The organism is Marinobacter salexigens, from assembly GCF_018860765.1.
In the GTDB taxonomy this organism is placed as follows: domain Bacteria; phylum Pseudomonadota; class Gammaproteobacteria; order Pseudomonadales; family Oleiphilaceae; genus Marinobacter; species Marinobacter salexigens_A.
The window spans coordinates 132,740-189,994 of the sequence record NZ_JAHKPV010000006.1 but is presented as its reverse complement, the minus strand read 5'-3'; the positions used below and the strand labels follow the sequence as shown (position 1 = coordinate 189,994).

The window sequence follows — 57,255 nt, the reverse complement described above, 5'->3', positions numbered from 1 at the left end:
CTTGGGAGCAACTAACAGGTGATGGCTCAATTCGCCGCATGCTGCTAACCAAAGGTCAGGTAGATGACTCCTTCACAGGCACCGATGCAGAGGGTGTCGAAACGGCCGCACCGGATGAACGTGACGAACCTCTGATAGACCTGTACGCAGCCTATTTGGATACACCGACCATTGGCCGGAATCTGCTCGGCGAGAGCCAGTACGACTGGCTGATGTCCGAATTGAAAGAGGGGGAGCAGGCCATTGCCGTTATGGCTAACGGTGAATACTCCTTCAAAGGTTCCGGCTATGTGCGCGGTGGTATTTTTGACCGGGTTCAGATTCGTCAGTACGGCGATACCTTCAACTTCCGTGATCTGGACTTTTATCGCCTCAACGATGTGTATGCCGAAGGGATGCCGGATTTTAAGGAAATGGCGATTTTTATTGTTCGGCAACAGCACAATTTTGACCCCGGCACACTCTGGACTCTGGAACTGACCGTAAAGCGCCAGACCGGTCCTCTGGACAGCGAGTTTCAGGTGTTTCCGCTGGAGTACCAGTTGCCGGATCAGTATTACACTCGAGCAGAGCCAATTCTCACGGAGGAAGAGTGGCTTGAAGAGCAGCCTTTGTGGGTGCAGGTGTGGTATCAACGTCAGTTCCAGGTGATCGTGCTGGGAATCGGTATTGGTGTGCTGCTACTGATTCTGTTCTTCCAGGATTGGCTGGTGAAAAAGCCCAAGATTACGCGCTGGATTCGCCACGCATTCCTCACCTATACGCTATTTTTCATTGGTTGGTATGCCTTGGGCCAGTTGTCGATCGTTAACGTTTTGGCGTTCGTGCACAGTTTGGTCACTGGCTTTACTTGGGAAACCTTCCTTATTGACCCGATTATCTTTGTGCTATGGGCCGCTGTGGCGGGTATTGTGCTGCTGTGGGGACGCGCGGTTTATTGCGGTTGGCTGTGCCCGTTTGGTGCCCTGCAGGAGCTGATCAACGAAATTGCCCGCTTCTTCAAAGTGCGCCAGTACGACGTGCCCTGGGCGATTCACGAACGATTGTGGGCCGTTAAGTACATTGTGTTGCTTGTATTATTCGGGGTGTCTTTGGACTCCCTAGCAACTGCTGAAAAAATGGCGGAAATCGAGCCCTTCAAAACCGCGATTACCTTGCACTTCGACCGCAGTTGGCCGTTTGTCACCTACGCCGTTCTGTTGCTTGTAGTGAATATTTTTACTCGCAAAGTGTTCTGTCGCTACATGTGCCCACTGGGCGCCGCCTTGGCGCTTCCTACCAAACTGCGTGTGTTCGACTGGCTCAAACGCCGTAAAGAGTGCGGCAATCCTTGCCAGTTATGTGCCAAGGAATGTGAGGTTCAGGCGATTCATCCCGACGGCACCATCAATTATCAGGAATGTCATTACTGCCTGGATTGCCAGATGACCTATTTCGATGACCACAAATGCCCACCGCTGATCGTCAAGCGTCGGGGTAAACGTCGTGGTCACAATGCGCCGGGCCACCCGGAAGAGATTCCAGTGGTTCAGGTGACTTAGCAAGGCAAAAAACCAAAAACGAAAAAAACCAAAAAATAGAAATAGAACCGCCATTACTAATAACGGAGTTGGATGTTATGAAAAAGACAGATGAGTTCGAAAAGGACATGCCGGAAAGTGGTGAAAGCGGCCTGAGCCGCCGCCGTTTCCTGGGTGCTACTGCGCTGGCCGGTGCGGTTGGTGCTGCGGGCCTAGGTGGTGCTGTAATGACCCGCGAGTCCTTTGCCGCTGCGGCGAAGGAAGCACAAAACAAGATTCACGTAGGGCCGGGCGAACTTGACGAGTACTACGGTTTCTGGAGTGGTGGTCATCAGGGCGAAGTGCGAGTTCTTGGCGTGCCGTCCATGCGCGAATTGATGCGTATCCCTGTCTTTAATGTGGATTCTGCGACGGGCTGGGGTATTACTAACGAAAGTAAGGATGTTCTTGGTCACGACAACAAGTTCTTGAACGGCGACTGCCACCACCCCCACGTTTCCATGACCGATGGGCGTTACGATGGGAAATACCTGTTCATCAACGATAAAGCCAACACTCGCGTAGCTCGTATCCGTCTGGATATCATGAAGTGCGACAAAATCACTCACATTCCGAACGTGCAGGCGATTCACGGCTTGCGTTTGCAGAAGGTGCCGCACACCAAGTACGTGTTCTGTAATGCCGAGTATGTGATTCCCCATCCGAACGATGGTAGCGATTTTTCCATGGAGAACAGCTACACCATGTTCAATGCACTGGATGCGGAAACCATGGAAGTGGCCTGGCAGGTTATTGTCGATGGCAATCTGGATAACACCGATGCCGACTACACCGGTAAGTATGCAGCCTCTACCTGTTACAACTCGGAGAAGGCCAAGGATCTTGCGGGCACCATGCGCAACGATCGGGACTGGGTTGTGGTATTCAACGTTGAGCGTATCGAGGAAGCTGTAAAAAATGGCGACTTCAAGACGCTAGGTGATTCGAAAGTTCCGGTTGTCGATGGCCGTGGCAAATCTAAACTTACCCGTTACATTCCTGTGCCCAAAAACCCGCATGGTGTGAATACTTCTCCGGACGGTAAGTATTTCATCGCAGCCGGTAAGCTGTCGCCTACTTGTACGGTGATTGCGATCGATAAATTGGACGATGTGTTTGATGACAAAATCGAACTTCGCGATGTTGTTGTTGCCGAACCAGAGTTGGGTCTTGGGCCTCTGCACACCACCTACGATGGCCGCGGCAACGCATACACTACGCTGTTTATCGACAGTCAGGTAGCCAAGTGGAACATCGCTGATGCCATCAAGCACTATAACGGTGAAGACGTTAATTACCTGCGCCAGAAGCTGGATGTGCATTACCAGCCGGGCCATAACCATGCCTCACTGACAGAATCACGTGATGCGGATGGCAAGTGGCTGGTTGTTTTGTCAAAGTTCTCCAAAGACCGCTTCCTGCCGGTAGGTCCGTTGCATGCGGAGAACGATCAGTTGATCGATATTTCCGGTGAAGAGATGAAGCTGGTTCACGACGGCCCCGCCTTCGCCGAGCCACACGACTGCATTATGGTTCGCCGTGATCAGATCAAGACCAAGAAGGTTTATACCCGTGACGACCCTTACTTTGCTAGCGCCCGCGCTCAGGCCGAGAAGGATGGCATTACTCTGGAATCCGATAACAAGGTGATTCGCGATGGTAATAAGGTTCGCGTTTACATGACGTCGGTTGCGCCTATGTTCGGCTTGACTGAGTTCAAGGTGAAGCAGGGCGATGAGGTGACGGTGTATGTTACCAATCAGGATACCATTGAGGATGTGACTCATGGTTTCTCTATGGTTAACCATGGTGTGAGCATGGAGATCAGCCCGCAGCAGACGTCTTCGGTTACGTTCATTGCGGATAAGCCGGGGGTTAACTGGTATTACTGCAACTGGTTCTGTCACGCTTTGCACATGGAGATGACGGGTCGGATGTTGGTAGAGAAAGCCTGATTTAGGTGTTTTGACCGGAGCCCTTCTTTGGGCTCCGTGTTTTCTGACTTTTGAGAAGCAATACATTGGAAGAGCGACTTCCAAAACACGCTGTGAATACTTCCATGTACGCTTGGCTTCGCCATCCATGGCTTCGCACAGTTTTGGAAGTCGCTCTTCCAATGTATTGCCCGAATTTGGCAGTAGCTTTCAGCTAGAGAACTTATTTGATGTACCACATTTTGCGCGTAGTTGCGGCCCTGACAGTCGCTTCGCTATCGCTGACCGCTCAGGCCGATATTCAGCAGCAGCTGGATGATCTGGAGCCGGGCGCTTCTTTTGAGCTTCCACCTGAAAACCTTCCGTCTTTGGCCATTCGGGTGCCAGGGGTGGCTGTGGCTTGCAGTCCGAGAACACTGATTGATGGTGGCGGTACGGGGAATGCGGTGGAGATTCTGGCTGAGGGCGTAACGCTCACAGGGTGTCGTATCCGGAACTGGGGTACGGATCTGAATGAGCTTGATGCCGGGGTTTTTATTAACCGTGAGGCCAGTGACACGACGATTGAGAGTAACGACCTGCAAGGCACGGCGTTTGGTGTCTGGTTGGATGCGGCGCCGGATGTGACGGTTAGGAACAATATCATTCGTGGTGATGCGACTGTTCGTCCGAATGACCGCGGGAATGGTATTCATTTGTTCAATACCACCGGGGCTTTGATTGAAGGGAATGATATTCGCCAAACCCGAGATGCGATTTATATTGAGACGGCTAACGGGAATAAGATTCGCAATAACACCATGGCGGATCTGCGCTATGGGATTCACTATATGTATTCCATGGATAATCTGTTGGAAGGTAATGTGACCCGAGGGACCCGTACTGGCTACGCGCTGATGCAAAGCAAGCGGCTTACTGTGCTCAATAACCGTTCCGAGAATGATGAGAATTACGGCATTCTGATGAACTTCATTACCCAGTCGGTACTACGGGGGAATGTGGTTTCCGGCGTGTCGCAGGGTCAGACGGCTGGTGTTTCTGTATCTGGCGCTGAAGGGAAGGCCGTTTTTATCTATAACTCTTTGTACAACACGTTTGAAAACAACGTGTTTCGGGACAGCGGAGTGGGTATCCATTTAACCGCAGGCTCGGAGGATAACGAGGTTTTCCGTAATGCGTTTATCAACAATCAGCGTCAGGTCAAGTATGTCGCCCAGCGCACGCAGGAGTGGTCGAAGGGCGACGAGGGTAATTTCTGGAGTGACTATCTGGGTTGGGATCGCAATCAGGATGGTATCGGCGATGTGCCTTACGAGCCTAACGATAATGTTGATCGCCTGCTATGGACCTACCCCGAGGCCAAAATCCTGATGTTCAGCCCGGCGGTGGATACGCTGCGCTGGGTTCAGGAAGCGTTTCCAGTGGTTAAGGCCGCGGGAGTGACTGATTCATACCCGTTGATGAGTCCGCCCAACATGTTGCAACCGGAGTCCTGATGAGCTGTTTTTGTCTAGAGAATGTGAGCTACAAGTACGATAAGGCGCTGGTGTTGAATGGCGTTGATTTGCGGCTTGAGCCCGGGGAGATTCTTGGGTTGTTTGGTCACAACGGCGCAGGCAAAACGACCAGCATCAAGCTGATTCTGGGGTTGATGACCCCATCCCAAGGTAAAGTGTCGGTTTTGGATGGCGAAGCTGGCGATCCCAAAATCAGCCAGCATATCGGTTATCTGCCAGAGAACGTGATGTTTTATCCACAGCTCACCGGCCGCGAGATTCTTGCGCATTTTGCTCGGTTAAAAGGCGCGAACCTACGCCAAGTGCCTGAACTGCTGGGGCAGGTGGGGTTGGATGATGCGATGGATACTCGGGTTAAAACCTACTCCAAAGGCATGCGTCAGCGCCTTGGGCTCGCACAAGCATTGCTCGGTAAACCTCGGTTGTTGATGTTGGATGAGCCCACAGTGGGGCTGGATCCCGTGGCCACGGCTGATCTGTACCGCCTCTTGCGCAAGTTGCGGGATGAAGGCACGGGGATTGTTTTGTGCTCCCATGTGCTTCCCGGTGTGGAGCCCTATATTGATCGGGCGGCGATTCTTACCGAAGGCAGTTTGAAAGCAGTGGGGGATCTGGCCTCGTTGCGTAGGCAAGCTAACATGCCCACCACGCTTTCTATTGAACCGGAAAGCACCGTGGCGGCACTGGAGTCTGTTGTCAATAATGCCAAGGCTTCGGCAGGGCTAATGATGCGCCACGATAATGGACGGCTGCATGTGGATGTTCGCCCAGCGGAAAAAATGGCGTTGGTGAAGGCTCTGATGGCCTCCGGCGAGGTGCGCGACTTAGGCATTTACCAGCCAACACTGGAGGACGTGTATGTGCACTTTATAGGGTCTGGTGGTCTTGCCCACCGCGGAGGTGCGCAATGAACAGTATCTGGACTATTGCACGTAAGGAGTTGAGCGACAGCTTGCGCAACCGTTGGCTGATAGCGATCGCCATAGTGTTCGCAACTCTCGCAGTCGGCATCGCCTGGTTCGGTGCCGCAGCATCTGGGCAGGTGGGTTACGCCTCTACCCCGGCAACGATTGCCAGTCTTGCCAGTTTGGGTATTTTCCTCATTCCGCTTATTGCCCTGCTCTTGGCTTATGACGCCATTGTGGGGGAGGAAGAGGGCGGCACCTTGTTGCTGTTAATGACCTACCCCCTAAGCCGTGGGCAATTGTTGTTCGGCAAGTTTCTCGGCCACGGGCTTACGTTGGCGCTGGCTACCTTGATTGGCTTTGGCGTGGCAGGTGTTGCCATTGCATTGCTGGTAGAAGATGTCGCCGTCGGAGCTCTGGCTATCGCCATGTTCCGTTTTATCGTTTCGACCACATTGCTGGGCTGGAGTTTTATTGCACTGGCGTATGTCGTTAGCGTGCGTGTAAGCGAGAAACCGGTTGCTGCAGGATTAGCTTTAGCTATCTGGTTTTTCTTTGTGCTGATATTCGACTTGATGCTGCTTGGAACACTGGTTGCAAGCCAAGGCGAGTTCAACCCAGAACTGCTGCCCTGGCTGCTGCTACTCAACCCCACAGATATCTACCGTTTGCTAAACATAGTGACGTTTAGTGATAGCGCGCAGCTCAGTGGCGTTCTAAGCCTTGGTGCAGACCTGCCCATTGGCCCGAGCGGGCTGTGGCTGGCATTGGTTCTTTGGTTTGTTATTCCCTTAACTGGCGCATGGGCGTTGTTCCGTAGCCGCCGCATTTAATTTTGGCCAACCTAGCTTTAGCCACTTAACTCTGGAGAACTCCATGAAACCTGTACGTTTAAAACTATTATCTGCATTGCTGATGTTCTCGGTATTTCTGGTCGGCTGCTCCGGAGAAACTGAAGAAGTCGTCGAAAAACCCGCTGCGGTGCACATAGAAGACGGCGACGAGTGCCACGTATGCGGCATGGCCATAACCCGCTTCCCCGGCCCGAAGGGCGAAGTGATTACCGAAAAAGAACAAACCGTTCACAAATTCTGCTCCACCCGAGACATGTTCGCCTGGTCACTGCAGCCAGAGAACACAATGCGCAAGCACACGCTTTATGTTCACGACATGAGCCAAACCGAATGGGAAAGCCCCGATGACACCGCCCTGATAGACGCCCGCGAAGCTGTCTACGTGGTTGGCTCGAAACGCAAAGGCGCCATGGGTCAGACATTGGCGAGCTTCTCCACCGAATCGGCGGCTCATGACTTTATGATGGAACACGGGGGTGAGATATTGGCTTTTGATGCAATCACCTTAGAGCACCTCAACACAGAGATGCCCGCCGGTGAAATGCATGGTGATATGAGGCATTAAGGTCGGACTCTTCTCCATAGGGCCCGCCCCACAATCTTCAACTTGTCCCGGGTCGCCATCCGAGACAAGTTGGTCTTCACCACCCCTGCTGTAAACCGTGTCGACTTGGAATAGTCGATGCGCACATCCACTAAAACCGGCTTCCCAGCCGCCGACTTCTGAAGCGCAATCTCTAGGCTGTCAGAAATATCCTGATTCCCCGCCATAGAAACAAACTCAACACCCACAGCCTTGGCAAAGGCCTCATAGTCCATGGTGCCAAGCACCGTACAGGTCTTCTGGTTGTATGGAATTTGCTGTGCCTGAGCAATCTGCGATAGCTCACCATCATTAAACACGAAAATCATCACACCGGCCTGTAAACGTGCCGCGGTGACCAGCTCCATGCCCGTCATCAGCAATGCGCCATCGCCAACAATGCCGACAACTTGACGCTCAGGATTGGCAAGCTTTGCGCCGATAGCTCCGGGCACACAATAGCCCATGGCGTTGAAATCGCTCGGAGACATGTAATTCCGGGCGCCCAAAATAGGCATCAGCTCGGCCACCAAAAACGTATGATTGCCATCGTCCGCGACGACAATCGCATCGTTATTAAGGCGCTCACGCAGGTGGCTGAAAAACAGTTCCGGGTTTACCCGGTCGCCACTATCGTGATCACGCCACTCTTTTTTATAAGCCGCTTTGTCATGGGCAATTTGCGCGCGGATGCCAGTATCAGAGGCCGAGGCTTTTAGAGTTTTTACAGCTTTCAGAAGCGCAGGCAGGGTCACTCGTGCGTCTCCTTCAATGGCATGAGTGGCCGGATAGTTGGTGCTAAATACTTCAGGATTAATATCTAGATGAATCAAGGTGTTGGGCGGATTAATGCCGTAGCTTCCGGTTGGGATTTCCGAGAATCGTGTGCCGATCGCTAACAGGCAATCTATTTTTGCGAAGGCATTGGCTGCGGCTGGCACGGCATAGTGGCCCATACCCATTCCGGTGTGCAGCGGGTGGTCGCCCGGGAAGGCACTAAGGCCCTGAAGCGTTGTTGAAACAGGCGCATCCAGCAGTTCGGCCAGTTCGATCAAGTCTGCCTGAGCATCAACTGAGCCCCAGCCTGCAAAAATCCCTGGCTGCGTTGCCTGCACCAGAGCCTGAGCTGCCGCATCAATCAAAGTCTGGTCCGGTTGCTTGGGGGCAGGCGGGGCTTGGTAAAGTGGCATGTCGTCCACTTCGCCCAAAAAGTTGCTAATGTTTACCGGGATTTCGACAAAGACCGGCCCGGGCTCGCCACCCATTGCAGTGTCGTAGGCTTCGTAAAGCGTTGGAATGATTTCTCTGTGGTTGGCAATGCGCCACGTTTTCTTGGTGATTGGCTTGAGCAGGGCATGCTGGTCCATTTCGTGAAGCTGGTAACGGTGCCCCGACTCTGAATGAATCCCGCCGGAAATGATCAGCATGGGGATGCCATCAATGCCCGCCTCGCCGATACCGCTAGCGGCGTGGGTAACGCCCGCTGCTGGCACAATCAGCATGGTGCCCAGCTCTGCACCGGTGCGGCTGACCGCATCTGCCATAAACGCACCGCCGCACTCATGGGTTACAAGTGCAGGCTCAATGCTGTCAGAACGGTTAAGCTCGTCATAGATTTCAGTGGTGTGTACACCCGGAATGCCAAATGTGCGGCGTATGCCGAGTTGCTCCAGTGCATGGCGAACGAGAGTGGCGCCGGTTTTTTTCATGAGTCTGCCCTGAAAATTATTTTTGTGAGTTCAAGAGCTTAAAGCTTAACGACTCAGTAGGCCAGTGCAGTGAAGGGGGTAAAGAGTGGAAGAGTAGTGTAGGGGTTGATTGGTCAGCCGTATGGCTAAGACGAGGGGAATCACCCCCCCGTCATATTCATGAAGCGCAGGATTTGCACATCGCCATTGCTTGAGAAGTGGTGGCGCTCTGGCTTTAGATCCATTGAGTCGATGATGGTTTGCCGGAGTTTGTCATTGGTTACCGGATGGCCACGAAGTACCCGGCGAAGATCAACAGAGTGCTCGTTGCCCAAACAAAGCAGTAATCTGCCCTCAACGGTTACACGTACCCGGTTGCAGGTGGAGCAAAAATTGTGGGAGTGAGGCGAGATAAAGCCAACTTTAATAGGGCTGTCAGACATTCGGTAATAGCGGGCAGGGCCGCCGGAGTCTTCCGGCGTAGGCCTCAGGTCGTGGTGCTGGCGGACTATGTCGCGCACCTCGTCACTGGTACATAAAGCCTGACCACGATCGTGTTCGGAAATCTCACCCAGTGGCATTTCTTCAATAAACGTAATGTCCACGTTTTTCTTACGCGCAAACTCGATTAAATCCGGTACCTCGTGATCATTCCCACCTTTCATCACAACGGTATTGAGTTTAATGCCTTTAAACCCGGCAGCTCTGGCTGCGTCTATACCTTCCAGAACCTGCGACAGTTTACCCGTGCGGGTAATGCTGGCGAACTTTTCCGGATCCAAAGAGTCTAGGCTAATATTCAGCCGCTTCAGGCCAGCTTGCTGCAGTGGTTCTGCCATGGTTGGCAACTGGCTGCCGTTAGTGGTCATGGCGAAGTCACGCAGGCCGTAGGTACCTATTTCCCGAACCAGCTCAAGAATGTCTTTGCGAACCAGAGGTTCGCCACCGGTGAGGCGGATTTTTTCTGTGCCCAAAGACGCGAATGTTTTCGCTACTCGGGCAATTTCCTCAAGCGTTAAAACCTGTTGCCGTGGCAGAAACGTCATCTCCTCTGCCATGCAATAAACGCAGCGGAAATCGCAGCGGTCGGTAACGGACAGGCGCACGTAATTGACGGTTCTGCCAAAACGGTCTGTCAGTTTGCTTTTGGACATCGATATCTTTCCTGTAACTGCTGAATGCGCGTTTAAGGATTACTGATAGGTTGAGTATCGCAGAATCTAACAGGGAAGCCGATACCCCTCGTTAGGTAAGCCAGCCTAACGCCGTTCGTGGTGGATTCTTTGTTGAGAGCGCCTGATTGATTTGCGGAAGGTGGTTGATTTTCGATCAAAAGATGGTTATAAAATACTTGTTATTAGTTGAGCGCAAAACCCTGATGCGCGATGAAGGTCTCTCTGGAGGATAGGATGGAAAAACTACTGTTTCGTGCCAATAGCGCTATGGTTTGGTCTTTGTTCGGCCTCATTGCCACTATTTTGATGGCTTACCCCTTTGCCGGGCGATTTCCTATGATGATTCAAGTGCTTGCCCATGTGGGCACTTTGCTGTTTGCCGTTGGTATCAAAATTTCTTATGTTGCCCGGCTGGTATTTTTAAGCCGTCTCGGGAGACCTGTTCACTGATTATCGGTAGAATGGGCGAAAGATTGAACAGGGGTGAGGTTCTCGCTATGGCCGCGCGATCTGGCAAAACCGGTTTCAGGGTTCTTGCGTACTTATCAATAGGTTTGGCTGCCATCGGCGTTGTGTTGCCTTTGCTACCTACCACTCCCTTTGTCTTGCTGGCAGCTTTCTTTGCCAGCAAAGGTTCTCCGGCGTTTGCCAGTTGGCTTGAGGAACACCCGACGTTTGGACCAGCCATAATAGATTGGCGCCGAAACCGGGTTATACCCAAAAAGGCCAAAGTGCTGGCTTGCAGCATGATGTTGCTGAGCTGGAGCTTGTTGTTTTTTATGGGGGTAGCAGGAATAGTATTGGCTATATCAGGCACTTTTATGGCGTGCGTGGCGATGTACTTGTTAACTCGGCCTTCGTATTAACTTAACGGCTTTTACTGAATATCTGGAGTGTTGAATGCATATTACCCGATACACCGACTACTCACTTAGAGTGCTAATTTATTTGGCGGTGCAGGGTGATCGCCTGGCAACGATTCAGGAAATTGCCGACAGCTACGACATCTCCAAAAACCACTTGATGAAGGTAGTGCACCAGCTCAATAAAAAGGGCTATATAGAAACGGTCCGAGGCAAAAAAGGTGGCATGAGGCTGCACATGGCGCCAGAAGATATCAACGTGGGCGTGCTGGTACGTGAAACCGAGCATGATCTGAGCATTGTTGAATGTTACTCCTCTAAAAACGCCTGCAAAATCGCCCCGGCTTGTGGGCTCAAACCCATGTTCGGAGAAGCTCTGCAGGCATTCCTTTCAGTGCTCGATAAATACACTCTGCAAGACATTATGAAAGATCAGTACAAGCCGCAGCTACTAAGGCTACTCCAGATAGCCTGACGGCCTGCTTAGGTTGGCTGGCCTACCAGCTTAGTGCGCAGTGGGTCAGGCAGAGAGTAGGTCAGTATTCTTTTTACTACGGTGCTGTACTGGTGCCCAAAACTACCTGTGTTGTAGCCTATGCCGTGTTTGCGACATACCGCCTGAACTTTGCCGGAAATCTCCGGGTAACGGTGTGCCGGCAGATCCGGGAAAACATGGTGTTCGATCTGATAGCTCAAGTGCCCGCTAAGCAGATGTACCCATTTGTTGCCGGTAAAGTTTGACGAGCCGGTAAGCTGGCGCAAGTACCAGTGTCCCTTGCTTTCATTCTCACAGTCTTTTTCATTGAAGGTTTCAGCATCTTGAGTGAAGTGCCCGCAGAAGATCACGGTGGACGACCATAAGTTGCGCATCAGATTGGCCCCCAGGTTGCCCGCCAACACGATAGGCGCTACGGGCAGTGTAATAAGCGGGAAGAATACATAGTCTTTGAAGGCCTGCCTGCTGCCTTTGTGCAGGAGATCCCTTAGAAACGGAAGTTTGTCTCGCAGGCGGACCTCGCCGCGCCTTATGCGCTCGAACTCCAGCTCGTGCAAGCTAACACCCCATTGGAAAAACACGCTCAACAAAATGTAGTTTAGAAACTGCAGACTATGGGCTGGGTGCCATTTTTTATCATCACTCAGGCGCAGCAGGGCGTAGCCGTAGTCGCGGTCTTTGCCGATGATATTGGTGTAGGTGTGGTGCTCGAAATTGTGGGTTCGTCGCCAGGAGTCGGATGAGCACGCGGTGTCCCACTCGTAGGTTTGCGAGTGTAGGGAAGGGTCGTTCATCCAGTCATATTGGCCATGCATTACATTGTGGCCAATTTCCATGTTCTCTATGATTTTAGAAAGACCGAGAGAAATCGTTGCCGCCACAAAAATGGGTGGTATGAAGCCGAACGGCATCATTACCCTACCTCCCACTTCAAGGGCACGGTGCAAGCGGATGACTCGGCGTATGTAGCGCGCATCCCGCTCCCCCAAGTCTGCGAGAACCTCATCACGAATGGTGTCCAAATCTTGCTCCAGTTCTTGGAGCTGTACCTCAGTCATCTGTTTCATAGTGTTGCTCCTTAAACATCGATAGTTACAGGGCCATGGGGAATGGATATGCAAAGCTGAACGCTTTCCTCCCCAGGGCCGGAGGCTTTTCCGGTGAGTCGATTGATTACTGTACCGTTGGTTTTGCGGCAGCTGCATTGGTGGCAAATACCCATGCGACAGCCGTGGCGTGGTTTAAGGCCTGACGCCTCGGCGATTTCGAGCAAGCTGGCATCGCCCTCAGAGCTGGCTTCCAGATTGCTCTTGCAGAACTCTACTTTGCCGCCAAGAACCTGATCCGCCAGATCAGAGCTCAAAGTTGGAGCTGCCGAAGAAAAGAAAGTGTTGTGAATGTCCTTTTTGAGCACACCCTGCTGGTGCAATAGCTCGTTGGCGAGATCCATTAGACCTTTGGGGCCGCACAGGAATACGTGCCTTGCTTTGAGGCCTGGTACAGCTTTTAGGTCTTGGCTTTTCAAATAGCGGGGCTTGTCGTTTTCATTGGTAGCGATAATGTTCAAGGTTAGAGCACTGTAGCGGCTGGCAAGAGCCTTCAAGCGCTCTTCCGCAATAACATCCTGCTGGGTGCGCACGAAATAAAGCAGGGTGACCGGTGCCCGGAAGTCTCGCGCGGCCATGGTTTCCAGTTGGCTAAGAATCGGTGTAATACCGCTGCCACCAGCGATAAAGAGCACCGGCTTAGGTGTGTCTGGTAACAGGAAGTCTCCAAAGGCCTCACCAAAACCCAACACCTGCCCCTGACCGAGATGGTCATGCAACCAGTTGGTAACCAGACCGCCGGGCAGTCGTTTGATGGTTAGGGTAACCAGCCCCTGTTCAGACCATAGCTCGGGGGAGCTTGATAGGCTGAACGTGCGCGTGCGTTTAACGCCGTTAATCTCAACGCAAATGCTGACGTGTTGGCCTGCGTGAAAGCCAGCCCAGCGTGTCGCCGGTTTCAGTACAAATGTGCGCGTGTCAGCGGTTTCTTCAATAACCTGCTCGACCCTTGCAGGTGTTTGACTCTGTACCAACATGGGGTCAAGCGTCTCCAGCAGTGGGTCGAAGAAGGCAGCCGGATCATCCCGATTAAAAAGCTGCTTTCCAAGCCAGTGCAGTGCGTTTGTTTGAGTGTTTCTTGCCAGCATCATGCTTTCTCCTTATGCGGCCCAACCAAATGTGTACACTTGTACACACATTGTGTACGACTGTACACATGAGTGTTTAAGCAAACAACGGGGAGCCTTCTGTTGGCATTAAATGACAAACATTCGATACTTTATTTTTTGTGTATGTGTACACTTGTTACCCTAACCCAAAGATAAGTGCGGTATGGGCAAGTCATGTCGGAAAGAAAAAAACGCAAACCCGGGGAGACCCGTGAAAAGCTGATGAGTGCCGTGCTATCGCTAGTGAGCAAGGGGCGGCATTTCGCCAGCCTTGGTATTCGTGAGGTAACGCGTCAGGCGGGTGTGGTACCTACTTCTTTTTACCGGCACTTCCGCAACATGGATGATTTGGGGTTGCAACTAGTCGATGAGCTTGGGCTAGTGCTGCGACGAATGATGCGGGAGGCGCGTGAAAACGTCTTTCAGGCGGATAAGCTTATTGAGGAGTCGGTGGGGATTTTTGTCAGCCATGCTCAGGCTAATCGCAGTTTCTTTTTGTTTATGGCTCAAGGGTTGGCGGGGGAAAGCCGGGCTATTCAAGACGGCATTCGCAGTGAAATGCGATATTTTGCCACTGAGTTGGCGAACGACTTGCGGCGATTGAAACTGGCAGACCACCTTTCTGACGGAGATCTTGAAATGACCTGCGATCTGGTGGTTCGCAGTGTCGCCTTCAGCCTTACCGACCTAATGGGCATTTCGGCGGAAGATGAGTATCAGGTAGAACAAATAAGGAAGCGGACGTGCCGCTTCCTTCAGCTCATCTTCGTTGGTGCTGCACACTGGGATAACAAAGGGCCCTAAGCTCAGGCCTTGCCGTTTTTGCTTGCCAGCGCTTTTTTAGGCTTACGCTTGGGCGGTAGAATTAGCGCTTCTAGTTCATCAAACGCTTCTCCGGTATACACCGCCAGTTTTTGCATGCTGGGCAGGGTGTCCCGGCAGCCGGTAAACCCGAAATTCAGTGCTCCCGCATAGCTCAGGCAGGTAATATTCAGAGCACCGCCGTGCGCTATCAATGAAACCGGGTACATGGCCTCCAGCTTGGCGCCCTCGTAATACAAGGTTTCTTGCGGGCCGGGTACGTTGGATATGGTCACATTGAACACGGGGCGCATGCGCCCGCCAAGGCCAGACAAAAGCTGTAGAATATAGGGCGACATCAGCAGCATGGTGTACTGGGTGAGGGCGCTCTTGGGCAGCTTTTGCAGGTGCTCTTTTGCCCGGGTTGTGGAGGCAATGATGCTCTGTAAGCGGGTAAGTGGGTCGGCTTCGTTTGTTGCAAGAGAGGCAATCATGAAGCTGATCGCCGTGCCTGTGCCCTGATCATCTGCCGGCCGGATATTGACCGGAATACCTGCTGTAAGTGGGGTCTCCGGTAAGTCATTCTGTTCTAGCAAAAAGCGCCGAAGTGCTGTGCCACACAGGTACAGTACTATGTCGTTCAGAGACGATTTGGATACGTGAGCCAATTCTTTTAGGCGATCAAGCTTGTAGTGCTGAGTGGCAAACCGGCGCTGGCCGGTCACCCGGTGGTTAATTTTCGAGACTGGCCCGACAAAGGGTGCGGTAGGGCCCCCCTCCGGATGGCGAGCAGATTGCACGAGACGGTTCCCCGCGCGCCATAGAGTGGGCGCCATATCTGCTTGCAGCTTGACGGCATCCAGCGCCTGAGAAAATACAGAAGGAACGCTCTGCCTTGATTCGCCTTTGCGTGGTTTGAGTCTTTCCGGACGCATGGCCCAGGGTGGCAACATGCCCTTTTCATTTGGATCTGTACTCAAAACTCGCTGCAGCAAACGCACGCCACTGATGCCATCAATCATCGAGTGATGCATTTTCGTGTAGAGGGCAAACCGGTTATTTTCTAACCCCTCAATCACGTGGCACTCCCAGAGTGGGCGCGCGAAATCCAAAGGGTTGGAGTGTAAGCGCGACACTAGAACACCAAGCTCCCGTTCACCGCCGGGCTTGGGAAGAGCTGAGTGGCGCACGTGGTAGTCAAGATCGAGATTCTTGTCGACCTTCCAGGCGGGAGCTATTAGCCGGCCCAGTGTGCCGGACCATGCAAGCTTGGAGCACCACGGGTGTGCAATCTCGCCGGTCTCCTTCATGCTGGTAACCATATCGCGAAGGAAGGTGTCGGGCGCGTCTTTCGGCAATGAAAAAATCAACATGTTGCCAACATGCATTGGCGTGTCTTCTGACTCTACGGCTAACCATGAGGCATCAAGTGTTCCCAGACGTTTCATTCCTTAAGCACCTCTGCCCGGTTTGGGGCGTCAAAGTGTGTCTTTTATTTGTTGTCTGCAAGTATACGGGTTACTGCTTACTCAGACGATCATTGATGTGAAAAAAGTATCTTCAAACCATTTCAGAGGTTTTATACAAGGTTGCGCCTATCAGGCTCCCGAAAGTGTAGCGCTTATGTTAGTTTCACAACGTTAAACGAATAACAAATAACAACATCCGGAGGCATTGTGGAATCCAGCCCACTAATCTCAGCAGGACTGCCGATTGCATTGTTCATCATCATGATTGGTATAGGCATGACCCTGACCACTCGCGATTTTCGCCAAGTGGCGGTCTATCCCAAAGGCCTTATTGTAGGAACCTTAACGCAAATTTTGTTGATGCCTTTAGTAGCATTTGCATTGGCGTCTTTATTAGCAGTGCCACCCGCCATTGCGGTGGGCTTGGTGATTATTGCCGCGTGCCCTGGAGGCACTACCTCCAACCTTTTTGTGTTGCTTGCCAGAGGCAACATTGCACTGTCGATTGTGCTGACCGTTAGTGCGAGTTTGATCACCATTCTCACACTCCCACTGTTTGCCAATGTGGCGCTGCAGTTCTACATGGGCACGGAGGAAAATATTGTTCTGCCGGTATGGAAAACCATCGGTATGCTGATTGGAATCGTGCTTTTCCCGGTGGCAATCGGTATGCAGGTGCGCTCACGTAAACCAGAGGTTGCACGCAAGGCTGAAAGTATTGTGAGCGTGTTCGGCGGCGTTGTACTTGCCTTGTTGATCGTTGCGCTTATGTATGGCGCGCGGGATCAGATCTGGGAATTGCTCAAGCAGGCAGGTCCAGCAACCATTCTGCTGAATGCAGCGGGTATTTTTATCGGCTTGCTTGCGGGCCGTATGACGGGGCTAACCCAACGAGAATCTCTGGCCGTTGCGGTAGAGTTGGGCGTGAAGAATGGCACGATTGCTTTGATGGTGACCCTCACGTTACTGGAGTCTAGCGCCATGTCGATACCGGCAGCGGTCTATGGTGTGCTCATGTTTCCCATCGGCTTTTTGCTTGCTATGTACGGTCGGCGCCTCATTCCCAAAGCCAGCTCCGAGCTTGTGAAATAAGAGCCAATAGCTTCTGCCGGCGCTTGTGCGCCGGCAAGGGTTTCGCGCTTACACCCAACCGTCTTTATCCACCCGTGTGGGTTCCATACTGCCCGTGTGGAAGTCGATTTCCAGTTCCTGCCCCTCGGCGTTATCTCCCTCCACTTCAATCTCGCCCTTGGCGTTGATTTTGATTTCTTCCATGCGGTTAATGCCTTGTTTTGCACTGGCATCAATGTACTTTTCAACATCCGCGGCAGTCAGGCCCCAAGGTCCGTCATTTCGCTTGCGGCGCTCTTCCTTTTGAATAGTGCCATCACTATCGATGTCTAGCTCTACATACCATTGCCCATCTACCCAGCCTTCAATCTCCATGCTGCCAACGTCGTCGCGATCGTCTTCCAGCTCTATACTGTGGAAGTGTGAAATGCCGTAGTCGGATCCGATCTGGATCGCCCGCTTGGCGTCGTCAACCGTGCCGGATGCGAAAGCCAGTGGCGCGGTAACAAGGCTTGCGGTAAGAGCGGTTGCTATGAGTGTTTTCATGGTGTTGCTCCTGATTCATTGATTGTGGAGTGTCGTTCAATCGTCTTTTTCAAAGCGTTCTTGGACCTGCTCCTATGAGAGGACCTCCTGAACGTTGAGAGCATCATAGGTAAAGGCTGCTTGCAGGAGAGTGAGTGTTTCGTTCATGGTTCATTCATGTTGGCTCTGACAAAATGGCCCTATGAAAAATCTGCCCTGTTATCTTCTGAAACTGATCGTCCCCACCGCCGCATTTATTGCCGCAGCCTTAGTCGTTGCCTTTTGCCTAACAGCCGCTGCGCCAGCCTCTGCAGATGAAGACTGGCGCAAGCTCCATGAAGAGGTGCAAGCGGGCCGAATAAAGCCGCTAGGCGAGATTTTGGACAGTCTGCTTCGGGACTGGGAGGGTCAGGTCATTGATGTGGAATTTGAGGAAGACGATGGCATACGGCTTTATGAAATTGAATTGTTGGGCCCTGAGGGTCAGGTCGTCGAGTTTGAAGTGAATGCGGAAACGGGTGAACTTATCGGTATTGAAGGTAACAACATCAACGGAATGAAACGGCAATGAAAGTTCTGCTGGTAGAAGACGATGAATCTCTGGCCCTTGGGCTTGCATCTTCGTTACAGGATGCTGGCTTGCTAGTGGAAATTGCAGGCGAGGGTCGCACTGCTGATTTTATGATCAGTACCGAGCGTTATGATGCGGTTATTCTCGATTTGGGCCTGCCTGACGGCAGCGGAGCGCAATGGTTGTCGGGGTGGCGCGAGCAGGGTATTGAGCTACCGGTGTTGATTTTGACGGCCAGAGAACGCTGGTCTGATAAAGCCGCTGGCTTTTCTGCCGGCGCTGACGATTACGTCACCAAACCGTTCGAAACGGCAGAAATCTTGTTCCGTTTGAGAGCTTTGGTTCGCCGCGCCCATGGACATGCCCACCCGGTTATTCGGGTAGGGGATATTTGCCTTGATACCCACAGCGCCCAAGTAACCCGAGCTGGCATGCCGGTATCCCTCACCGCTCAGGAGTTGAGGTTGCTTTCCCACCTTGTACACGCTGCGCCTCGTGTCGTCAGCCGAGCGGAATTAACCGAGCACGTGTATGACGGTGATACAGAGCCGGATTCCAATGTGATTGATGTGCAGGTCAGCCGCCTTCGGCGAAAACTGGGTAGCCAGAGCATTGAAACCCTGCGTGGCCAAGGCTATCGAATGGTTGCGGATACCAGCGAGGCGTCATGATGTTGGCAGACCGATTGCGCCGCCTTCCTATTGCTACACGGATGCTGGTATCCGCGCTGGTTTTGGTTGTGCTGGTTCTGCCTGCTGCCGGTGCTTTGCTGTCGTGGAACTTTCGTGAGGCGGTGAGCACTGCCTTCAATGAACGGTTGGAGTCGCTGCTTAATGTCGTGATCGCCGGAGTTAACTACGATATCCGTCAGGATGCTCTGGTAACCAACAGGCAGTTGGGCGATTCCCGTTTTGATCGCGTATTCTCCGGCTGGTATTGGCAGGTTCGTGACGATGGCGATCGGATACTTACTTCCCGTTCGTTGTGGGATCAAAGGCTGGCGGTGTCCCAAGAGCCCGGGATGGCGTTTCGAACCCTTGCTGGCCCCCGGGGGAAACAACTTCGCTTGCTGGAACGGGACATTCGTTTGCCCAACCTCAACGAGGTTCTGCACGTTCAGGTGGCTGCGAGTCTGGATGAGGTAGAAGCTCAGGTTGCGCGATTCCAGACTTTATTATGGCTCTCTCTGGCAACACTGGGTGGCCTTCTGATTGTGTTAATCGGCTTGCAGATCCGCTGGGGATTAGCGCCCCTGCGCCGAATTGAGCAGAGCTTGAAGGCGGTAGAACAGGGTCGGCAACCGTCAGTTGAGACCGATCTGCCACGAGAACTGGCGCGTCTGGCAGATGCCATCAATACAGTATTGGAAAGAGACCAACACCTGATGGAACGGGGCAGAACCGCTGCGGGCAATCTGGCCCATGCCTTGAAAACCCCGGTTTCCGTGTTGGGCACTCTGGCAGAACGCTTGCCGAGTGAACAGAGCGCAGCCATGCAAGCAGAGCTCAAGCGTTTGGATGAAGCCATACGGCATCATCTCGCCCGCGCATCGGCAGCGGGGCCGGTGACTCTGGGCGCGGAACAGGAGGTTGCCACCGTACTTGCGCCGGTTATTGAAGGCGTTCAGCGTTTGGCTGGAAGGCGCGGATTGGTGTTTCAGAGTGATTTACAGGAAGGGCTTCAGGTACGGATTGACGCACAGGACTTGCAGGAAATTGTCGGAAATCTGCTGGAAAATGCCATCAACTGGGCCAAGGGTTCTATTAGCTTGACGGGCACTGTAGAGGGAGGCTGGCTGGTGCTCAGTGTATTCGATGACGGCCCCGGTATGTCACCAGATACACGTGATCAAGCCCTGAGCCGGGGCGGCAGGCTGGATGAAGCAAGGTCCGGCTCCGGGCTGGGGCTGTCGATTGTTACTGAGCTGGCGGTGTTACACGGTGGTGAACTCAGGCTGGGCGAAAGCACTTTGGGCGGTTTGCACGCGGAAGTGGTATTGCCACTGACGCACTTACGCTCAGGACTTTAACGGCGGCGGGCAGTGGTGTTCATCAACTACCGTGCCCTCATCCACGCTTTCCAGGTGCACATCGAATCCCCAAAGCCTGTGCGCATGCCGTAGCACTTCTTCGGTATCCTTTCCCAAAGGCACTCTGTTTACAGGTACGTGCCTGAGCGTCAATGAACGATCACCACGAACGTCCACGTTCCAGACCTGAATATTGGGCTCCCGGTAGCTGAGATTGTATTGGCGGGCCAGCTTCTCCCGCAGTTCCCGGTAGCCAGGCTCATCGTGAATGGCGGTTACCTTGTAGTTGTCTTCCTGATCGTCATCTTCAACGGCAAAAAGCTTTAAATCCCGCATGACTTTGGGCGACAGGAACTGTTGAATAAAGCTCTCGTCTTTGAAGTTGGCCATGGCAAAGTGCAGGGTTTTTACCCAGTCAGTACCAGCGATATCGGGAAACCATTCGCGATCTTCATCCGTAGGCGTTTCGCAGATTCGCCGCAAGTCTGTAAAGATAGAAAACCCGAGGGTGTAGGGATTGATGCCGGAATACCAGGGGCTATTGAACGGTGGCTGATACACCACGGCGGTATGGCTTTGAAGGAACTCCAACATGAAACCGTCGGTCACCAGACCTTTCTCGTACATTCGGTTCAGCAGGGTGTAATGCCAGAAGGTGGCCCAGCCTTCGTTCATCACCTGAGTTTGACGCTGCGGATAAAAATATTGCGCCAGTTTGCGCACAATCCGGATGATTTCCCTCTGCCAGGTTTCCAGTAGCGGCGCGTTTTTCTCGATGAAGTACAATAGGTTTTCCTGAGGCTCCTCTGGGTAGCGTTTTTTGCGCTTTATCGGGTCTTCATCCTCATCCATTTTCGGAATGGTGCGCCACAGATCGTTCACGCGGCGTTGCAGGTACTCCTCTCGTTCTGCTTGGCGCAGGACTTCCTTAGCCGCCGAGATCGGGGCGGGCCGCTTATAGCGGTCAACGCCATGGTTCATCAATGCGTGGCAGGAATCCAGTATTTGCTCCACCGCATCCACGCCGTGGCGCTCTTCGCATCCAGAAACATAATTTCGGGCAAACACCAGATAATCAATAATGGCGCTGGCGTCTGTCCATGTGCGGAACAGGTAGTTGCCTTTAAAAAACGAGTTGTGGCCATAACAGGCGTGGGCAATCACCAGTGCCTGCATGGGCAGGGTGTTCTCTTCCATCAGGTAGGCAATGCAGGGGTTAGAGTTAATCACAATCTCATAGGCTAGGCCCATTTGGCCCCGTTGATAGCCTTTGGAGGTACTAAGAAACTGCTTGCCGAAAGACCAGTGATTGTAGCCAACCGGCATACCAACGGAGCTGTAGGCGTCCATCATCTGTTCGGCGCTGATCACCTCAACTTGATTGGGGTAGGTGTCTAGGCCGAACTCGGCGGCGCACTTGGCAATTTCCTCATCGTATTGCCGGATTAGCTCGAAGGTCCATTCCGATCCGGTGGAAACCGGTTTGCGAGTTGCCGGGCTGTCATTGGCCGGAGCATTGGGACGATCAATGGCGTCACTCATGCAGCTTTCCTCTCAAAAAGCCTGCGAAAGACCGGATAGATTTCGCTGGGTTCCGCAATCTGCTGCTGCGCAAAACTTCCGGGGAATTGCTCCTGCACCCGCTCATATTCGTACCAGAGCATCTGGTGATCTTGGGGCGTAATCTCTACATAGGCGTAATACTGCACCAATGGAAGAATGCTGTCGGTCAGAAGCTTGCCACACACCGGCGAGTCGTCGTTCCAATTGTCGCCATCGGATGCCTGAGCTGCGTAGATGTTCCACTCGGCCGGGGAGTAGCGGGATTCGATGATCTTGTGCATCAGCTTCAGCGCGCTGGAAACTATGGTGCCGCCGGTTTCACGAGAATAGAAAAACTCTTCTTCGTCCACTTCCTTGGCGCTGGTGTGGTGGCGAATGAACACCACGTCGATCTTTTTATGGTTCTTCTTCAAGAATAGGTACAGCAGGATGAAAAACCGCTTGGCGGTGTCTTTATGCATCTGCGTCATAGAGCCGGAAACGTCCATTAGGCAGAACATCACAGCGCTGGTTGCTGGCTTGGGTTGCTTTAAATGCTGACGGTAACGCAGGTCGATGTCGTCAATAAATGGAATCCGCTTCACATTGGCTTTCAGCCGCGCGATTTCATCTTCGAGTGCTTGAACCTGATCTTTATGGCTGAATGCTGCGTCCAGATCAGCGGTCGCACTTTTGAGCTCTGCTAGCTGGGCCTCAAGCTCGCGAATCTTTTTCTTGCGAGCACCGCCAAGGCCGAGACGACGCGCGTGGGCGCCGCGTAGTGATCGCACAACGTCGAGCTTGGCGGGCACGCCCTGAGTGCTGAAACCGGAACGCACGTAATTGAACGCTTCGGTGTCTTTAAGCTTTTTGCGAACAAGGTTGGGAAGCTCCAAATCGTCAAACAGGAAGTTCAAGAACTCTTCCTGCGTTATCTGGAAAGCAAATTCATCCATGCCCTCGCCATCGGGGCTGGCTTGGCCTTGCCCTTGACCTTGGCCCTCACCACCTTCTGGTTTGGGTAGTCGGTCTCCGGTTACAAACTCCTGATTTCCCGGGTGCACCATTTCCCGGTGACCACCTTGGCCGTGGTGAAACACAGGCTCATCAATATCCCGTGAGGGAATGCTAATGCTTTCGCCCCGTTCTATGTCAGTGATAGAGCGCCGGTGAACCGCATCCGAAACCGCCTTTTTTATGTGATGCCGGTAGCGGCGCAAAAACCGCTCCCGGTTCACCGCGCTTTTGTTTTTGCCGTTCAGTCGTCGGTCGACTATGTGGGTCATACCCATAATTCATGCTCCACTTACAGGTTCCGGCCTAGGAGTGCAGGCCCGTTTCTAGAGCCAGCCATCCTGCTAGTGGGACTTGCGAACTCGCAGGTACCACTCTGCCAGCAGGCGCACCTGCTTCTCCGTATAGCCACGATCGACCATGCGTTCGACGAACTGTTTGTGCTTGCTCTGATCCTCCTGACTGGCTTTGGGGTTGAAGGAAATAACCGGCAGTAAGTCTTCGGTGTTGGAGAACATTTTCTTCTCTATCACGCTGCGCAGTTTTTCGTAACTGAGCCAGGACGGGTTCTCGCCCTGATTGTTGGCTCGGGCCCGCAGTACAAAGTTGACCACCTCGTTGCGGAAATCCTTTGGGTTGCTGATGCCCGCCGGTTTTTCGATTTTCTCCAGTTCTTCGTTGATGGAAGAGCGGTCGAGAATTTCGCCAGTTTCCGGGTCCCGAAATTCCTGATCCTGAATCCACAGGTCGGCATAGGTTACGTAGCGGTCGAACAGGTTTTGCCCGTACTCGCTGTAGCTTTCCAGATAGGCTGTCTGGATTTCCTTACCGATAAACTGAACGTAGTGAGGTGCGAGGAACTCCTTGATGAAGCGCAGATAGCGCTCTTGAACTTCTGGCGCGAACTGCTCTTGTTCAATCTGCTTTTCAATCACATACAGCAGGTGCACCGGGTTGGCAGCCACTTCAGTGGTGTCGAAGTTGAACACCTTGGAGAGAATCTTGAACGCGAACCGGGTCGAGAGGCCGTCCATGCCTTCGTTAACACCTGCTGCATCCCGATATTCCTGAATGGATTTGGCTTTGGGATCTGTATCCTTGATGTTCTGGCCGTCATAGACCCTCATTTTTGAGAAAATACTGGAATTTTCAGGCTCCTTGATACGTGAGAGAACTGAAAACTGGGCCAGCATGTCCAGTGTGTCCGGGGCGCAGGGCGACCCAGCCAGAGAGCTGTTTTGAAGCAGCTTTTTGTATATCTCGATCTCTTCCGTAACCCGCACGCAGTAAGGCACCTTGACGATATACACTCGGTCAAGAAAGGCCTCGTTGTGCTTGTTGTTGCGGAAGGTTTGCCATTCCGACTCGTTGGAGTGGGCCAGAATAACGCCATCAAAGGGCACCGAACCCATGCCTTCGGTAGTGTTGTAGTTGCCTTCTTGAGTTGCGGTTAACAAAGGGTGAAGCACTTTGATGGGGGCTTTGAACATTTCTACAAATTCCATCAGCCCCTGATTGGCTTTGCACAGGCCGCCGCTGAAGCTGTAGGCGTCGGGATCATCTTGTGAATAGTCCTCCAGCATTCGGATGTTCACCTTGCCCACAAGGGCAGAGATATCCTGATTGTTGTCATCCCCTGGCTCGGTTTTGGACACGGCAACCTGATCTAGAACTGAAGGGTATTTTTTCACCACGCGGAATTGGCTAATGTCGCCGCCAAATTCGTGCAGTCGTTTAACCGCCCAAGGCGACATGATGTTCTTCAGGTAGCGGGAAGGAATGCCATATTCTTCTTCCAGAATGGCGGCATCTTCTGTCGGATCGAAAAGCCCGAGGGGCGATTCGTTAACGGGAGAACCCTTGATTGCGTAGAAGGGCACCTTTTGCATCAGGTATTTAAGTTTCTCTGCCAGCGATGACTTACCACCGCCAACCGGCCCCAGTAAATACAGAATCTGTTTCTTTTCTTCCAGACCCTGAGCTGCGTGCCTGAAGAAGGACACTATGTTCTCTACAGCTTCTTCCATGCCGTAGAACTCGGAAAATTCCGGATAGCGTTTGATGATTTTGTTGGAAAAGATGCGCGACAGGCGGGCATCGCGGGAGGTGTCGACAAATTCGGGTTCGCCGATGGCAATCAATAACCGTTCTGCGGCTGTGGCGTAGGCCGCTGGGTCGTTTTTGCAGATCTCCAAGTATTCTTCAAGACTGTACTCTTCTTCTTGGGTGCTCTCATACCGGTTTTTGAATTGCTGCAGTATGCTCATGGGTAGCCCCTCGCTCGCTGTTCTTCAGCTTTCAGTGCACGCAGTATCCCCGTTAAATTACGGTCGCCATGGCGGCGATTCGCTTTGGTTGTAGGTGAATGGAGTTATCGATTTTGGCCTGTCACGATCTGTGTCGGGTTTTTGCTTGTTCAATCTGAGCTTAGTTCACGGTCACGAGGTTGGACAGGCTGTTAATGGTTAAGGTTCATTAAATTATGTTACCGCTGGGTTGCTAGCCTCAGCGTTTAGTCAGCCGGAACACGCTCTCTGTTGCTCCAATAAGGCCTTTGCGCTTGGTGAACGGATGGTCGTTGGGCAGTGTGTTGGTAAGAATGTGCTCAATCTCGTAATCTGGTGAATAGAGTTCGCGAACCTCTTCATCACTCACGTTGAAAGGTGGCGCGCTGATTTTTGTGCCGTAGTCGAGGGTGATAAGCAAAATGCGTGTGCCATCAGGGATGACGGCCGTAAGATGTTCCACATAGGCTTTGCGCATTGAAGGTGGCAAAGCAATGAGCGCAGCACGGTCGTACACCAAGCGACTATGTTTTAAGTCATCAGGCACCAATTGAAAGAAATCGCCGCACCAGAGTTGCAGGTTTTCATGATTGAATTTGATGAAGGGCTCGCTTGGGTGCACCATGGCTTTTTCGCCCGCCTCCTCAAAAAAGTCCTTACAGGCGATTTCGCTTAGCTCTACGCCGATAACCGGGTGCCCGCGATCGTGCAGCCACCACATATCGTGGGCTTTGCCGCACAAGGGTACAAAAACACCCTCAGTGCCGCCGCCAGAAAGCTCGGGCCAGTGATCGTATAGAAACTTGTTGACGGAGCCTTCGTGAAAGCCGATTTCCTTTTTGCTCCAGCGCTCGTGCCAGAATTCGTGTTCCATAGTTTCGGTTCTCTTTTTTGGACTATTTGGACGTTTGATTCAGTCTACCTTAATCTCAGCATTTGTTGATGAAGGAGAAAAGTATGAAAGCCGCGTTTTTGGATACTGCTACGCTTGGCAATGATGTGGATCTTGGGCCTATTGAGCGCGTGACTGGTGGTCTTGTGAAGTATGAAGCTACAACGCCGGAGCAGGTGGCTGAACGGATTCGGGGTTTTGATACGGTGTTGGTCAACAAGGTGGTACTCGGGCGCGAGCATTTTGAACAAAGCCCCGAGCTAAAAACCATAGCGGTTGTGGCCACTGGGCTGAACAACATTGACCTGAATGCTGCCAAAGACCACGGCATACAGGTGCTGAACGTGGCGAACTACGGGCGCTCCACTGTGGCCCAGCACACCATGGCGCTGGTTTTGGCATTAGCAACACGCTTGTTGGATTATGATCGGGATGTACGGGCAGGGCGCTGGGCGCAGAGCGACATGTTTTGCCTAATGAACCATCCCATCATGGAGTTGGAAGGCCGAACTATAGGTATTGTGGGCTACGGTGACCTAGGACAAGGTGTGGCCGAGCGAGCCAAAGCCTTTGGTATGAAGATATTACTAGGCGCGCGGCCGGGGCAGGCGACAGGCAAGGTTGATGGCTACTCGCGGATTCCGCTGGATGAGCTTTTACCCCAAGTCGATGTGCTCTCGCTGCATTGCCTTCTAACCGATGAAACCCGCAACCTGATCGGCGCACGCGAGTTGCAGATGATGAAACCAGACGCCCTTTTAATTAACACCAGCCGTGGCGGCCTTGTGGATGAAGACGCTCTTGCGAATGCCCTGCGCGACGGCATTATTCGGGGTGCCGGTTTTGATGTTCTGACCGAGGAGCCGCCGCGCAATGGCAATGCCCTGCTTGCTGGAGATATTCCGAATCTCATCATTACACCGCACTCGGCATGGGCCAGCCGTGAAGCACGGCAACGCATTGTGGATATCACAGCGCAAAATCTGGATTCGGTTTCTTGAACTATCAATAGGTAAGGTTATGCAGGGAGAGACGGTGTGCTAGAGGTAACGGCTTGACGGCACTGCGGTATATGATTCTGGCCGCTTTTGCGACAGTGCTTGCGTCGGGGTGCTCGTCGTTCCAGCACCGCGATCAGTTGGCTTTGTTTAACGCCGCCTACGTGACAGGTGACTACGACACTGCACTGAAAACAGTGAGCTTCCCTGCGCCTGAAAACAAACCTGTCGACACTCAAGAGCACATACTGGAACTGCTGCATCAGGGGGAAATGTACCGCCTCACCGATCGGAATAGTGAATCCACAAAGGCTTACGACCTCGCTGAAGAGGGAATGAAAGGCCAAGATACCATGGGGCTTCTGGCAAGCACTGCGGAAGGCTTGATGGCGGTGATGGTTAATGACGCAGAGCGAGACTACAAAGCTTTGCTGTCGGAGGCTGTTCTGTTGAACACCTACAAAGGGTTAGCGTTTCTTGCATCGGGCGATAATGATTACGCCAGAGTCGAATTTAACCGGGCTAATGATCGCACTAGACGCGCTGTTGATTATTTTCGCAAGGAGATTGCCGCACAACAGGCCGCCTTGAAGTATGAAGTTCAGGGCGGAAGCCAAAAAGCCTCTATGGTTCGCAACAGCCTTCAGAGCGGTAGTTTTCAAGCAGCGGTCGATAACCGCTATGGTGCGCCTTCGAAATGGTCTGTTTTTCCCGAATTCATCGTACCTTTCAGCACCTACCTGCACGGTCTTTATTTTCTTGCGAATGCCGAAGGCGGTTCAGACTACGAGCGAGCTGTGACCTCACTTGCCAGAGTGGCAGAGATGAGTCCTCAGAATATGATGCTGAAAGCCGACGCGGACCTTGCTGAGCGTCTTGCCTCGGGCGCTCAGGGCTTGCAAACCCTGCCCCCGCAGGTATGGATTGTGTATGAAAACGGGTTGGGCCCGGTGCTTAGGGAATCGCGTTTGGATGTGCCCTTGTTTTTGACCTACGGGAACCAACAAGTGCCGTCGTATTTTAGCATTGCCTTACCTGCGTACACTGACCGTTCTGCGGTACCCGGGAGCATCGGTGCCGTAAATGCCTCCGGCGAGGTCATACGAACCGAGCGCATTTCGGATATGGGTAAGGTTGTTCGTACCGAAATGAAAGAGCGTTTTTCAGGCATACTCACCAGAGCGGTTACCTCTGCTATCAGCAAAGCGGTTCTTCAGAGAGAGGCAGCCGAGCAATTTGGCCCTGTGGGGCAACTTTTTGCAGCGGTGCTGACCATAGCAACAACTCAGGCTGATTTGCGGAGCTGGCAGGCGTTACCGAACCACTGGCAGACTGCCCGCATTGATCGTCCGGAAAACGGAAGCTTGTCACTGCTGGATCATAGGGGGGAGACGTTGGGCGATCTGGAAATTCCGCAACAGCCGTATACTCTGGTGTATGTTAAACGCCCGACGTTACAGGCACCGGCAACGGTGATTATTATGGATTTGCAAGGTGGAGCTGAGGCGGCTTTTGTGCGTTTACCCAGATGGTAGGAGTAGTAGCATGAGCTTTCACAGCTATATAGTTAAGCTGATTAACGTAAAACAGGACGCGCATTATGAAATCAGTATTGTTCGCCAGCATGCTGGTTCTTGGTTTGGCAGGCTGTGCTTCGCAACCCGACGTTAGTAATCTATTGGCCGATAGGCAAGAGCTGAAGGTTGACCCGGAAGTTATTTACATCACGGCCGTAACAGAACTCTTTGAGGAGCGCGTACCCCAGCCCGATGGGGAGAGCCTTCTTCAAATACAGTTCGCGGTTGAGGCGAGATCAGACGCAGAGTTGGCGTGGAAAGTGACCTGGTTTGATGCCAATGGTATGACTGTGCCTGGTGTTGGTGAAGGCTACCGCAAAGCGAGCTTGCTAACAGGGCAAACCCGCTATTTTAAGGCGACGGCACCCCACTCAAGGGCTACCAGTTATCAGTTACATCTTCGTGAGCCCAAGTAAAAGGAAAACCTAATGTTGATACGTGCTGTTGTTTTAACTGCAGGAATTGCGGTTCTCGCTGGCTGTGCCGCACCTACCCGCTATATTGACCCTGCTGCTGACGATGGCCCGGTTGCCATGACCATGGATTACCGGGATTTTGAAAAAGCGGCTACCGATGCCGTTGAAGACATGCTTGCAAGCGGAGCCGTGAATAATCCAAACGGTGGTCGTTACATAATGGTGGTCAGCCGTATTACCAACGACACCATGCAACGAATCGATACAGACCAGCTAACCAAGAAAATCCGTGTGGCGCTTCTCCGCTCGGGCAAGGTAGTAACCACCACAGCGGTTGGCCTTAATGGCGCTGAAGACGAAATGACCCAGAAAGCGCGTGAACTGAGGGAATCTGAGGAGTTTGACCAGTCTACCGTACAAAGCAAGGGTACGCTTCAGGCGCCGGATTTAAGTCTTTCCGGAAAGATTCTTCAGCGTAACCATAAGGTCGGGAAAGAGCAGCAGGTGGAGTATTACATCCAACTGTCTCTTACGGAGCTAGCATCCGGTCTGGCCATTTGGGAAGGTGAAACTCCCATCATCAAGCGGGGCTCTGACAAGTCCGTTGCTTGGTAGGCCATACTCATTTTGTTTGGTGTCCGTCTCAGGATACCTTCTTGATATATCGAAAACAGGACGTTAAGTGGCTTCTTTCCAATTAAAAGAACGTCTGCAGGCTGCAGAAAACTGGATTCTCGCAAACCCGAACCCGCCACAAAGCTGGCCCTGGACCTGGTTGTATAAGGCTGGCCGCTCAGCGTATGCATTAGTGCGTGACGTCGTCAGCGGGCAGTTAACTCTGCATGCCATGAGCTTGGTATACACCACGCTCCTCAGTATTGTGCCGTTGTTGGCCTTGAGCTTTTCCGTGTTGAAGGCTTTGGGCGTGCACCAGCGTATGGAGCCATTCCTGTTTCAGTTCTTCCAGCCTATGGGGCCTGAGGGCGTTGAAATGGCGGAGCGTATACTGGGCTTCGTGGACAACATGAAGGTGGGAGTGCTGGGCTCTGTTGGTTTAGGCCTGCTGGTATACACCGTTGTGTCGCTGGTGCAGAAAATCGAGCGGTCGTTCAATATGATCTGGCATGTGCCGGAGATGCGCTCGGTGGCCCAGAGGTTCAGCAACTATCTGAGCGTTATTATGGTGGGGCCGCTGTTGATGGTTTCTGCCATCGGCGTGAGCGCTACCATCTTCTCGTCGTCCTTCGTTCAAACTCTGATTGCCATTGAACCCTTTGGCTCGGTGATTCTTGCAGCCAGCCGCTTCACACCGTTTTTCCTTGTGGTGGGCGCCTTCACCTTCGTTTACGTATTTATGCCCAACACTCGCGTAAAAGTTCGGTATGCGGCTATTGGCGGTTTGGTTGCCGGGGTTTCCTGGCAGGCGGGGGGTATGCTGTTTGCCTCTTTTGTAGCGGGCTCGGCTAAATACGCAGCTATTTATTCCAGCTTTGCGATTGGCATTATCATGCTGATCTGGATTTATCTGAACTGGATGATTCTACTTCTAGGGGCAAGCCTTTCGTATTATCTGCAAAACCCCGGCTCCGTTGCTAAACGCCGCCATGTGCAGCTTGCGCCAGAGCTGCAGGAAAAAATTGCCTTGGCCATGATGTGGCTTGTAGCTCGTCCCTTTAGCGAGGGCAAAAGAGCGCCGCAGCAGGAGGCTCTGGAACATGATTTGCGTGTGCCGGGTGAAGTAACTCGGGCCGTTAGCGACAAGCTGATTCGCGCGGGCCTATTAAGCCTTGCGGGGCCACAGGGTGATCAACTGGTTCCTGGGCGAGCACTGGATCTTATTACAGTTGGGGAAGTACTTAAGGTTGTGCGCCGCGATGAAGATCGTGTTGTAGACAGGCTTCCGCCAGTATTTCCTGCTGATTTACTCAACGGCGAGCGGGAGAATGAATCTAAAACATTTGCCGCTTTGCTGAAAAACGGTGCTGACACTAGCTCTGCTGGTTGAGCAGGGCTTTGATGGCAGTGCGCACGCGGCCGGTTTGTTCCGGCGTAAGGTGAACGATGTGCTCCAAATCTTCTTCAGGCAGGTTGCGTTGGTGCGCGTGGCGTAACACTTCACGACTACCTATTACCATGCCATCTACCAGCGCAGCCTGCTCCTGATGGGGCACTGGCCGCTCTGCCGACATAAGATAGGCGTGGTATTTAGGTGGTAGGCCCCACTCGCTGGCGATCAGTTGAGAAGCAACCCACTGGTAGCGAGCTAAGGCAGTACGAATCAATACAATATCCGGCTCCCCGCTACCACGCTGTGCCCGGCATATCTGCTGGAGCTCCCTGCGAATGGTGATATAGGCGAGTGCCGGTAAAAGTCCCACGGTAAAGTGGGCGCTTGAGTCCTCTCCTTGTAACTTCGCGATAAATTCTGCCGCGCGGGCACAGGTAAGGCCCCAGCGCCAGGCCCTTTGGGCAAATAGGGCTTCTCTACTATTGCGGGCCGCCATCATTGGCCGCATAACCGCTGCCGAAACTACGTTTCGAATGCCATCGATACCTAGAATGAAAACAGCCTGATCGACCGATTCGATGGTGGCGTCTCCAGTACGGAAGTAGGGGCTATTGGCCACCTGCAATATCTGATCGGTTAAAGAGGGATCCCCCAGAATAATCTGGCTCAGCTTTTGCCGGTCGCCGGATTCATCAGAAAGCGCCTTCATCAGCATGGGAAGTGTCATGGGCCGCCTTGGCAGTTCTTCCATCTTTCTATTCGAGAGGCGGTAATCGAGTTCTTGAAGTGCTTGGTGTGACGAGGGCTGCTCAGCGCGAAGTTGAGCGGGGCCGGTGTCTAGAAGCCAGCAAAAGAGGTTTTCCTCGAGCAGCAATGACAGGCTTTGCGCATCTTCAGCTGTTATGGCAAGTTTTGTGGGCTCTGAAGTATTAAATAGCCTAGCCTCAGAAACTGCAGGAGGTGACGGCTTTTTCTTGACAAAAAAGCCTGCAATCCAGGAAAAGAAGCCTGGCATCCGCTGCCCCCAGGTAAACCAGTCGTGAAAGTGTACGTTCTTGTATCTCGCAGTATAGATGCCCACGACCGCCTTGCACAATGTAACCCCTTTGCGGTTATGACATTTTTTAGACCAACGTTCCACCAAATACAAAAACGAGCTGGCAAACACCGGCCGAAAAGCCGAGAAATGCACCCACAAGAATCAATTTAAACTCATCTTCTTGGAAGCAAGGGCGAAGCAAATCCTGAAACTCCTCCGAAGAGAGTGCAATCATACGCTCCACCATAATGGACTCAACGGCGCGGGCACGGTCGGTCTCAAACATCGGGTTGTTAAAGGATGTTTTCGATATCTCGATGGCTTTTTCACCTACCTGATTTTTTAACGTGGCAAAGCCTGTAGGGCCGAAGGCCATTTGGGTGAGAGCTTTGCCCATACCAGCGGTTTCATCCACCAGAGGCTTGATGTGCTTTTTTACCATGTTACGGGCACGATCACCTTTTGGGCCTTCCAGTATGGCGCTGATGATATTGCCCACCGTGAGGATTTCGTGGGTAATTATGTGGCAAAAAGACTGTGCCACTTCCGGTTGCCGCTTGAGAAAAAGCCCCTGAATCCTGAAGGGCCCGATCTTTTTGGCGTGCAAAGGGCGAAAGATAACGTTCAAAGCGATCCAGTTGGTAGCCCAGCCGACTAGTAAGCCGAAGAAGGGGAGTACCCACCAGCTTTGATAAAAGTACCAAACGGTCATCTGGATAACACCGAACAGAAAGCCGAAATAAAGGCCGGAGTTAACGATAAAACGGAACTCGGCATCGCCGCACTCCAGAAAGATGCGGTTCAGCAGTTGCTTGTCGGCCGACAACCTATCAATGGTCATGGTTTTGATATCAAGCAAATCTTCAATGTTGTTGGCGATATCGTCGACTAGGTTGTCCACCAGATGCGGCGTGGATTTACGAACCCTGTCGTAGACCATCTTTCGGGCAGAAGCCGGAAGGTTCTCCCAAAATGTGGGGTATTCCCGGAGCATCATTTCATCCACGTATTCTTCGATGCGCGGCTCTACCGAGTGGACAATGTGCGCGGCGAGTACTTTGGGGTCAATTTGCTCGAATATTTCCCGCACGGTTCCGATTTTTGAAATGGTGGCGTCAACGGCGATGGCGGCCATTTTATGGGCTTTGGAGGGGATAATGCCCTGCCATCCTAGCAGCGGAGGTTTGCCAACAAATTCCAGTGGAAGAAAGGTCATTTTGATGGCGAGCCAGTTGGTGAACCAGCCAATGAGGGCTGCAATAACGGGAATACTGAGGTATTGCCAGAATTCTGGGTTGTTAAGCAGGCTTGTCATTCGGGGGGGGCACTCGCTTTTTTGTTTATGTCAGCGGGGTGAAGCATGTTTCGAAGGCACGTGCCTGTCAATGGCCCTTTAACCCCCACGTGACGGCAGTTCGATCTTAGCTGCCAATATCGCCCCATAACCACTGGCAAATCGCCATGGCTGTGACGGGGGCGGTTTCAGTTCGTAGCACTCTCGGGCCTAGAGACACCGGTAGGAACCCTTCTTTCTCTGCCTGTGCGATTTCGTCTGCCGTTAGGCCACCTTCCGGGCCGATCATTAAGGCAATGGTGCCGGGCCGGTGCATGGATTTCAGCGATTTTTCGGTGCGGTGGTGCAAAACCAAACGCAGGTCGCAGGTGCGGCTGTATTCTAGCCATTGCTCTAAAGTCATAACCGGGAGGATTTCGGGAACTTTGGCGCGGCCGCATTGTTCTGCTGCACTTATAGCAACCGACTGCCAATGGCGCAGGCGCTTGTCTTCGCGGTCGCCTTTAAGTTTTACCTCGCAGCGCTCCGTGGTGAGCGGCACAATGTGGCTAACGCCCATTTCCACGGCTTTCTGCACGGCGTAATCCATGCGATCCCCCTTGGATAAGGTTTGGCCAAGGGTGATTTGCAAAGGCGATTCGGTTTGATTAGCTTGCGGTGCGCCCACCAGAACTTGTACATGTTTTTTGCCCGCTTCCGTGATGGTCGCGGGATAATCTTGGCCATCGCCATTGAACAGTTTTAGTTCCTGCCCTGATTGCATACGCAATACACGGCCAACATGTTGGGTGGCGTTCTCATCCAGATCTGCGTTATTTCCTTCGCTCAGGGGCGAGTCGGTGTAAATTCTGGGGATGCGCATGCGTATGTACCTTGATCAGTCCCTAACGGCTATGTTGATGCCTTCGGTCGCGACCTGTGCCAGATGGCGAATCTGATCTTCGGTGATGACGTAAGGCGGCATGAAGTAAACCACATTACCTAGGGGGCGAAGCAAGGCCTCGCGTGTTAGCGAGTGCTGATAAACGCGAACACCCCGCCGCTCCTGCCAGGGAAACGGTGTTTTTGAGGCTTTGTCTTTTACCATTTCCACCGCGAGGGTCATGCCGTGCTGGCGGATATCGCCAACGTTGGGATGGTCAGCCAGATGCGCCACAGAGTCAGCCATGCAGGCCGAGAGCCGACGGTTGTTTTCGATAACATTATCATCCCGGAATATGTCGAGCGTGGCGAGTGCCACGGCGCAGCCAATGGGGTTGCCGGTGTAACTATGGCTGTGCAAAAAGGCTTTTAGGGTTTCGTAGTCGTCGTAAAATGCGTTGTAAACGGTATCTGTCGTCAGAACGACAGAGAGCGGCAAATAGCCCGCGGTCAGTCCTTTTGAAAGGCACATAAAGTCTGGTGTGATGCCGGATTGCTCGCAGGCAAACAGGGTGCCGGTGCGGCCAAAACCAACCGCAATTTCATCTGCAATCAGGTGCACGCCATAGCGGTCACAAGCTTCGCGCAACTTTGTATGGTAAATCGGATGGTGCATACGCATGCCACCGGCGCACTGGATGAGAGGCTCCACCACAATCGCGCAGATCTCCTCATGCTTTTCTGCCAATAGTTTTTCCATGGCCTCAAACTGGCGCAGGGCATAGGCTTCGTCGGTTTCGCCTTCTTCTTTGTTGTAGGCGTCAGGGGAGGGGGCCGTCAGCACTTCCATCAGTAATGGTTGGTAAGTGTCCTTGTACAGAGCCACATCGCCAAGTGCCAGAGCGCCTAGAGTTTCACCGTGGTAACTGTTGCTCAGGTTTACGAAATTCTTTTTGCCGGGCTTTCCAAGGTTTTTCCAGTAGTGAAAGCTCATCTTGAGGGCCGCTTCAATGGCCGACGAACCATTGTCGGCGTAGAAGCATTTGTTTAGGCCTTCGGGAGTCACCTCAATGAGCCGCTCGGATAGGTTGACCACGGGCTCGTGGGTAAATCCGGCCAGAATAACGTGCTCCAACTCGCCAATTTGCGTCTGAATGGCTGCGTTGATTCTCGGGTTTGCGTGGCCGAATAGGTTCACCCACCAGGAGCTGACCGCGTCGATAAACCGGTTGTTTTCAAAATCTTCCAGCCAGACGCCTTCACCTCGTTTGATGGGTACCAGTGGCAGAGTTTCGTGGTCTTTCATCTGGGTACAGGGGTGCCATACGGACTTGAGGCCGCGGGCGACGAGGTCGGCGTTGCGCATAGAAGGTTCTCCGATAAAGCGATGGTGCTGACGCAATAAGGTGGTGGCTGTTAACCCTTGGTGATAATACAGTTAACAGCGCCGACTGACTACTGTGCCAATGGGTATCGACAGGCAGGCCAATGCGCACCACTGGCTCTGCATCGACAATTCCAGCATCAATAAATAGAGGCTTGTTAACTATGGAACTGCAACTGACCCACCCGTATCAGGTAGGTATTGGGCGAGTGCTTGGAGCCTTCTTCGACAAAGATCATATCCTTGAGAAAAATGAGTTCTTGGGCTCTCGGAATGTGCGCGTGGCGGAGCTGAAAAAGGACGATGCCTCGGCAAAACTGGTGGTTGAACGTCAGATGACAACGTCGGTGGAAGTGCCGGGTATGCTCTCGCATTTTCACCGTGAATGGAATCAGGTTCGTCAGGAAGAGCATTGGTTTCGCAAGAGCGACTGCGAATGGCACTGCGAGTTTCGTGTACACATTGAAGATGTCCCAGCCAAGATCAAAGGCGTGATGAGGCTGGAGGGTACGGAAGAAGCTTGTACCAATCATGTGACCTTGAATGTGCGTTGCGACATTCCGTTACTGGGCAAAAAAATTTCGGCATTCCTGAGAGAAGACTCCAAGGTAAAAATGGAGCGTGAGTATGAAACCATACTGCAGCTTCTATAGTGCACCTTCCGCAATCAGATCGTCTAGGCTAATAGAACCCCGGTCCGGAACCGGATCTTTACGCATGCCGTAAACCTACCCCAAGCGTTGCGGTGACCTATGGCGCAGCGCCAAACCCGGGGGGGGCTTGTAGCAGCACTTGCCACTGACTCGGTAGGCGTCGCAGCTGCCCCCCAGCGTTTCGCGAATAAACCAGACCACCAGCCTGATGGCTGGATATTTCTAAACTGATGATTTTGGCGATGTCCCCTTTGGCTCCGGAGCTGGGAGAATGTCGCATTATCATCTTTATCCGTCGATTTTTGATAATTAGGCATGTCGGTTTGTGAGTGACACTGATGCACATGCCGATAACAGCTCGTATGGAATTTTTTTCACATCGACTTTTCGGCAAAAGGCGAATTAAAGCAAAAACAATAGTCGAAAGCCGGAGTGATTCTATCCATGTTATCTACACGTTTCCTGCACCCTAAATCCATTGCTGTTTTTGGCGGTCGTGAAGCAAAAAAAGTGATTGAACAATGCGAAGCGGTTGGCTTCACCGGAGAGATTTGGCCGGTTCACCCTAAGCATGATGAAATTTCCGGCCGTAAAGTTTATCGATCAGTCGCCGAGTTACCCGGTAGCCCTGATGCGGCCTATATTGCGGTTAACCGCGATTTGAGTATCCAGATTGTAGCTGAGCTGGCGGCTCGGGACGCAGGCGGAGCAGTGTGTTATGCCACGGGGTTCTCTGAAGCCGGTGAGGCTGGAAAAGCCCTTGAGCAGAGCCTGTTGCGAGCCGCCGGCAGCATGTCGTTGTTGGGCCCGAATTGCTACGGCTTTCTGAACTACATTCAGGGCGCCATGATGTGGCCGGACCAGCAGGGTGGCCGTCGGGCAGACCGCGGCGTTGCCTTTATCACCATGTCGAGCAATATCGCTTTTAACCTCACGATGCAGCGCCGCGGCTTGCCAGTGTCTTACCTGGTGTCACTGGGCAACCGGCTCAAGTTTGATCTTCACGATGCAATTACCACCTTTGCCCAGCAGGATGAAGTGTCAGCGATTGGATTATATGTCGAGGGAATATCCGACCCGTGGGCCTTTCAGCAGGCCGCCGAAACTGCTCGCCAGTTTGGCAAGCCTATTGTTGCCCTGAAATCCGGCCATTCAGAAATTGCCAGTCAGGTGGTGATGTCTCATACCGCAGCCTTGAGTGGTTCCGATTCCCTAATCGATGCGTTGTTTGAACGCTCCGGGGTCGCTCGGGTGAGCTCGCTGGAAACCCTGGTTGAAACCTTGAAGTTGTTGCATGTGCACGGCCCCCTCAGCGGCGTTCGAGTCGGCGCGATGAGCACGTCTGGAGGCGATATGTCTATTTTGGCTGATGCCATAAGCAAGACATCGCTGACGCTACCGCCACTGTCAGACAGCGGAGCTATGGCTTTAAAGCGGGTTGTGCACGAGCGAATGGTGGTAGCTAACCCCTTGGATTACCAGCTGTTTGATTGGGGTGATCGGGAAGGCTTGCGACGCACCTACGAGGCGTTTATGAACGAAGGCTTCGATCTGGCGATCAGCATGCTGGATCTGCCTCGAGAAGATCGCTGTGACGCTTCTGATTGGGAAAGCGCGGAGGCGGCCATCATCGAGGCAGCCAAAAACCTGCGATATCCGGCCGCCGTAATGTCAACGCTTTCTGACAACCTGCCAGAAACACTGTCGCTGCGGTTGCTTGATCACGGCATTGCCCCTCTGAATGGCATACAGGCGGCAATCCCCGCCGTTGAGGCGGCTGCCCGGATAGGCCAGCTCTGGGCCCGCAAGGAGCCCTCGCAGTTAATTCTGCCAGGTGCCTCCATTGAAATGGCGGGTGAGCATGTTATTGACGAAGCACGTGCGAAAGAAGCGTTATCGACGTATGGGTTAAGCGTGCCGAGGTTCCGAGTGGTGTCGTCGTCGGCCGACGGTGTCGTTGCGGCCGAAGAGCTGGGTTATCCGGTGGCTGTCAAAGCTTTAGGTGTCGCCCACAAAACTGATGTTGGTGGTGTCCGGTTAAACCTGACTTGCCCTGTCGAAGTTACAGCAGCAGTGACGCATATGTTGGCGATGGGTCGCAGTGTTTTGATAGAGAACATGGTTTCCGGCAGCGTCGCCGAACTGATTATAGGTGCCAGTCGTGATGAACAGTTCGGCCTGCATCTGGTGGTGGGTGCTGGTGGCATTCTGGTGGAATTGCTCAAGGACAGTCAGCCCTTGCTGTTGCCAACCAACCGCACTGAGGTGGAGAAGGCGTTGCGCTCACTGCAGACCTCCAGCCTGCTGTTCGGTTTTCGCGGGCGGCCGGAGGCCGATTTGGAAGCTGTGATTGATGCGGTCATGGCGATTGCGGCCTACGCCGAGCGCCACGCGGACTCATTGATTGAACTCGACGTTAACCCACTGATGGTGTTGCCGGAAGGGCAGGGAGTGGTCGCTGCGGACGCCCTGATCCGGTGTGTTCCCGGCCGTCATCAGACCACTCAACCCGCGAATTTGGCTGACACTCAGGAGACCGTCCAATGAGTGAATTTCTAGAGCTGGAGCGTCGTGGGGCTGTGCTTGAGATTACCCTTAACCGCCCTAAAGCCAACACCATTGATATCCCCCTTAGCCTTGAGCTGGGACGCGTCTTTGCAGAATTTCGCGATAATCCGGAATTGCGGGTTGCCATCATGACCGGTGCGGGTGATCGCTTTTATTCTGCGGGCTGGGATCTGAATGCGGTCGCCGAGGGCGAGGAATACATAGGCGATTTTGGTGACGGTGGCTTTGCCGGTTTCCCCGAAATGAAAGACCTCAACAAGCCGGTGATTTGTGCGGTGAATGGTATGGCGGTCGGCGCCGGATTTGAAATGCTGATGCGGGCTGATTTTGTGGTGGCGGCTGAGCACGCCGAGTTTTTGCTGCCGGAAGTGCGTATCGGCATTGCACCGGATATTGGCACCTTTATGTTGCCCAAACTACTGACCCGGCAACGGGCGATGGAAGTGCTGATGACCGGGCGCCGGTTTTCGGCCCAGCGAATGGCTGCCTGGGGCTTGGTGAATCAGGTTGTGCCGGGATCGGAGTTGATGAGCGCAGCGCGGGCGCTGGCTGAGAGCTTGTTGAAAGCTGCCCCCTTGTCGCTGGCAGCGATCAAAGAGGTGGTCAACAGTACCGAAACCAGCACTTTTGCGGAATGTTATGAGCGCTTGCGCACAGACACCTGGCCGGCGTTCAAAACCATGCTGGAAAGCGATGACTCGATGGAAGGAGCCAAAGCATTTGGCGAGGGCCGGGAGCCCCGCTGGGTTGGCGAATAAATAGCGATTTCCAAATTCAGAACAAGAAAGGAATATACCGATGTCCGAATATCTGCACGCTGTGCGTAATGGCGAAATTTTCGAAATCACTCTGGATAAACCCAAAGGCAATGCTGTCAGCGCCGAGCTGAGTCGTGATATGGGCAAGTTGTTCGCGGAGTTCCGTGATGACCCCTCGCTACGGGTGGCCATTCTTACCGGTGCCGGGGAGAAGTTTTTCTGTGGTGGTTGGGACTTGAGCTCGGTCGCCGAAGGGGAAGAGTTCATCGGCGATTTTGGTGAAGGTGGTTTCGGCGGCTTTATTGAACTGCCGAACCTGAACAAGCCGGTGATTTGTGCGGTTAATGGTTACGCCATCGGTGCCGGCTTCGAAATGCTGCTGCGTTCAGACTTTGTTGTGGCCGACGAGTCCGCGCAGTTCTGGTTGCCGGAGGCGCAACTGGGGGTTGCTCCAGATGTGGCTACCTTCTTGCTGCCAAAATTGCTGCCGCGACAAAAGGCCTTTTCCATTCTGATGACTGCACAGCGTTTATCCGCCCAAGAGCTTATGGACCTTGGCTTGGTTAACACCGTTGTGCCCAAGGGCGAGGCCATGTCCGCCGCCCGTGAGTTGGCACATGAGCTGATCAAGGCTGCACCACTTTCTTTGGCGGCCATCAAGGAAGCGATCGAGCTAACAGAAGGTCTGACCTTCGCTGAAAGTTATGCGGCCCTGCGGGCAAAAGAGTGGCCGGCATTCATGGCTATGCTCGACAGCAAAGATGCTCAAGAGGGCGCCAAAGCGTTTCTTGAAGGGCGAGCCCCTGAGTGGACTGGACAATAACAATATCTGATTGGGAGAAGACTATGGATTTTCAGTTGACCGAAGAACAAAGCATGCTGGTAAGCACAACAGCAGCTTTTGTCGAAAAAGAACTGTTGCCACACGAAGATGCCGTTGAAGCCAGCGGCGAGGTAAGCCCGGAGCTCGCTACGACCATCACTCAAAAGGCGCTGGAGGCCGGCCTGTATGCGTTTAATATGCCCGAATCAGTGGGAGGACTGGGTATTGATCACGTTTCCCAGGCTCTGATTGAGCGGGAGTTGGCTAAAGTCTCGTGGGCGCTGCAGGTGTTTGTCGCGCGTCCAAGCAATATCCTGATGGCATGCAGAGGGGAGCAGATTAACGATTACCTAATGCCGTGCGTTCGCGGCGAGAAGGCGGACTGTTTCGCTCTGACTGAGCCAGGTGCGGGTTCTGATGCAGCGGGTATCACCACCCGTGCGCGCAAGGACGGCGACAGCTTCGTGATCAATGGCGGCAAGCATTTTATAAGCCATGCTGGCGAAGCCGACTTTGCGATTGTGTTTGCGGTTACCGGTACTGATAACTCGTCAGGACGTCCCCGTAATCAGGTTACCTCGTTTCTGGTGGATAAGGGCACCCCGGGTTTCACCGTCCGCCGTGGCCCCATCTGCGTCAGTAACCGTGGTTATCACCAGTATGAAATGTTTTTTGATGATTGCCGGGTACATGAGTCCAAAGTTCTGGGTGACGTGGGTAAAGGCTGGGATGTGGCCAATGCCTGGCTGACTGCGGGACGGGTCATGGTGGCTGCTCACTGCGTTGGCCAAGCTCAGCGTGCGCAGGCGCTTGCAACGCAATGGGCCGCCGACAGAAAACAATTTGGTAAAGCAATCGGTTCCAATCAGGGTATTTCGTTCAAGCTGGCAGACATGGTCACTGAGATTCGGGCGGCCGAGTTGATGACGTTGCATGCCGCCTGGAAGATGGATCAGGGCACGATGACCGATGGCGATGCCGGCATGGCAAAACTCTATGCCAGCGAAATGCTGGGGCGTGTGACCGATGAGGCGGTACAAATCTACGGTGGTATGGGGCTAATGAATGAAACGACTGTGGAGCGGTTGTGGCGAAATGCCCGAATCGAGCGAATCTGGGAAGGTACGTCGGAAATTCAGCGCCACATCATTTCCAAGGAACTGTTGAGGGCTCAGGCGTAAAAACGATTATTGCCCAAAGCAAGCTTTAGATCTTCTAATAATAAATAGGTCGAATAGAGGCATTTAATAATGAAATCAACAACAAACGTGGTTAAAAAACAGGAGGCCCAGATAGATCGCCATATCTTCTGGCCTGCATGCATTATTGTTACCGCCGTTATCATCGTGATGATCGTGTTCGAAAGTCAGACGCAAGCAGCGATCAAGGTTGCGTTTGAGTTTGTCACCAATCAACTGGGGTTCGCCTATATCTGGGCCGGAGCGTTTTTCTTCGGTGCGGTGTTATGGCTCTCACTGGGGCGTTACAACCAGGTTCGGCTCGGTGGACCGGATGCCAAGCCGGAATTCTCGAGGCTTAGCTGGATCGTCATGTTCTTTTGCTCCGGTATAGGCACGTCGCTGATTTTCTGGTCGTCCATTGAATGGACCTACTATTTTACTGCGCCACCTTTTGGTCTGGAGCCAAAAAGTGATGCGGCGGCTGACTACGCTGCGATGTACGGCATGTTCCACTGGGGGCCGTTAGCTTGGGCGTTTTATTGTCTGACGGCTTTCCCTATAGGCTATGCGTTCTATAACCGTAAGCAATCGCAGTTGCGCTTAAGTGCGGGCTGCGCGGGTCTCATTGGCGATAAAAATGCCAACGGTCTTGCGGGCAAGGTAATTGATATTGTGATGGTTTTTGGCTTGGTCGGAGGCATTGGTACTGTGTTGGCTTCGGGCACGCCAATGCTGGCAGAAGCCGTTAGTCGTTTGTTTGGTATCGAACACACCTTCAATGTTGACATTGGAGTTGTGCTGATTTGGGTTGTCATTTTTGTCACCTCAGTGGTGCTGGGATTAAAACGCGGTATTCAGCGCTTAAGCCAGATCAATCTTTATGCTCTGAGTATCCTCTGCGCCATGATTTTCATTGGTGGTCCGACTTTCTTTATGCTGAACAGCTTTACCAACAGCGTGGGTTTGCTGGTCACTGAGTTCGCCCACATGGCGTTCTACACCGATCCAGTGGCCGAAAGCATGTTCCCGCAATGGTGGACCATTTTTTACTGGGCCTGGTGGGTCGCAATGGGGCCTTATATGGGTATTTTTATCGCTCGTATATCCCGCGGCCGTACCTTCCGTGATATCGGGCTGACGGTGCTGGGAGCCGGCAGTGCTGGGTGCATTTTATTCTTTGTCCTGTTTGGCAGCGTTTCCATGCATGCCGAACTGAACGGCACCTTTCCGGTGATCGAGACCATCGCCAGTGACGGTCCTTCGGCTGCCATTTTAGGCACTCTGGAGCAGTTGCCCTTCTACGATATTATTTTGGTGCTATTTATCCTGGTGGGCTTTGTGTACTCCGGTACAACGGTGGATTCGTCCGCGTATGTATTGGCTTCGGTAACGTCGCGTAACCTTGGTGAAGGTATTGAGCCAAATGTCGCCAACCGGTTTTTCTGGGCAGTAGCGCTGGGAGCCGCAGGGCTGGTGTTGATGAATGCTGGTGGACTGGAGCCGCTAAAAACCGCAAGCCTCGTTGTTGGCGTGCCCTTAATGGTGGTGATGTTTATGTCCTTCGTCTCACTGTTGCGCTGGTTGCGCGTGGATTACCCGGAGTTGCAGTCATCACTGACTCAGGTGAGCAGGGGCGTAGTGGTTAAAGCATCACCAATCAGGGTCAGAGAACCTTTAGCAGGAGCGAAATAACATGTTTAAAACGCGGATTACGGAGCTGTTTGGAGTTGAGCATCCCGTCCTTCAGGGCGGGATGCAGCGAGTGTCAACGGCAGAGCTGGTTTCAGCAGTTGCCAATGCGGGCGCGATGGGGTTTCTTACCGCACTGACACAACCAACGCCCGAGGCCTTGGCGCAAGAGATTGTTCGTACTCAGGCAATGACCAACAAGCCGTTTGGCGTAAATCTCACAATTTTGCCCACGCTTACACCACCCCCCTATGCGGAGTACGCACAGGTCATCATTGATTCTGGCGTCAAATTTGTCGAAACCGCGGGGCGCAGCCCTGAGCCATTCATGGCGGCGTTCAAGGCTGCCGGCATCAAAGTGGTCCACAAATGCACCTCGGTACGCCATGCACTGAAGGCGCAAGAGGTTGGTTGCGATGCGGTGATCATTGACGGTTTTGAGGCCGCTGGGCATCCGGGCGAAGATGATATTCCATCACTGGTGTTGGTGCCGAGCACGGTGGATGCGCTGAGCATTCCTGTCGTTGCCTGCGGTGGCTTTAGTGATGCCCGTGGTTTGGTCGCAGCTCTGGCAATGGGTGCTGAGGGCATGAGCATGGGTACCCGCTTCTTATGCACGGTGGAGGCTCCGGTGCATCAGAACCTGAAAGACAAGCTAGTGGCGAGTAGCGAGCGGGATACCCAGCTTATTTTCCGTAAATTCCGCAACACCGCGCGGGTGCATCGTAATACTGTTGCAGAAGAAGTGGCGCGCATTGAACAGCGGGAAGGCAGCGAGTTTTCGGATGTGACTGAACTGGTAGCAGGCAAGCGCGGGGCGATAGTGCTGGAAACAGGGGATATGGAGCAGGGGATTTGGTGGGCAGGAATGTCTCAGGGCTTGATCCATGACATTCCAACGGTCGACGAATTGGTCAAGCGTATTGTGTCGGAAGCGGCCGAGATTGTTCGCGGGCGCCTGGCCGGGCTAACAATTGCCTGATACGAAATGAGCTGAATTGAGACGTTTTATGACTTTAGCCCCCTCGGGGGCTTTTTTATAATTCGACAGGGGGCGTTGTACGTAGTTTATGCAGCTTACGATCGGCTGACGGTGTGCAGTTATAGGTGGAGCGGTAATTTCGTATGAGTGCAGCAGACGAGTTAAAGCCAGTGCGCACAGAAATTTGAGTAATGCTGAAATTCGTTTCCCGCAATAATCGCCGGGCTGCAGCCGCGCGCAGAAAAATATAATAGCGGGCTGGTGTTGTTTCTAGAATATTGCGAAATTCCCGTTCCAGTTGTCGCTGTGACGTACCCACTTGCAGTGCCAGGTCCGAGATGGCCAGCGGCGTTTCAATATTGGCCTCCATAACTTTAACCGCTTTGGCCAGGCGTGGTGCTCGCATACTGAGCCGTGCGGAAGTAAATTCCCGTTGCTGGCTGCTGCCAGGACGCTCAATATCAAAAATCAGGAACTCAGCAACCTCGATCGCCAGTTGCTCGCCGTGGTGCCGGCGAATCACTTCCAGTATCAGATCCATCGACGTGCTGGCGCCCCCGGTAGTGATTCTGTCTCGGTCAATAACGTAACGGTCGGCACACACTTTGATCTCAGGGAAGGTTTCCTGGAACACTTCAAGCTCTGCCCAGTGAATGGTTGCCCGGTAGCCGCTTAACAGGCCTGCTCTGGCGAGGGCAAACGACCCCGCATCCAAACCGGCGATTTGTTTGGCATAGGGCTTCAGTTTCTTGAGTTGGTGAATCAGCTCAGGCGTGATGTAAGATTTGTAGTTGTAACTGGCGAGAACAAACAGAATGTCCAGCGGAGCCGTGTCCGGAATGTCGGAGATGCCTTTGTTAACTGGAAATGTCAGGCCGCTGGTGCTTGAAACACTGTGACCATTAAGAGAAAACAAGTGCCACTTGGCGACCGGCTGGTCAGATAAGTCATTGGCGGCCCGGAGCGGCTCTATGAGGTTAGAAAAGCATAGATTGCTGAACTCCGGTAATAAAAGGATGCCGTAGTTTTTGATCACGACGCTGTTATCCTGAATTATGCTCTTGGTTTTAATATTAAATTAAGAAATAAAGCCCCTGTGAAGGGGCGATATCAAAACCTGACAGTGGTAACCCAGCAGCCTATCAGTGCGCCAGCACCCGCGAGAGAAACGCCTGAGTGCGCTCATTCTGAGGGTTGTCGAACACGTCATCCGGCTTACCTTGCTCCACAATCTGACCTTCGTGAATGTAGATCACCCGGTCGGCCACTTCCCGAGCGAAGCCCATTTCGTGGGTGACCACCATCATGGTCATACCTTCTCTTGCCAGTTCCCGCATGACATCGAGCACTTCGCCGATCATTTCAGGGTCCAGTGCTGACGTGGGCTCATCAAACAGCATTAAGCGCGGTTCCATGGCTAGGGCACGAGCAATGGCAACCCGTTGTTGCTGGCCACCGGAGAGATGGGTGGGGTACTTGTCGGCTTGGCTGCCAATACCTACCCGTTCCAGCAGGCGCTCTGCTGTCGCATTTGCCACCGTCTGTGGCGTGTTTTTGACTTTCTGTGGCGCCAGCATAATGTTCTTCTTCACCGTAAGGTGAGGGAACAGATTGAACTGCTGGAATACCATGCCTACTTCTTTGCGAATGTTCGAAAGGGCTTCTTGGTTTCCGCCCTTTGGTGCAAGTTTTTGACCTTCAACCTCTAATTGGCCAGATTCGAATTCTTCCAACCCGTTCACACAGCGAATTAAGGTGGATTTTCCGGAGCCACTGGCGCCGATAATAACGACCACTTCGCCCTGTTCTACGGATAAATCGATATCTTTAAGGACATGCAATTTGCCGAAGTACTTGTTCATGCCCTTCATTTGTACGATATGAGTCATGTATCAGGTTCCTTCAGACAGAGGCCAGTCCGCGCCGTTCAACCAGGCGGAGAATCAGGGACAGTGAGAGGGTGATGGCCAGATACATAATCGCGACCACAAAATACACCTCAAAGGCGGTGAAGGTACTGGCAATATAAACCTGACCCTGGCGAACAAGTTCGCCCACACCAATAACCGAGAACAGCGAGGTGTCCTTGATACTGACGATGGCTTGGTTACCAAGGGGCGGAATCATACGCCGGAAGGCTTGCGGCCAAATGATAGACCAGAATGTTTGGGTGCGAGACAAGCCCAAAGAAAGCCCGGCTTCCGATTGGCCTTTGTCGATGGACTGAACGCCACCGCGCACAACTTCGGAAATGTATGCGCCCGAATTCAGCGCAATGGCGGCAATACCCGCGGTTAGGGGGTCAATAGGGCCACCGATCAAATCCGGCAAACCGTAGAAGATAAACAAAACCTGAACGAGAATAGGGGTACCACGAAAGATTTCGATATAGGCCGTTGCGGGCCATCTCAAAAACCACTTTTTGTTAATGCTCAGCAAGCCAAATATGATGCCCAAGGCAAAGCCGATCATCAGGCCGCCAAAAGAAATCATCAGAGTGTAGGGTATCCCTTTTATCAGAAAAGGGATGGAGTCTATGGCTGCCTGCCAGTCAAATTGGAACTGGGAATCCACAGTGTGCGTCTCCGCAGGGTTGGCGTCAGAAGTCGCCGGGGCTAATTAGCTCCCGGCGCTATGATAGGAATAGGCCTAGCGGCCCTTCAGCCTTTACTTGCCTTCAGGCAGCGGGCCGAACCACTTTTCATAGATGTTTTTGTAGGTTCCGTCTTCTTTCATTTCGGCAAGGGCTTCATTAACTTCGTCCACCCACTCACTGCCGTCCTTCAGCGCGATGCCGTACTGCTGGCCTTCGTATAACTTGCCAACGGTTTTGACTTTGCCTTCACCCTTGGTACGCGCAAAATAGCCCACGTTCGGGGAGTCGTAGAACACGGCATCTACAGAGCGGGACATCAGCGCCATGTACATATCCGAGCTGCCCGGGTATGGCGTTACACCGTCGTTTTTATCCAGATTTTTCTTCAGGAAGTCGTAACTGGTGCTGCCGATTTTGGAGCCAACCTTTAGGCCTTCAAGGTCAGAGATTTCGGTTACGTCGTTGTTGTCTTGGCGAACCAAAATCCGCAGACCGGAATCGTAGTACGGGTCGGAGAAATCAACGATTTTTTCACGTGCTTCAGTGATGGTGATACCAGCAATGGCAATATCCACGTTGCCTGTCTGTAGTGCTGGGATGATGCCGTTGAAGTCCATGGTGTTGATGTTGTAGTCAAAGCCTGCGCGCTGGGCGACTTCGGCGATGATCTCCATATCAAACCCAATCATCTCACCGGTTTCTTGATCCAACATCTCGAATGGAACAAAGCTGGGGTCGGTAGCTATGCGCAGGGTTTCAGCGCTGACAGCGCTCGCTGCTACGGTAAGTGCTAGACCTGTACCCAGAGTTTTCAGCCATTTCGTGCTCATGCTTTCTCCTTTTCTTTCTTATTGAGGCTCCGCTTGCCCGATAAGGCAAACCGGGAGCTCACTGTTGGTGACCGTGAACCCCGGGGAGCATTGGTGGAACTGCATCACATACACTTTAGACTATGACTCAGGTGAGCGCCGAAAATCAAATGCTTGGGGAGTCTAACTCCCTCTCCCCTTGCGGGAGAGGGTTGGGGAGAGCGGATGTCTCAAAAAGCGATCTTATCCCGCTCACTGATGCCAAGGTTCTTCCAGATGCTGATGCTCGGCTCAGCCTGATTCAGGGTATAGAAGTGCAACCCTGGCGCGCCGGCTTTCAGCAGCTTCTCGCACATCTCGGTAACCACTTCCTCACCGAACTTGAGAATGCTCTCTCTGTCGTCACCGTAAGCTTCGAGCTGCTTGCGAATCCAGCGCGGTATTTCCGCACCGCACATGTCGGAGAAGCGCACTAAGCTAGAGAAGTTCACGATGGGCATAATCCCCGGCACCACAGGAATGGTTACCCCGAGCTTTTCCAGCCGGTCGATGAAGTAGAAGTAGCTGTCTGCATTAAAGAAGTACTGAGTAATGGCGCTGTTGGCACCAGCCTCCACTTTGCGGGCGAAGTTCTTCAGATCATCTTCGGCATTTCGTGCCTGCGGATGAAACTCCGGATAGGCTGCTACTTCCAGATTAAAATGATCGCCGCTGTGTTCACGAATGAACTCGACCAACTCGTTGGCGTAGCGCATTTCACCGGATGCACCCATACCAGAGGGCATGTCACCGCGAAGGGCGACAATCCGGTTGATGCCGTTCTCTTTATACAGATCCAGCAGTTCCGCAATTTCTGCCCGCGTACCACCGACGCAGGAGAGGTGGGGGGCTGTTGAAATGCCCTGCTTGTGCAAGTTGAGCACGGTTTCAATGGTGCGGTCCCGGGTGGAACCGCCCGCGCCGAAGGTGACCGAGAAAAAATCCGGGTTCACCTCGGCGAGTTGGTCGCGAACAGTTTGAAGTTTTTCCTTGCCCAAGTCGGTCTTGGGCGGGAAAAACTCAAAGCTGAAGCGGCGTTTAAACTGTTTCTGGGATTGCATCTTGTTATCCGATTAGTACTTGTAGCTTTCTGGCTTGTACGGGCCTTCGACCGGTACACCGATGTACTGCGCCTGTTCCGGAGTCATCTTGGTGATGACGCCACCAAAGCCTTCAACCATAGCGAGGGCAACTTCTTCGTCCAGTTTCTTGGGCAGAACCTGAACGTAGATGCCTTTCGCGCGGGCGTCTTCGGGCAGGTCTGCGAACTTGCGTTCGAACAGGTACATCTGCGCCAGAACCTGATTGGCAAAGGAGCCATCCATGATGCGTGAAGGGTGGCCCGTGGCGTTGCCAAGGTTTACCAGACGGCCTTCGGAGAGCAGGATTAGGTGGTCGTTAGTGGCCTTGTCGCGATAGATTACGTGAACCTGTGGCTTAACTTCGTCCCATTCCCAGTTTTTGCGCATGTAGGCCGTATCGATTTCGTTATCGAAGTGGCCGATGTTGCACACAACCGCGCCGGATTTTAGAGCTTTGAGCATATGTGCATCGCACACGTTCATGTTGCCGGTAGTGGTAACCAGAATGTCGGTGTTCTGCAGCAGGGCTTTGTCGATGCCCGCCTCGGTGCCGGTGTTCACGCCGTTGATGTATGGGGAAACAACCTCATAGCCGTCCATGCAGGCCTGCATGGCACAGATCGGATCAGCTTCGGTTACCTTGACAATCATGCCTTCCTGACGCAGTGAAGCCGCAGAGCCTTTGCCCACGTCGCCGTAGCCGATCACCAGAGCTTTTTTGCCAGACATCAGGTGGTCAGTGCCGCGTTTGATGGCGTCGTTGAGGCTGTGGCGGCAGCCGTATTTGTTGTCGTTTTTGGATTTGGTTACGGCGTCGTTCACGTTGATGGCTGGTACTTTCAGGGTGCCATCGCGCAGCATTTCTTGGAGGCGGTGTACGCCAGTGGTGGTCTCTTCGGTAACACCGTGGCAGTTGGCCAGAATTTCCGGGTACTTCTCGTGGAGCAGGGCAGTCAGATCTCCGCCGTCGTCCAGAATCATGTTGGGTTCCCAACCATCTACGTCTGCACCGATGGTGCGCTCTAGGCACCAGTCGTATTCTTCGTCGGTTTCACCTTTCCATGCAAATACGGGGATGTTTTTTGCTGCGATGGCGGCAGCTGCCTGATCCTGTGTGGAGAAGATGTTGCACGATGACCAGCGTACGTCTGCGCCTAGTTCGATCAGTGTTTCGATCAGTACAGCGGTTTGGATGGTCATGTGGATGCAGCCCATGATGTTGGCGCCTTTCAGCGGCTGCTCTGCTTTGTATTTGTCGCGCAGTGCTATGAGGGCTGGCATTTCGCCTTCGGCGATTTTGATTTCTTTGCGGCCCCAATCGGCCAGATTGATATCGCGGACTTTGTAGTCGTCGAAGTTGCTCATTGGTGTGCTCCGTTTGGTTCTGTTTTGGCCCGAGCCGTGAGTAAGGCTCGGTGCTGCTAAATTTCGATATGTCGGTGGTGGGGTCATCCCTCCCCGGAACCGCTACGAGCACATCCATGTGCGCTTGTCTCCGGCCGTCCATGGCCTACGACATTCCGGGGAGGGATGACCCCACCACCTCGTTCTGGTTTCGGCGTATGCGATCTTGAATACGCCGACAAATCCGTTAGATACCTGCAGCGTCTTTAAGAGCAGCTGCGCGGTCGGTTTTCTCCCACGGGAAGGTGGTGAACGTTTTGCCCGCAACGGTTACTTCTTCCGGCTCGCGGCCGAAGTGGCCGTAGGCTGCTGTGGCCCGGTACATGGGGTGTAGCAAGTCGAGCATGTTGGTGATGGCGTAAGGGCGCAGGTCGAAGTTCTGGCGTACCAGTTCGATGATTTTGTCGTCGCCGATTTTGCCGGTGCCGAAGGTGTTTACGGAGATGGAGGTTGGTTGGGCCACGCCGATGGCGTAGGACACCTGAATCTCGCACTTGTCGGCTAATCCAGCAGCAACGATGTTTTTGGCAACGTAGCGGCCAGCGTAGGCGGCAGAGCGGTCGACTTTTGAGGGGTCTTTTCCGGAGAAGGCGCCGCCGCCGTGGCGGGCCATGCCGCCGTAGGTGTCTACGATGATTTTACGGCCAGTCAGGCCGCAGTCGCCAACCGGGCCGCCGATAACGAACTTGCCGGTGGGGTTGATGTGGTACTGGGTGCCTTTGTGTAGCAATTCGGGCGGCAGTACGTTTTTAACAACCAGTTCCATTACGGCTTCTTTCAAGTCTTCCTGAGTAACGTCGGGGTCGTGCTGAGTTGAGAGTACAACAGCGTCGATTCCAACAACTTTGCCGTTTTCGTAGCGGCAGGTTACTTGGCTTTTCGCGTCTGGGCGTAGCCACGGGAGAATGCCGTTTTTGCGGGCTTCGGCCTGACGCTCTACCAAGCGGTGGGCGAAGGTGATGGGTGCAGGCATCAGCACTTCGGTTTCGTTGCTGGCGTAACCGAACATTAGGCCTTGGTCGCCCGCGCCCTGATCTTCCGGCTTCTGGCGGTCGACTCCTTGGGCAATGTCGACGGACTGCTTGCCGATGATGTTGATGATGCCGCAGGTGTCGGCGTCGAAGCCTACGTCTGAGGAGGTGTAGCCGATGTCTTTGATCACACCGCGAACTAAGTCTTCTAAGTCTACCCAAGCGCTGGTGGTGATTTCACCGCCTACGATGGCAACGCCGGTTTTTACCATGGTTTCGCAGGCTACACGGGCGTGGGGATCTTCTATAAGGATAGAATCCAGAACCGCATCGGAGATTTGGTCAGCCAGTTTGTCCGGGTGGCCTTCAGAGACCGATTCGGAGGTGAAGATGTTGTAGTCAGACATAGGTTTGCTCCTTTGTGAGCGTTTTGAAATCTTGTCGGTGGCTGAGTGATGCAGCAGGTGCCGACGTCTTTATCTGTTTTGGTTTGGTGTGCGTAGGTATTACTACCTACGACAATATCAAAGTATTTTGATATTCCCTGTGAAGGCCCGGAATATCTGGGTTTAATGAAAAATGTGATGAGAGATTGGTTATCTCAGCGGCAGTTGGGTTTTCCAGAACTCTCTCACCTGAATCTGGAAACCATTTCGCAATCCGATAAACAGCTGCTCACCAGCTTTTAAGCCTGCCGCTGCAGCCCATGCTGTGAGCTCTTCCGGCTCAAAGCCAAGCCATAGATCACCACAATTTTCTTGTGCCCAGTTTTGGTCGTGCCTGCACAGGTCGCTGATCATCAGGCAGCCACCGTTGTTCATCAGTGCGGCGGCATCGAGAAAAATGTCGGCCGGGCTGGGTACGTGGTGCAGCACCATGTTGGCGACCACCAGATCAAATGCATCGCCCCGGGCCAGCAGGGTGTCGGTGACACCTTCGATCAAATCAATGTTGTTTAAACGCTCGTCAATGCAGGTGCGAGTTGCCTTGGCGAGCATGTCGCGGCTGTTGTCCAGCGCCACAACGTGTTCGCAGAGCTCGGACAATACCGGCAGAAAACCGCCTTCACCCGGGCCGATTTCCAGTGCCGTTTGCCACAGTGTTTTGCGCGTACGCTTGCGAATCATGTCTGCTACAGGGGCGGCATACAGATCAAAGGCAGCAATCAACTCCTGCTGCTCACGGAACTGCTCTGAGTGCCGGGAGAAGAACGCCTGTGACTGATTAGCCCGCTGGTTACGGATGGCTTCAATCTTGTCTTGCAGGTGTGCTGGCAGGGGCGCACTGTCGACCGCTTCAAAAATTTGGCGAATGGTCAGATCTGTTGGCTTCTCGTTATCCAAATGCAGTGGGCGGCGGTAAAAAATGGCGTTGCCCTCACGCTGTGGTTCTACCAGACCTGCCTTGTGCATCACTTTTAAATGGTGGCTCATGCCAGACTGACGCATATCGAATAACTGGCTCAATTCGAGCACGCCAAAGGTATCGCGACGCAGCACACGCAGTACTTCCAGCCGCAATGGGTCGCCACTTGCCTTGTAGATGGGGGCAAGTACGTCCACGGAGGAAATTTGGTTAACGTGTGCATTTAAAGTGGTCATGGTTGCGGAGTGTATGTGGGTTAGACTGCTCAATCAATAGGCATATCAAAGTTTTTTGATATAGATTTATCATTCTTTGAAATCAGTCTCTTTCGGCAAACTCATCGTGAATATTTACACAGAAGCGGCACGTCGATTTGCCCAGGCACACCCTAATCGGCGAAAATACGCGCCTTATTTTTGAGCAGCTTTTTATCGCCCTGTAAAAAGCTCTGGATTGCACCCTATTTCCTTGAAAAAACAGTGGAGAAACGTCAATGCCCTCTCGTAAAGATCTCGCCAACGCCATTCGCGCGCTGAGCATGGATGCGGTTCAGAAAGCCAAATCCGGCCACCCGGGTGCGCCCATGGGCATGGCGGATATCGCCGAGGTGCTGTGGAACGATTACCTGAGCCACAACCCAACGAATCCGCAGTGGGCCAACCGCGACCGTTTTGTGCTTTCCAACGGCCATGGCTCCATGCTGCAGTATTCGTTGCTGCACTTGAGCGGTTACGACGTTTCTATTGACGACATCAAGAACTTCCGGCAACTGCACTCAAAAACCCCGGGCCATCCTGAATATGGCTACACCCCGGGTGTTGAAACCACCACAGGCCCACTGGGGCAGGGCATTGCCAACGCAGTGGGCTTTGCGCTTGCAGAGAAAACACTGGCGGCGCAGTTTAATCGTCCGGGCCATAATGTGGTTGATCACTACACCTACGCGTTCTTGGGCGATGGTTGCCTGATGGAAGGCATCTCCCACGAGGTATCGTCCCTTGCCGGTACTCTGGGTCTTGGCAAGCTGATTATGTTCTACGATGACAACGGCATTTCCATCGACGGAAAGATTGAAGGCTGGTTTACTGATAACACACCGCAGCGTTTTGAGTCCTACGGCTGGCAGGTTATCCCGGATGTAGATGGTCACGATGGCAATGCAGTGCGTGCGGCGGTTGAGAAGGCGCGTGCCAACACCGATCAGCCCACACTCATTTGCTGCAAAACAGTTATCGGTTTCGGTTCCCCCAACAAGCAGGGCAGCGAATCTTCCCACGGCGCGCCTCTGGGTGACGACGAAATTGCACTGACCCGCGAAGCGCTGGGTTGGGCACACGGCCCGTTTGAGGTTCCAGCCGACATATACGCCGCTTGGGACGCCAAAGAAAAAGGCGCCAAGGCAGAAAGCGATTGGAATGAAACCTTTGCAGCCTACGAAAAGGCCGAGCCAGAGCTGGCGGCTGAACTAAAGCGCCGTATGGCGGGCGAGCTGCCAGCCGACTTCTCTGAAAAAGCTCAGGCTTACATTCAGGAATGTCAGGACAAGAGCGAGACCGTTGCGAGCCGCAAGGCTTCCCAGAACACCCTGAACGCTTACGGCCCATTGCTTCCAGAATTGCTGGGCGGTTCCGCTGATTTGGCGGGCTCTAACCTCACTATTTGGAGCGGCTCAAAAGGCGTGACCAAAGAAGATGCCAGCGGCAACTACATCTATTATGGTGTGCGCGAGTTCGGCATGGCCGCCATTATGAACGGCGTCGCCTTGCACGGTGGTTTCGTACCCTACGGCGCGACCTTCCTAATCTTTATGGAATACTGCCGCAACGCCGTGCGCATGGCCGCACTGATGAAACAGCGTTCTATCTACGTATTCACCCACGATTCTATTGGCTTGGGCGAAGACGGCCCAACTCACCAGCCAATCGAGCAGCTGGCAAGCCTGCGCACTACGCCAAACATGAGCACCTGGCGCCCGGCCGACGCGGTAGAATCCGCCGTGGCTTGGAAATCTGCTATTGAGCGCACAGACGGCCCAACCGCTTTGATCTTCTCCCGTCAGGGTTTGCCTGGGCAGGCGCGTGATGCACAGCAATTGGCAGACGTGGCGAAAGGTGGCTATGTGCTAACAGACAGTGAAGGCGAGCCAGACCTCATTCTGATTGCCACCGGTTCAGAAGTTGGCTTGGCGCAAGACACCGCTGCCAAACTGCGAGAGCAGGGCAAGAAAGTGCGCGTTGTTTCCATGCCCTCAACCGACGTATTCGATGCCCAGAGCGCTGAATACAAACAACAAGTGTTGCCAATCGAAGTCACCAACCGCATTGCCATCGAAGCGGCCATTGCTGACTACTGGTACAAGTATGTGGGGCTGGATGGTCGCGTTGTAGGCATGACCACTTTTGGTGAGTCCGCACCTGCTGGCGAGTTGTTCAAAGAGTTTGGCTTTACCGTGGAGAACATTCTGGAAGTGGCCTCGGAACTATTGGACGCCTAATGACAAACTCCGCGCCCTTTCGTATTGCGATCAACGGGTATGGCCGTATTGGCCAGTGCGTGTTGCGTGCCCTATACGAAAACGGTTTTCGCGATCACTTGCAGGTGGTCGCGATTAACGAGCTTTCTGATATCGACACCATTGCGCACCTAACCCGGTACGATTCCACCCATGGCCGGTTCTCCGGAAGTATTGCCGTTCAGGGACAAGATCTGATCATCAATGGCGATGCCATTCGCGTGCTCCGGCATTCCGATCCGGCAGAGCTGCCGTGGAGTGAATTGGATATTGATTTGGTGCTGGAATGTTCGGGCGCCTATTCGGACCGGGCTACGGCCGAGCTGCATCTTCAAGCGGGCGCGAAACGTTTATTGTTTTCCCAGCCCGCCGAATCCGATGTAGACCGCACCGTTGTCTTTGGCATCAACGACGCAGACATTTCGAAAACAGATCGGATAGTGGCGGCAGGTTCCTGTACCACTAACTGCCTAGTACCGGTGATTACTGTATTGGATAAGGCCTTTGGCGTAGAGCAGGGCAGCACCACCACCATTCACGCAGCCATGAACGACCAGCCTGTGATTGATGCCTACCACCACCAAGATCTGCGCCTCACGCGAAGCGCGCTCCACAACATAGTGCCCGTAGACACAGGTTTGGCACGAGGCGTTGAGCGGCTGCTCCCGCACATGGAAGGACGCTTCAGCTCGGTAGCCCTGCGCGTACCTACCATGAACGTATCCGCCATCGATATGGTGTTTAACGTTCGAGAGCCAACCGACGTGCCCTCGGTAAACCGCGTGTTGAAAGAAGCGGCAAACGGCCCGTTAAAAGGCATACTCGGCTACACCGACGAACTGCTGGCCAGCTCAGACTTTAACCACGATTCCCACTCCGGCGTCGTAGACGGCGGCCAAACCCGCGTAACCCGGGGTACCATGGTGAAAGTACTGTGCTGGTTTGATAACGAATGGGGATTTGCCAGCCGCATGCTGGATGTAAGCCAAAGTTGGCTTTCTCGTACCTAAACTCTTTGCTAACAAACCGAAATAACGGAACCCAGATCATGGCCATCAAAAAAATGACCGACCTGAACCTCGCTGGAAAGCGGGTTCTGATCCGCGAAGACCTTAACGTACCTGTCAAAAACGGCGCGGTTTCCAGCGATGCCCGCATCCGCGCCTCCCTGCCCACCATCAAGGCAGCAAGAGACGCCGGTGCTAAAGTCATGCTGATGTCCCATCTGGGCCGCCCGGAAGAAGGCGTGTACGACGAAGCCGCCTCCCTCAAACCCGTAGCCGACAACCTCACCCAAGCCTTGGGGCAGGAAGTACGCCTGATTAAAGATTATCTTGATGGCGTTGAAGTAGCCGACGGCGAAGTAGTGCTGTTCGAAAACGTTCGCTTCAACAAAGGCGAAAAGAAAGATGACGAAACACTGGCCAAGCAATACGCGGCCCTGTGCGACCTTTACGTAATGGACGCCTTCGGAACAGCCCACCGCGCCCAAGCCTCTACCCACGGCGTTGCCCGCTTTGCACCAGACGCTTGCGCTGGCCCCTTGCTGGCGGCGGAACTGGACGCACTAGGCAAAGCGCTGGATAACCCCGCCAAGCCGGTTGTAGCCATTGTTGGCGGCGCCAAAGTCTCTACCAAACTTGACGTACTCAACGCCCTTGAAAAAGTGTGTGACCAAATCATTGTAGGTGGCGGCATTGCTAACACCTTCCTGGCCGCAGCAGGCCATCCGGTCGGAAAATCCCTGTGCGAGCACGAGTTGCTGGAAACCGCCAGAGACATAGCCTCCCGCGTGAACATCCCGTTGCCGGTAGACGTAGTGGTTGCCAGCGAATTCGCTGAAAGCGCAACAGCCACCATCCGTAACATCTCCGACGTGACTGATGACGACATGATTCTGGACGTAGGCCCAGAAACCGCAGGCCAGTTCGCCGAACTGCTCAAAAACGCCAAAACCATTCTATGGAACGGCCCGGTAGGCGTATTCGAGTTTGACCAGTTTGGTAACGGCACCAAAACTCTGGCCGAAGCCATCGCCGAAAGCGATGCCTTCTCACTGGCTGGCGGCGGTGACACAGTGGCCGCCGTTGACAAATATGGCATAGCTGACAAGATCTCGTATATTTCCACCGGTGGTGGCGCCTTCCTGGAGTTTGTGGAAGGCAAAGTACTGCCAGCGGTAGCCGTACTGGAAGAGCGCGGCGCGTAAAGGCGCTAACCCAGATCTGGATTCGCAAGGCAGGTGTGGTGGCGCTTTC

At 53.2% G+C, this 57,255-nt stretch carries 51 protein-coding genes (1 of these 51 running past the window's edge); 29 read left to right on the top strand and 22 right to left on the bottom strand.

Translation table 11 applies throughout. The features are described from left to right. The 6 genes from nosR to KO508_RS06430 form a co-directional block, all read left to right on the top strand. Positions 1 to 1,541, top strand: partial view of a transcriptional regulator NosR gene (gene nosR / locus KO508_RS06455; RefSeq protein ID WP_216007531.1) — the 3' portion only. The gene continues 640 nt to the left of window position 1, outside the view; the window shows 1,541 of its 2,181 coding nt (coding positions 641–2,181); the start codon falls outside the window, past its left edge; the stop codon is at positions 1,539 to 1,541. 77 nt (positions 1,542 to 1,618) lie between these two features. Then, a complete protein-coding gene (gene nosZ / locus KO508_RS06450) occupies positions 1,619 to 3,514 on the top strand; it encodes a TAT-dependent nitrous-oxide reductase (protein WP_216007530.1) in 1,896 nt (631 codons plus the stop codon). Positions 3,515 to 3,723: 209 nt separating this feature from the next. Next, positions 3,724 to 4,989 (top strand): nitrous oxide reductase family maturation protein NosD, encoded by a 1,266-nt coding sequence (locus KO508_RS06445; protein ID WP_216007529.1) that lies wholly within the window; start codon positions 3,724 to 3,726, stop codon positions 4,987 to 4,989. Then, positions 4,989 to 5,921, top strand: a complete 933-nt coding sequence (locus KO508_RS06440) for an ABC transporter ATP-binding protein (RefSeq protein ID WP_216007528.1) — start codon at positions 4,989 to 4,991, stop codon at positions 5,919 to 5,921. Before KO508_RS06445 ends, KO508_RS06440 begins: the two co-directional genes overlap by 1 nt. Beyond that, positions 5,918 to 6,748 carry an ABC transporter permease gene (locus KO508_RS06435; RefSeq protein WP_216007527.1) on the top strand — a complete coding sequence of 277 codons (831 nt, stop codon included), beginning with the start codon at positions 5,918 to 5,920 and terminating at the stop codon, positions 6,746 to 6,748. The genes KO508_RS06440 and KO508_RS06435 overlap by 4 nt, the downstream gene beginning before the upstream one ends. A gap of 43 nt (positions 6,749 to 6,791) precedes the next feature. Then, positions 6,792 to 7,334 carry a nitrous oxide reductase accessory protein NosL gene (locus KO508_RS06430; protein ID WP_216007526.1) on the top strand — a complete coding sequence of 181 codons (543 nt, stop codon included), beginning with the start codon at positions 6,792 to 6,794 and terminating at the stop codon, positions 7,332 to 7,334. Here KO508_RS06430 and KO508_RS06425 read toward each other — a convergent pair. Together KO508_RS06425 and moaA are read right to left on the bottom strand one after the other, a co-directional pair. Then, positions 7,331 to 9,061: a thiamine pyrophosphate-binding protein gene (locus KO508_RS06425; protein WP_216007525.1), complete on the bottom strand. Its 1,731-nt coding sequence runs from the start codon at positions 9,059 to 9,061 to the stop codon at positions 7,331 to 7,333. The two genes, KO508_RS06430 and KO508_RS06425, sit on opposite strands and share 4 nt — an antisense overlap. A 140-nt stretch (positions 9,062 to 9,201) precedes the next feature. Continuing rightward, positions 9,202 to 10,194, bottom strand: a complete 993-nt coding sequence (gene moaA / locus KO508_RS06420; RefSeq protein ID WP_216007524.1) for a GTP 3',8-cyclase MoaA — start codon at positions 10,192 to 10,194, stop codon at positions 9,202 to 9,204. Between the two features lie 255 nt (positions 10,195 to 10,449). Between moaA and KO508_RS06415 the strand changes: the two genes are divergently transcribed. From KO508_RS06415 to KO508_RS06405, 3 genes are read left to right on the top strand one after another with little or no spacing between them, the layout of a single operon-like run. Next, entirely contained in the window at positions 10,450 to 10,665 is a 216-nt protein-coding gene (locus KO508_RS06415) for a hypothetical protein (RefSeq protein WP_200361907.1), read from the top strand. Between the two features lie 47 nt (positions 10,666 to 10,712). Continuing rightward, on the top strand, positions 10,713 to 11,081 hold the full coding sequence (locus KO508_RS06410; RefSeq protein WP_216007523.1) for a YbaN family protein: 369 nt from the start codon (positions 10,713 to 10,715) through the stop codon (positions 11,079 to 11,081). Between the two features lie 34 nt (positions 11,082 to 11,115). After that, positions 11,116 to 11,553, top strand: a complete 438-nt coding sequence (locus KO508_RS06405; RefSeq protein ID WP_216007522.1) for an RrF2 family transcriptional regulator — start codon at positions 11,116 to 11,118, stop codon at positions 11,551 to 11,553. Positions 11,554 to 11,561: 8 nt separating this feature from the next. Here KO508_RS06405 and KO508_RS06400 read toward each other — a convergent pair whose 3' ends face one another. Next, positions 11,562 to 12,641 carry a fatty acid desaturase family protein gene (locus KO508_RS06400; protein ID WP_216007521.1) on the bottom strand — a complete coding sequence of 360 codons (1,080 nt, stop codon included), beginning with the start codon at positions 12,639 to 12,641 and terminating at the stop codon, positions 11,562 to 11,564. An 11-nt stretch (positions 12,642 to 12,652) separates the two neighbouring features. Beyond that, positions 12,653 to 13,768: a ferredoxin reductase gene (locus tag KO508_RS06395; RefSeq protein WP_216007615.1), complete on the bottom strand. Its 1,116-nt coding sequence runs from the start codon at positions 13,766 to 13,768 to the stop codon at positions 12,653 to 12,655. A 195-nt stretch (positions 13,769 to 13,963) separates the two neighbouring features. Between KO508_RS06395 and KO508_RS06390 the strand changes: the two genes are divergently transcribed. Next, the gene (locus KO508_RS06390; protein ID WP_216007520.1) at positions 13,964 to 14,593 is read left to right on the top strand and encodes a TetR family transcriptional regulator; all 630 of its coding nucleotides are present in this window, start codon (positions 13,964 to 13,966) and stop codon (positions 14,591 to 14,593) included. 2 nt (positions 14,594 to 14,595) lie between these two features. On the opposite strand, the gene KO508_RS06385 is transcribed toward KO508_RS06390, so the two are convergent. After that, the gene (locus KO508_RS06385; RefSeq protein WP_216007519.1) at positions 14,596 to 16,038 is read right to left on the bottom strand and encodes a WS/DGAT/MGAT family O-acyltransferase; all 1,443 of its coding nucleotides are present in this window, start codon (positions 16,036 to 16,038) and stop codon (positions 14,596 to 14,598) included. A 228-nt stretch (positions 16,039 to 16,266) separates the two neighbouring features. Between KO508_RS06385 and KO508_RS06380 the strand changes: the two genes are divergently transcribed. After that, positions 16,267 to 17,151, top strand: coding sequence for a bile acid:sodium symporter family protein (locus tag KO508_RS06380; RefSeq protein ID WP_216007518.1), 885 nt, complete (start codon positions 16,267 to 16,269; stop codon positions 17,149 to 17,151). Positions 17,152 to 17,199: 48 nt separating this feature from the next. Here KO508_RS06380 and KO508_RS06375 read toward each other — a convergent pair whose 3' ends face one another. Continuing rightward, on the bottom strand, positions 17,200 to 17,676 hold the full coding sequence (locus KO508_RS06375) for a hypothetical protein (protein ID WP_216007517.1): 477 nt from the start codon (positions 17,674 to 17,676) through the stop codon (positions 17,200 to 17,202). A 181-nt stretch (positions 17,677 to 17,857) separates the two neighbouring features. Between KO508_RS06375 and KO508_RS06370 the strand changes: the two genes are divergently transcribed. The 3 genes from KO508_RS06370 to KO508_RS06360 are packed head-to-tail and all read left to right on the top strand — an operon-like array spanning position 17,858 to position 20,255. Continuing rightward, positions 17,858 to 18,226, top strand: coding sequence for a PepSY domain-containing protein (locus KO508_RS06370; RefSeq protein WP_216007516.1), 369 nt, complete (start codon positions 17,858 to 17,860; stop codon positions 18,224 to 18,226). Further along, complete coding sequence (locus tag KO508_RS06365) at positions 18,223 to 18,897, top strand: winged helix-turn-helix domain-containing protein (RefSeq protein WP_216007515.1); 675 nt, start codon at positions 18,223 to 18,225, stop codon at positions 18,895 to 18,897. Before KO508_RS06370 ends, KO508_RS06365 begins: the two co-directional genes overlap by 4 nt. Continuing rightward, positions 18,894 to 20,255 carry a sensor histidine kinase gene (locus KO508_RS06360; protein ID WP_252737951.1) on the top strand — a complete coding sequence of 454 codons (1,362 nt, stop codon included), beginning with the start codon at positions 18,894 to 18,896 and terminating at the stop codon, positions 20,253 to 20,255. The genes KO508_RS06365 and KO508_RS06360 overlap by 4 nt, the downstream gene beginning before the upstream one ends. Here KO508_RS06360 and KO508_RS06355 read toward each other — a convergent pair. The 4 genes from KO508_RS06355 to tmpT form a co-directional block, all read right to left on the bottom strand. Further along, the gene (locus KO508_RS06355; protein WP_216007514.1) at positions 20,244 to 21,797 is read right to left on the bottom strand and encodes a SpoVR family protein; all 1,554 of its coding nucleotides are present in this window, start codon (positions 21,795 to 21,797) and stop codon (positions 20,244 to 20,246) included. The genes KO508_RS06360 and KO508_RS06355 overlap by 12 nt on opposite strands. Further along, a complete protein-coding gene (locus tag KO508_RS06350) occupies positions 21,794 to 23,083 on the bottom strand; it encodes a YeaH/YhbH family protein (protein WP_252737950.1) in 1,290 nt (429 codons plus the stop codon). Before KO508_RS06350 ends, KO508_RS06355 begins: the two co-directional genes overlap by 4 nt. 72 nt (positions 23,084 to 23,155) lie before the next feature. Next, the gene (locus tag KO508_RS06345; protein WP_216007512.1) at positions 23,156 to 25,078 is read right to left on the bottom strand and encodes a PrkA family serine protein kinase; all 1,923 of its coding nucleotides are present in this window, start codon (positions 25,076 to 25,078) and stop codon (positions 23,156 to 23,158) included. Positions 25,079 to 25,316: 238 nt separating this feature from the next. Beyond that, positions 25,317 to 25,970, bottom strand: a complete 654-nt coding sequence (tmpT, locus tag KO508_RS06340) for a thiopurine S-methyltransferase (RefSeq protein ID WP_216007511.1) — start codon at positions 25,968 to 25,970, stop codon at positions 25,317 to 25,319. Positions 25,971 to 26,053: 83 nt separating this feature from the next. Between tmpT and KO508_RS06335 the strand changes: the two genes are divergently transcribed. From KO508_RS06335 to KO508_RS06315, 5 genes are all read left to right on the top strand, one after another. Further along, positions 26,054 to 26,989 carry a D-2-hydroxyacid dehydrogenase gene (locus KO508_RS06335; RefSeq protein ID WP_216007510.1) on the top strand — a complete coding sequence of 312 codons (936 nt, stop codon included), beginning with the start codon at positions 26,054 to 26,056 and terminating at the stop codon, positions 26,987 to 26,989. A gap of 71 nt (positions 26,990 to 27,060) precedes the next feature. Continuing rightward, entirely contained in the window at positions 27,061 to 28,521 is a 1,461-nt protein-coding gene (locus tag KO508_RS06330; RefSeq protein WP_216007509.1) for a COG3014 family protein, read from the top strand. 65 nt (positions 28,522 to 28,586) lie between these two features. Next, positions 28,587 to 28,979, top strand: a complete 393-nt coding sequence (locus KO508_RS06325) for a YcfL family protein (RefSeq protein WP_216007508.1) — start codon at positions 28,587 to 28,589, stop codon at positions 28,977 to 28,979. Between the two features lie 12 nt (positions 28,980 to 28,991). Continuing rightward, positions 28,992 to 29,594 (top strand): penicillin-binding protein activator LpoB, encoded by a 603-nt coding sequence (lpoB, locus tag KO508_RS06320; RefSeq protein WP_216007507.1) that lies wholly within the window; start codon positions 28,992 to 28,994, stop codon positions 29,592 to 29,594. A gap of 67 nt (positions 29,595 to 29,661) precedes the next feature. Then, positions 29,662 to 30,984 carry a YihY/virulence factor BrkB family protein gene (locus tag KO508_RS06315; RefSeq protein ID WP_216007506.1) on the top strand — a complete coding sequence of 441 codons (1,323 nt, stop codon included), beginning with the start codon at positions 29,662 to 29,664 and terminating at the stop codon, positions 30,982 to 30,984. Here the strand turns inward: KO508_RS06315 and KO508_RS06310 are convergent. The 4 genes from KO508_RS06310 to KO508_RS06295 all read right to left on the bottom strand — a co-directional run bounded on the left by KO508_RS06310 (position 30,968) and on the right by KO508_RS06295 (position 35,547). Beyond that, positions 30,968 to 32,002 carry an HDOD domain-containing protein gene (locus tag KO508_RS06310; RefSeq protein ID WP_216007505.1) on the bottom strand — a complete coding sequence of 345 codons (1,035 nt, stop codon included), beginning with the start codon at positions 32,000 to 32,002 and terminating at the stop codon, positions 30,968 to 30,970. The genes KO508_RS06315 and KO508_RS06310 overlap by 17 nt on opposite strands. A 109-nt stretch (positions 32,003 to 32,111) precedes the next feature. After that, positions 32,112 to 33,341 (bottom strand): DUF445 domain-containing protein, encoded by a 1,230-nt coding sequence (locus KO508_RS06305; protein WP_216007504.1) that lies wholly within the window; start codon positions 33,339 to 33,341, stop codon positions 32,112 to 32,114. A 106-nt stretch (positions 33,342 to 33,447) separates the two neighbouring features. Then, positions 33,448 to 34,182, bottom strand: a complete 735-nt coding sequence (locus KO508_RS06300) for a 16S rRNA (uracil(1498)-N(3))-methyltransferase (RefSeq protein WP_216007503.1) — start codon at positions 34,180 to 34,182, stop codon at positions 33,448 to 33,450. A gap of 15 nt (positions 34,183 to 34,197) precedes the next feature. After that, positions 34,198 to 35,547: an adenosylmethionine--8-amino-7-oxononanoate transaminase gene (locus tag KO508_RS06295; protein ID WP_216007502.1), complete on the bottom strand. Its 1,350-nt coding sequence runs from the start codon at positions 35,545 to 35,547 to the stop codon at positions 34,198 to 34,200. A 182-nt stretch (positions 35,548 to 35,729) separates the two neighbouring features. On the opposite strand from KO508_RS06295, the gene KO508_RS06290 reads away from it, so the two are divergent. The 7 genes from KO508_RS06290 (at position 35,730) to KO508_RS06260 (ending at position 44,219) form a co-directional block, all read left to right on the top strand. Then, positions 35,730 to 36,218, top strand: a complete 489-nt coding sequence (locus tag KO508_RS06290) for a DUF2505 domain-containing protein (RefSeq protein WP_216007501.1) — start codon at positions 35,730 to 35,732, stop codon at positions 36,216 to 36,218. A 444-nt stretch (positions 36,219 to 36,662) separates the two neighbouring features. Then, positions 36,663 to 38,765: an acetate--CoA ligase family protein gene (locus KO508_RS06285; protein WP_216007500.1), complete on the top strand. Its 2,103-nt coding sequence runs from the start codon at positions 36,663 to 36,665 to the stop codon at positions 38,763 to 38,765. Further along, a complete protein-coding gene (locus tag KO508_RS06280) occupies positions 38,762 to 39,544 on the top strand; it encodes an enoyl-CoA hydratase-related protein (protein WP_216007499.1) in 783 nt (260 codons plus the stop codon). Before KO508_RS06285 ends, KO508_RS06280 begins: the two co-directional genes overlap by 4 nt. Positions 39,545 to 39,584: 40 nt before the next feature. Continuing rightward, complete coding sequence (locus KO508_RS06275) at positions 39,585 to 40,367, top strand: enoyl-CoA hydratase-related protein (RefSeq protein WP_216007498.1); 783 nt, start codon at positions 39,585 to 39,587, stop codon at positions 40,365 to 40,367. Between the two features lie 23 nt (positions 40,368 to 40,390). Next, positions 40,391 to 41,548 carry an acyl-CoA dehydrogenase family protein gene (locus KO508_RS06270; RefSeq protein WP_216007497.1) on the top strand — a complete coding sequence of 386 codons (1,158 nt, stop codon included), beginning with the start codon at positions 40,391 to 40,393 and terminating at the stop codon, positions 41,546 to 41,548. 69 nt (positions 41,549 to 41,617) lie between these two features. After that, complete coding sequence (locus tag KO508_RS06265; protein WP_216007496.1) at positions 41,618 to 43,240, top strand: BCCT family transporter; 1,623 nt, start codon at positions 41,618 to 41,620, stop codon at positions 43,238 to 43,240. Between the two features lies 1 nt (position 43,241). Beyond that, positions 43,242 to 44,219, top strand: coding sequence for an NAD(P)H-dependent flavin oxidoreductase (locus KO508_RS06260; protein ID WP_216007495.1), 978 nt, complete (start codon positions 43,242 to 43,244; stop codon positions 44,217 to 44,219). A 55-nt stretch (positions 44,220 to 44,274) separates the two neighbouring features. On the opposite strand, the gene KO508_RS06255 is transcribed toward KO508_RS06260, so the two are convergent. From KO508_RS06255 to KO508_RS06220, 8 genes are all read right to left on the bottom strand, one after another. Then, on the bottom strand, positions 44,275 to 45,255 hold the full coding sequence (locus tag KO508_RS06255; RefSeq protein WP_216007494.1) for a GlxA family transcriptional regulator: 981 nt from the start codon (positions 45,253 to 45,255) through the stop codon (positions 44,275 to 44,277). Positions 45,256 to 45,361: 106 nt separating this feature from the next. Continuing rightward, positions 45,362 to 46,108 carry an amino acid ABC transporter ATP-binding protein gene (locus KO508_RS06250; RefSeq protein ID WP_252737949.1) on the bottom strand — a complete coding sequence of 249 codons (747 nt, stop codon included), beginning with the start codon at positions 46,106 to 46,108 and terminating at the stop codon, positions 45,362 to 45,364. Positions 46,109 to 46,121: 13 nt separating this feature from the next. Beyond that, complete coding sequence (locus tag KO508_RS06245) at positions 46,122 to 46,793, bottom strand: amino acid ABC transporter permease (RefSeq protein WP_216007493.1); 672 nt, start codon at positions 46,791 to 46,793, stop codon at positions 46,122 to 46,124. A 93-nt stretch (positions 46,794 to 46,886) separates the two neighbouring features. Next, entirely contained in the window at positions 46,887 to 47,645 is a 759-nt protein-coding gene (locus KO508_RS06240) for a transporter substrate-binding domain-containing protein (protein WP_216007492.1), read from the bottom strand. A gap of 209 nt (positions 47,646 to 47,854) precedes the next feature. Beyond that, positions 47,855 to 48,724, bottom strand: coding sequence for a methylenetetrahydrofolate reductase [NAD(P)H] (gene metF / locus KO508_RS06235; protein ID WP_216007491.1), 870 nt, complete (start codon positions 48,722 to 48,724; stop codon positions 47,855 to 47,857). A 12-nt stretch (positions 48,725 to 48,736) separates the two neighbouring features. Further along, positions 48,737 to 50,110, bottom strand: a complete 1,374-nt coding sequence (gene ahcY / locus KO508_RS06230) for an adenosylhomocysteinase (protein ID WP_216007490.1) — start codon at positions 50,108 to 50,110, stop codon at positions 48,737 to 48,739. 226 nt (positions 50,111 to 50,336) lie between these two features. Then, the gene (metK, locus tag KO508_RS06225) at positions 50,337 to 51,527 is read right to left on the bottom strand and encodes a methionine adenosyltransferase (RefSeq protein ID WP_216007489.1); all 1,191 of its coding nucleotides are present in this window, start codon (positions 51,525 to 51,527) and stop codon (positions 50,337 to 50,339) included. Positions 51,528 to 51,716: 189 nt separating this feature from the next. Beyond that, on the bottom strand, positions 51,717 to 52,721 hold the full coding sequence (locus tag KO508_RS06220; protein ID WP_216007488.1) for a metalloregulator ArsR/SmtB family transcription factor: 1,005 nt from the start codon (positions 52,719 to 52,721) through the stop codon (positions 51,717 to 51,719). Positions 52,722 to 52,978: 257 nt separating this feature from the next. On the opposite strand from KO508_RS06220, the gene tkt reads away from it, so the two are divergent. From tkt to KO508_RS06205, 3 genes are read left to right on the top strand one after another with little or no spacing between them, the layout of a single operon-like run. Further along, complete coding sequence (tkt, locus tag KO508_RS06215; RefSeq protein ID WP_216007487.1) at positions 52,979 to 54,979, top strand: transketolase; 2,001 nt, start codon at positions 52,979 to 52,981, stop codon at positions 54,977 to 54,979. Then, positions 54,979 to 56,007, top strand: a complete 1,029-nt coding sequence (locus KO508_RS06210) for a type I glyceraldehyde-3-phosphate dehydrogenase (RefSeq protein WP_216007486.1) — start codon at positions 54,979 to 54,981, stop codon at positions 56,005 to 56,007. Before tkt ends, KO508_RS06210 begins: the two co-directional genes overlap by 1 nt. A 38-nt stretch (positions 56,008 to 56,045) precedes the next feature. After that, positions 56,046 to 57,206, top strand: coding sequence for a phosphoglycerate kinase (locus tag KO508_RS06205; RefSeq protein ID WP_216007485.1), 1,161 nt, complete (start codon positions 56,046 to 56,048; stop codon positions 57,204 to 57,206). The last annotated feature ends 49 nt before the right edge of the window (positions 57,207 to 57,255 follow it).

Excerpts from the sequence above, each read along its gene's own strand:
- nosZ (WP_216007530.1), top strand. The coding sequence starts at position 1,619 with ATGAAAAAGACAGATGAGTTCGAAAAGGACATGCCGGAAAGTGGTGAA.
- KO508_RS06445 (WP_216007529.1), top strand. The coding sequence starts at position 3,724 with ATGTACCACATTTTGCGCGTAGTTGCGGCCCTGACAGTCGCTTCGCTA.
- KO508_RS06440 (WP_216007528.1), top strand. The coding sequence starts at position 4,989 with ATGAGCTGTTTTTGTCTAGAGAATGTGAGCTACAAGTACGATAAGGCG.
- KO508_RS06435 (WP_216007527.1), top strand. The coding sequence starts at position 5,918 with ATGAACAGTATCTGGACTATTGCACGTAAGGAGTTGAGCGACAGCTTG.
- KO508_RS06430 (WP_216007526.1), top strand. The coding sequence starts at position 6,792 with ATGAAACCTGTACGTTTAAAACTATTATCTGCATTGCTGATGTTCTCG.
- KO508_RS06425 (WP_216007525.1), bottom strand. The coding sequence starts at position 9,061 with ATGAAAAAAACCGGCGCCACTCTCGTTCGCCATGCACTGGAGCAACTC.
- moaA (WP_216007524.1), bottom strand. The coding sequence starts at position 10,194 with ATGTCCAAAAGCAAACTGACAGACCGTTTTGGCAGAACCGTCAATTAC.
- KO508_RS06415 (WP_200361907.1), top strand. The coding sequence starts at position 10,450 with ATGGAAAAACTACTGTTTCGTGCCAATAGCGCTATGGTTTGGTCTTTG.
- KO508_RS06410 (WP_216007523.1), top strand. The coding sequence starts at position 10,713 with ATGGCCGCGCGATCTGGCAAAACCGGTTTCAGGGTTCTTGCGTACTTA.
- KO508_RS06405 (WP_216007522.1), top strand. The coding sequence starts at position 11,116 with ATGCATATTACCCGATACACCGACTACTCACTTAGAGTGCTAATTTAT.
- KO508_RS06400 (WP_216007521.1), bottom strand. The coding sequence starts at position 12,641 with ATGAAACAGATGACTGAGGTACAGCTCCAAGAACTGGAGCAAGATTTG.
- KO508_RS06395 (WP_216007615.1), bottom strand. The coding sequence starts at position 13,768 with ATGCTGGCAAGAAACACTCAAACAAACGCACTGCACTGGCTTGGAAAG.
- KO508_RS06390 (WP_216007520.1), top strand. The coding sequence starts at position 13,964 with ATGTCGGAAAGAAAAAAACGCAAACCCGGGGAGACCCGTGAAAAGCTG.
- KO508_RS06385 (WP_216007519.1), bottom strand. The coding sequence starts at position 16,038 with ATGAAACGTCTGGGAACACTTGATGCCTCATGGTTAGCCGTAGAGTCA.
- KO508_RS06375 (WP_216007517.1), bottom strand. The coding sequence starts at position 17,676 with ATGAAAACACTCATAGCAACCGCTCTTACCGCAAGCCTTGTTACCGCG.
- KO508_RS06370 (WP_216007516.1), top strand. The coding sequence starts at position 17,858 with ATGAAAAATCTGCCCTGTTATCTTCTGAAACTGATCGTCCCCACCGCC.
- KO508_RS06365 (WP_216007515.1), top strand. The coding sequence starts at position 18,223 with ATGAAAGTTCTGCTGGTAGAAGACGATGAATCTCTGGCCCTTGGGCTT.
- KO508_RS06360 (WP_252737951.1), top strand. The coding sequence starts at position 18,894 with ATGATGTTGGCAGACCGATTGCGCCGCCTTCCTATTGCTACACGGATG.
- KO508_RS06355 (WP_216007514.1), bottom strand. The coding sequence starts at position 21,797 with ATGAGTGACGCCATTGATCGTCCCAATGCTCCGGCCAATGACAGCCCG.
- KO508_RS06350 (WP_252737950.1), bottom strand. The coding sequence starts at position 23,083 with ATGACCCACATAGTCGACCGACGACTGAACGGCAAAAACAAAAGCGCG.
- KO508_RS06345 (WP_216007512.1), bottom strand. The coding sequence starts at position 25,078 with ATGAGCATACTGCAGCAATTCAAAAACCGGTATGAGAGCACCCAAGAA.
- tmpT (WP_216007511.1), bottom strand. The coding sequence starts at position 25,970 with ATGGAACACGAATTCTGGCACGAGCGCTGGAGCAAAAAGGAAATCGGC.
- KO508_RS06335 (WP_216007510.1), top strand. The coding sequence starts at position 26,054 with ATGAAAGCCGCGTTTTTGGATACTGCTACGCTTGGCAATGATGTGGAT.
- KO508_RS06330 (WP_216007509.1), top strand. The coding sequence starts at position 27,061 with ATGATTCTGGCCGCTTTTGCGACAGTGCTTGCGTCGGGGTGCTCGTCG.
- KO508_RS06325 (WP_216007508.1), top strand. The coding sequence starts at position 28,587 with ATGAAATCAGTATTGTTCGCCAGCATGCTGGTTCTTGGTTTGGCAGGC.
- lpoB (WP_216007507.1), top strand. The coding sequence starts at position 28,992 with ATGTTGATACGTGCTGTTGTTTTAACTGCAGGAATTGCGGTTCTCGCT.
- KO508_RS06310 (WP_216007505.1), bottom strand. The coding sequence starts at position 32,002 with ATGCCAGGCTTCTTTTCCTGGATTGCAGGCTTTTTTGTCAAGAAAAAG.
- KO508_RS06305 (WP_216007504.1), bottom strand. The coding sequence starts at position 33,341 with ATGACAAGCCTGCTTAACAACCCAGAATTCTGGCAATACCTCAGTATT.
- KO508_RS06300 (WP_216007503.1), bottom strand. The coding sequence starts at position 34,182 with ATGCGCATCCCCAGAATTTACACCGACTCGCCCCTGAGCGAAGGAAAT.
- KO508_RS06295 (WP_216007502.1), bottom strand. The coding sequence starts at position 35,547 with ATGCGCAACGCCGACCTCGTCGCCCGCGGCCTCAAGTCCGTATGGCAC.
- KO508_RS06290 (WP_216007501.1), top strand. The coding sequence starts at position 35,730 with ATGGAACTGCAACTGACCCACCCGTATCAGGTAGGTATTGGGCGAGTG.
- KO508_RS06285 (WP_216007500.1), top strand. The coding sequence starts at position 36,663 with ATGTTATCTACACGTTTCCTGCACCCTAAATCCATTGCTGTTTTTGGC.
- KO508_RS06280 (WP_216007499.1), top strand. The coding sequence starts at position 38,762 with ATGAGTGAATTTCTAGAGCTGGAGCGTCGTGGGGCTGTGCTTGAGATT.
- KO508_RS06275 (WP_216007498.1), top strand. The coding sequence starts at position 39,585 with ATGTCCGAATATCTGCACGCTGTGCGTAATGGCGAAATTTTCGAAATC.
- KO508_RS06270 (WP_216007497.1), top strand. The coding sequence starts at position 40,391 with ATGGATTTTCAGTTGACCGAAGAACAAAGCATGCTGGTAAGCACAACA.
- KO508_RS06265 (WP_216007496.1), top strand. The coding sequence starts at position 41,618 with ATGAAATCAACAACAAACGTGGTTAAAAAACAGGAGGCCCAGATAGAT.
- KO508_RS06260 (WP_216007495.1), top strand. The coding sequence starts at position 43,242 with ATGTTTAAAACGCGGATTACGGAGCTGTTTGGAGTTGAGCATCCCGTC.
- KO508_RS06250 (WP_252737949.1), bottom strand. The coding sequence starts at position 46,108 with ATGACTCATATCGTACAAATGAAGGGCATGAACAAGTACTTCGGCAAA.
- KO508_RS06240 (WP_216007492.1), bottom strand. The coding sequence starts at position 47,645 with ATGAGCACGAAATGGCTGAAAACTCTGGGTACAGGTCTAGCACTTACC.
- metF (WP_216007491.1), bottom strand. The coding sequence starts at position 48,724 with ATGCAATCCCAGAAACAGTTTAAACGCCGCTTCAGCTTTGAGTTTTTC.
- ahcY (WP_216007490.1), bottom strand. The coding sequence starts at position 50,110 with ATGAGCAACTTCGACGACTACAAAGTCCGCGATATCAATCTGGCCGAT.
- metK (WP_216007489.1), bottom strand. The coding sequence starts at position 51,527 with ATGTCTGACTACAACATCTTCACCTCCGAATCGGTCTCTGAAGGCCAC.
- KO508_RS06220 (WP_216007488.1), bottom strand. The coding sequence starts at position 52,721 with ATGACCACTTTAAATGCACACGTTAACCAAATTTCCTCCGTGGACGTA.
- tkt (WP_216007487.1), top strand. The coding sequence starts at position 52,979 with ATGCCCTCTCGTAAAGATCTCGCCAACGCCATTCGCGCGCTGAGCATG.
- KO508_RS06210 (WP_216007486.1), top strand. The coding sequence starts at position 54,979 with ATGACAAACTCCGCGCCCTTTCGTATTGCGATCAACGGGTATGGCCGT.
- KO508_RS06205 (WP_216007485.1), top strand. The coding sequence starts at position 56,046 with ATGGCCATCAAAAAAATGACCGACCTGAACCTCGCTGGAAAGCGGGTT.